We start from the raw sequence: 57,671 nt of genomic DNA on the forward strand, positions 1-57,671 counted from the left end.
TGCCCCAGATGGACCGCAGCGCCCAGCAGCTGGCCGATGTGGCCAAGGGTGGCTATGTGCTGAAGGATTGCGCCGGCACGCCGGAGCTGATCCTGATCGCCACCGGTTCCGAAGTGGAGCTGGCCGTAGCCGCCTATGAGCAGCTGACCGCCAAGGGCCGTGCCGTGCGCGTGGTCTCCCTGCCGGCCACCGACGTGTTCGACGCCCAGTCTGCCGAGTACAAAGAGTCCGTCCTGCCGGCTGACGTCACCAAGCGTGTCGCCATCGAGGCGGGTATCGCCGACTACTGGTACAAGTACGTGGGCTTCGGCGGCAAGATCATCGGTATGACCACCTTCGGTGAGTCCGCGCCGGCCGAGCTGCTGTTCAAGGAATTCGGCTTTACCGTGGAAAACGTGGTTGCGACCGCAGAGTCCCTGTAATCGCTGACCATTGGGCCGCCTTGGCCCAATAGCCAGAATGATAAAACGCCCCCCATCGCAAGATGGAGGGCGTTTTTTGCTGCCTATGCTGACTGAGAGGAATCCTCCTCATCGCTGTGCCTCATCAGGAATACGCAGGCATCGGCAACCGTCAGATGATATCCGCCGCTCCTTGGTCCACAAGGAAAAGCCACTGGCTCGACGCCGAGATGGCTCGCCATCTAACACAGAGGGTTGGCATAGTGATGATGCCAACCCTCTGTTATTTATGTTTTTTCATCCGCTCGCTAGAGCAGAGAACGGATTTCAGCCGTTGAGCTTGGCCAGGTCGTTACCACCAGGCATTGGCCTGCACACCGACGACCCAGGTATCATCGCTTTCATTGCCTTCGAAAGTCTGGCTATTGTCGCTCCAGTTGTCGTTGTTGCTGTCGAAGTAGCTCGCGTAGAGGCGCAGCTCCGGCTGGTTACGACCCAGAGACCAGGCCTGGGCGAGTGTGTATTTGGAACCACTGCGGTCATAATCGGAACCATTTTCCGTCTTCTCATCGGAGAAATACCCCATCTCCGCATAGGTACGAGTCCGCTCGGACCAGTGGTAGGCCAGCTTGGCTGAGGCGCCAAACATGCTGGCATCGATCTGATCGTTGTCCCAGGTCTCGATGCTATCGGCCGCCGCATAGTTGATGGCGTGGCTCAGATCCCAATTGCCACTGAGCGGAATGCTGCCATAGTTACGAATCGCATAACCGCTACCACTCTTGATGTTGCCATTGAGTGTATCGGCGGCCCCCATGAGCACCCCCTGCGCCGCCGATCCATCCACGTAGAATTGCAGCACCGTCTTGTTAAAACCGGTGCCCGCCACTGTCTGGTTCAATTCCAGCATGAAGGCATGACCATCGCTGTAATCATGCTCGCCGGCCCCCGGCTCATCCACCTGCTCCGTCGAGGGATCAGCATTCAGGAACTTGTACCCGAGCGCCAGGGTGCCACCCTCCCACAAGGGCAGAGAGTCATAGGTCAATTCCAGGTTGTTGGCATTGATCTGGTGTTTGGCGTGCTGAGTGTCCGTGCCTATCTCATTCTCAAAGTCACGATGCAGCACCGCCACGGAGAAATTGCCCGCTCCGAGACTCATGCGTTCGATACCGGCCCCGACGTTGGTCTGGTTCCAGTAAAAGTAATCGTTCATGTCAATATAATAACCTTTATTATATTGACGAATACCTGCCCAGGAGGTCTCCCCCATCCCCATGAAATTCCGCAATTGCAGGTTCATGTTTTCCCAACCGAATGGGGAGTCATTGCTGACGCTGTCGGAGTCACCATCCCACATGTTGAACATGGTCTGGATATAGACAGACTGCTCGTCCTCCTTAATCAACTCTTTGCCAAAACCAATCTCGGCATAATTATCGAACTCGTTCCCCAAACGACCAATCTTGTTCTTCTGGAAATCAGAGCCACCAATGCTGTTTGAAGCGGAACCATCCGCACCAGTCCCAACCCCGGCACGGAAATAGCCCCAGAAATCAAAGCTTTCAGCAGCAACAGCATTGGTAGCCGCGATAGATAAAGAAGCGGCAACAATATAGCGAATTGAGTTTTTCAAGATACATCCTCGATAGTTATTATATTCGCTGAGCAGGCATGCTCAATTAGCATAAGAAGGGAATAGTCCTTCATGCCATATGAATATGTGTCGGAATAATCCACCATGGGTGGCGGAGTAATAATACCCCTCTAGAAAGAATGATCAGGTGATAATGATCACATTAATGTAATCGTTTACACAGGCGGTCGTTAACTATATTTTTGCAAGTTGGTTTTTATTTTTTCATTCTCATATTTAGGCTGGATTCAGCTTATTATTAAATTCAGCCACCATTAAGTATTGGAATAAATAAAGCGGAGCTCAATGGCTCCGCAATAATAGCTGACAGCACGCAGGGGCTCTATATCAAGCCAAACAAAGGCATCCCTCCCTTTCACCTCCCTCCCGGATATCTCGTCAGCGTGGCGCGGCCAGGGCTCGCCCGGTGCCGGCAGGGATGCCAAACTGCGGCAGGCCGAGGCAATAATCGTCCGTCCAGCTGCCGCTGGCGGAATAGAGGAGGAAGAGTCGCCCCCTTGGTCGTTTTGCACATTCACCCTGCGGCCAGTCGGGCCCTAACGCTGGCCAGATCTGCCGGCGGTGGCGGGCGTGACTCCCCCACGGCCATCCGGGTGCCCGCTCGCCCATTCCCTGATTTCGGTCAACGACGCCCACGGGTCGCACGGGTAATCTGCCTCGCCCCGATCGGCATGGCGCACGCCGTGCCGTCTGCGGGAATGGTTTGGCGCCGGCGCCTAGCGCCGCCGACCCGGGCGGGCTATTTCCAAAACCATGTTCAAATGACATGCTCACCACACGCCATGGCCCGCAGAGCTGAGATGGCCACCCGACAGGAGTCGTTGATATGCAGGATGAGACGGAGGCAGGCAGCATCTCTGCCTACCAGTTCGGCAACTATCGCTTCGATGTGAACAGGCGGGAACTCAGCCTGTGCGCCGATCCGGCCTCTCCCCAGTCCCTGAGCTCGGCCAGGCTCTCCTGCGCCGAGGCCCTGATCCTGGCGTACCTGCTGGATCACCACGACGAGATCTGTGACAAGGAGACCCTGCTCGCCGCCGGCTGGCAGGGACGCCCCATCAGCCCCAACTCCCTGAACGTCGCCATCGCCAACATCAGGCGCCATCTGCTCCCCTCGCCCCGCTGCGCCGAGATCCGAAGCACGGCGCGCAAGGGCTATGCGCTGCACCTTGGCGGCCCGCTGAGCCGCATCGGCGGTAAGCCGGAGCCGGCTGTGCCGCAGCCCGAGCTAGCCGGGTCCCAGGTACCGCCCCAACCGGCGGAGCCGGCGTGGCACTCCCCCTCTGCCCGACCCCTCTGGCAACGCGGCAAGCGGCTCTGGCTGAGCGGCCTCGATCGGCTGCTGCAAACGAGGACCCTGTGCTATGTCAATCTGGCCCTGCTGCTGTGCCTCCTGCTGGCCGCTGGCCTGTTGCGCTTCGAGTGGCTGGGGGTGCGCTGCGAGCAGGCCGCCGGCCACAGCCTCTGCCAGATGGAGGCCAAGGCCAGCCCTGCGGCCATGTCCCCCGGCACCCTGACCCTGATCTCGGGTCACCGGGTGCTGACACTCTCATACCATGAACTGGACAAGGAGTTCTGATGCCCCGGGTGGAACCATGAGACGCACGCTGCGCAATGCCCTGCTGCTGTCACCCCTGCTGCTGCTCTTGCTCTGCGCGGGCGGGCTCGTCATCAACAGCTTCGGCTGCCACTACGACCTGAAGATGTCGGCCAACGGCGTCAACTATCATGGCATCTGTCGCTGGGGCAAGATGACCGTCATCCAGGAGGAGCTGGCCAGCGGAGAGGTGTGGCGCGTCACCGGCTTCCAGCTCACCTTTCTCAATCAGCTGATCTACCTGATCGACAGCCGTACCCAGCTGCACGCCTCCGGCAAGAAGGATTCCTACCTCAACGAATACAACCAGTTGCAGTCGGAATACGCGCTGGTCAACTATGCCTGGGTGCCCCTCACCGAGAACAAGATCGCCCTGTTCCAGCGGGATCCGGTGCACGATGTGGTGATTGCCCAGCGCGATGGCTGGTTCGATCTCTATCGCTGGTGGTTTCCCCCGACACCTATCCTGGCGCCGCCCACCCGAGATCCCTCGCACTGACCCGCACTAGCCTCGGCTAGTCATCCCGGGGCTATGCCATAAGGGACAAGATTGACGCTCAACGGCCAGGCCTGTCACGGCGGATTCAGTCATGTACACTCTTGGAGTGAGTCGTCGATGACGAGACGACCATTCTTCATTGGCTCGCATCAAGAGAAGGGAATCATGGCTAGCAAAAAAAAATCCAAACCTGAACAGCCGGCACTGGCCGAGGAGCTCAAGGCGCTCGGCACCAAGGAGTACGAGAAGGAGCTGCGGCGCCTGCACGTGGAGCTGGTGAAGCTGCAGCAGTGGGTGGTGCACAAGGGGCTCAAGGTGTGCATCGTATTCGAGGGGCGCGACGGCGCCGGCAAGGGCGGCACCATCAAGGCCATCACCGAACGGGTCAGTCCGCGGGTGTTCAGGGTCGTGGCGCTGCCCGCCCCCACCGAGCGGGAGAAGAGCCAGCTCTATATCCAGCGCTACGTCCCCTATCTGCCCGCCGCCGGCGAGGTCGTCATCTTCGATCGCAGCTGGTACAACCGGGCGGGGGTGGAGCGGATCATGGGCTTCTGCACCCCGGAGGCGAGTGACAAGTTCCTGGCCAGCACGCCGCAGATGGAGTGGTCCATGGTCGATTCGGGCATCATACTGCTGAAATACTGGCTGGAGGTGAGCCCGGAGGAGCAGGAGCGCCGGTTGCGGGATCGCATCGACGATGGTCGCAAGACCTGGAAACTCTCGCCGATGGACATCAAGTCATTCGATCGCTGGGATGACTACACCGAGGCGCGGGATGCCATGTTTGTCGCCACCGACACCAGCTGGGCCCCCTGGTTCGTGGCCCGCTCCGAGGACAAGAAGCGGGTGCGGCTCAACATCATCTCCCACCTGCTGACCCATATCCCCTACGAGGAGCTGCCGGCCGAACCGGTCAAGCTGCCCAAGCGCAAGATCGGCAAGGTCAAGCCCACAGACCACCCGTTCCGCTTCATCCCAGAACCCTTCTGATCAGCCGCAAGGGGCGAGCCAAGGCTCACCCCTTGCCCTGTTGATATTGGCGGATCGCCGCCCTGGCGTTGAACAGCATGCGGCTGGCCCCCAGCTGGCTGGCCAGACCGCAGCGGCGCACGTTCTCCAGCACCCCGGGATTGAGCCCGGCCAGCCAGAGGTTGACCCCCCTGGCACGCGCATGCTGCTCCCCCTCCATCAGCATCATCAGCGCCGAGTACTCCACATCCTGCACCCGGCTCATGTCCAGCACCACCACCTCGGGCTGGTGGGTCTCGATCAGCTGGCGGATCTGGGCGGCCACATACTGCACATTGATGAAGAACAGGCGCCCCTCCGGCCGCAGGATCAGCAGGCCCGGGATCGTCTCGTCATCGGGGTGGCGCTCGGCGAGCGGGCGCAGCACATCCTCCCCCGGCTTGCGGCCAATCACATAGACCTGGGGCTGCGCCGTCTGGCTCGCGAGCCCCAGCAGGGAGGCCAGGATCGCTACCACTATCCCCTGCAGGGTGCCAAACAGCAGCACCCCCAGGCAGGCGGTGGCGGCCCAGCGGAACTCCATCATGCGGATCTGCCCTATCTTGCGAAACTCCCCCGGCTGGATGAGGCCCACCGAGTAGACGATGACCACCACCGCCAGGGTGGCGTTCGGCAACCAGGACAGCAGGGGGGCGAGAAAGATCATGGTGGCCAGCGCCATCGCGGCCGTGACGGCGCTGGCCCACTGGCTCAGACCCCCGACCGAGCGGACCACCGCGGTCTGGGAGGTGCCGCCCCCCGCCGGCATGCTGCCGCAGAAGGCGCCGCCCAGGTTGGCAAGACCGGTGGCCACCAGCTCGCGGTTCGGATTGATCTCGGGTTCCCCCTCCCCCACGAAGGCCCGGCCGGCGGCTATGGTCTCGGTGAAGCTCATCAGCGCTATCCCCGCCGCCCCCGGCAGCAGCTGCAGCACCAGCTCCAGATCCGGCATCGTCAGGCTGGGCAGGCCGGTGGGAATGGCCCCGACGATGGCGACACCAGCCTCGTTCAGACCCCAGCCCCACACCAGCGCTATGCCGATGCCCACCCCCAGCAAGGGAGCCGGGGAGTGCGGGAAACGCCACTCCATGAACACCAGCACCACCAGGGTGACGAGGGCGACCCCCAGCGTCAGCCAGGAGGTCTCGGGCAACGCCTGCCCCAGGTGGTAGAGATCCATGAAGAAGTTCTCCTTCTGGATGTGCACCCCGAACAACTTGGGCAGCTGATCGAGGATGATGACCAGCCCGATGCCGCTCTTGAACCCCACCAGCACCGGCAGGGAGATGAAGTTCGCCACGAAGCCGAGCCGCAGCACCGCCGCCAGCATCAGCATGGCCCCCACCAGCAGGGTCAGGGTGGCCGTCACAATGAGCAGCTGGCCGGGATCGCCATCCGGCACCACCACCCCGAGCTGGGTCGCGGTCAGGATCGCCAGCGTGCTGGTGGAGCTGACGCTGAGCACCCGGGAGGAGCCCAGCAGGGCGTAGAGCAACATGGGAACGAAGGCGGTGTAGAGACCGATCGCCACCGGCAGACCGGCCACGGTGGCATAGGCCATGGCCTTGGGCAGCACGACCGCCGATGCCGTAACGCCGGCCAGCAGATCGGACAGGGAGCGCCTTGGCGCCGACGCGGGTGATGACATCTTATCCTCCATGATCGCTGGCCTGATCGGGCCCTGATGTTGCAACCGGCGCTCAAAGAGGCCGTTGCCAACCGACGGCCATAGCCGCTCGCCTGGGCGTGCCGACTATGTCTCGTCATACCATGAAGTGTACGCGCCCCGCCTTGCGCCGGGCTGAATGCCTCGAGATAGGTGACGGGCGCGCCGCAGTAGCCGCCACAACGAAACACGGGACGCTGCGCCAGCAGACATGGCCATCCGTCTCCGACTCTTTGCAACCTCCCTATACTTCAGCGACCATCCCCGCTGGCCCGCCCGGCATCCAGCCATTCGAGAGAGGAGAAGTCCCTTGTTGCGACTGCTTGCACTGCTGCTGATCTGCCTGGTGACCCCGGTACGGGCGCTGACCCTGGTGCCGCTGGTGGACGGGCTGGCCCACCCCTGGGGGCTGGCCTTCCTGCCCGGGGGGGAGCTGCTGATCAGCGAGCGCCCCGGCCGCCTGCTGCGCATCGATGCCAAAGGCCAGCGCCACGTCATCGCCGGCCTGCCGCCCATCGCCAACGCGGGCCAGGGCGGCCTGCTCGATCTCGCCCTGGACCAGGAGGGCTGGCTCTATCTGAGCTACAGCGAGCCCGGCGAGGGGGGCGCCGGCACCGCCGTGGCCAGGGCCCGGCTGCAGAAAGACAGCCTGGTCGACTGGCAACTGCTGCTTCGTCAGGTGCCCAAGGTCGCCGGCGGCGCCCACTTCGGCTCCCGCCTGCTGTTGACCGATGACGGCTACCTCTACATCACCCTGGGGGATCGCTTCACCGAGCGGGAGCGGGCCCAGAGCCTGGACAACCACCTCGGCAAGACGGTGCGCCTGCACCGGGATGGGCGGGTGCCCGTCGACAATCCTTTCGTCAAGGAGCCGGGCGCCCTGCCCGAGATCTGGAGCCTGGGCCATCGCAACATGCAGGGGGCGGCGCTGCGCCCCGGCAGCCAGCAGTTATGGGCCCACGAGCACGGCCCCCAGGGCGGGGACGAGGTCAACCTCATCCTGCCCGGCCACAACTACGGCTGGCCCAAAGTGACCTTCGGCGAGGAGTATGGCGGTGGCAAGATAGGCTCGGGCACGGCGGCGGCGGGCATGGTGCCACCGCTCTGGGTCTGGGTTCCCTCCATCGCCCCCTCGGGCATGACCTTCTATCGGGGCGAGCTGTTCAAGGCATGGCGGGGGGATCTGTTCGTCGGCGCCCTGCGCGGCCAGGCCCTGTTGCGCCTGCGCCTGGCGGGGGACAAGATCCTCTCGGAGGAGCGGCTGCTGACCGATCTGGGGGAAAGGATCCGCACCGTCAAGGAGGGGCCGGACGGTGCCCTTTATCTATTGACCGATGCCGGCAACGGCCGCCTGCTCAAGCTGATCCCCTGACGATGGAAGCTGGGCCGAGCACTAGGGCATCGGCAAGGCGCGCTGAAGAGGCCGCAGCCAAGGGAGGGCCAGTCTGCTAGACTGGCCCTCTTTTTTTATTCATCTTGCAAAGGAGTGTCGGATGTCTGCTGTTTCCTGGTGGGACAAGTCCACCGGACTGGCCCTGGTCACCATACTGCTGTGGGCCTCGCTCGCGGCGCTCACCTCCCGGATCACCAGCGTCTCGCCGCTGGTGCTGGTGGGGCTGGTGCTGTTCTTCTGCGGCGCGGGTGCCCTGCCGTTCTGGCGCCAGTGGCGGGCCCGCCCCGTCACCTGGCTGGTGACCATCACGGCCCTGCTGCTCTACCACCTGCTGCTGTTCATGAGCTTTCGCCACGCCCCCGTGCTGGAGGCGAACCTCATCAACTACCTGTGGCCGCTGTGCATCATTTTGTTCACGCCGCTGCTGCTGCCGGGTCATCCGCTGCATCCGCGTCACCTGCTGGCCGGGGCGCTCGGCCTCGCCGGCTCCGTGCTGGTGATGGTCGATGGCAAGCTGCAGCTGCAGCAGGCTCACCTGACCGGTTACCTGCTGGCGCTCGGCGCCGCCATCGTCTGGGGCGCCTACTCCGTGCTTTCCCGCCGCCTGCCCCCCGCCCCCGCCGTGGTCACGGCCGCCGCCTGCCTGCCCGCCGGGCTGCTGGCGTTGCTGCTCGCCTGGGGGTTGGAGGGGCCGCTACCGCTCGACCAGATCCCGCAGGCAGACTGGCTGCTCATCGTGGGGCTGGCACTCGGCCCCATGGGGGCGGCCTTCGTCACCTGGTACCTGGCGCTGCGAGACGGGGATCCGCGCCGCATCGGCGCGCTGGCCTATCTGACGCCGCTCTTGAGCACCCTGCTGCTGGTCTGGCTCAACGGCGAGCAGCTCACCCCACGCCATCTGCTGGCGGGGACCCTCATCATGGGCGGCGCCCTGCTCGGCCTGCTGGCCCGCGCCTCCAAGGCCGGCAAGGCCCCCGCTCCCCTGTCATAAAAACGCCATCACTCCTGCTTAAGCTCGCGCCATCGCGTGGTTCAAGCAGGAATCTGATGTGAAAATAGCCCATTACGCCACCCTCTCCTCCCTCGTTCTGCTGCTGGTCGCCGGCGTGCAAGCCGCCGCCCTGTTTCATGGCTGGCAGCGACTCCAGCAGACCGAGCAAGCCCAGCGCCAGCACGAGCGCCTGCAGCAACAACTGACCGGCCCGCTGCAGGGCAAGTTGCGCGACTACCTCGACAGCGGCGACCCGCTGCGCCTGGCCGAAGCCCAGGGGATCCGCCAGCAGGCACTCGGCCAGCTGGCGCGGCAGGAGACGTCACCGAGCGCCCCGCTGCGCGCCCTGCTCGAGCGGATGGGCACACGCATCGACGGCGATTACCTGGCGGCGGGCAAGCTCTCCGGCAACCGCGAGTGGCTGCTGCAAAATGCCGAGAACGAGCTGACCGCCCACGTCAAGGCCCTGCTGCGCTATGGCCAGCAGGGGGCGGCTGGGGCGGATCCTGCCAGCGCCGATCGATACCGCCAGGGGGCTGCCGACATACTGGCGAGCCTGCCGGGGCTGGCCCACCTGCGCCAGAACTACATGGCGCAGGCCAGTCCCACGCTGCTGACCGGATTGCAATTCGAGCTGGCCGCCCTGCAAAAACAGGCGGACAACCTGGCCAGGCTGCCGCCGCTCGGGCTGTTTGAGGAGGCGCCGGCCGACGACTTCAGCCTGGGGGAGCCGGTGCGCCATGAGCTTGGTGAGCAGCCGCGCCGCGAGCTGGTCTCCCTGCTCAAGCGCTACCCGCAGGAGCTGGACAACAGCCGCAAGGCGCTGCAGCAGCAACAGGCTGCCCGCCAGAGGGTGCAGCAGGACATCGAGCAGCTGCTGCAGGCCGGCAGCCAGATGGGGGAGCGGCTCGCCACCGCCCGGCAGGACGTGAACCGGGAGCTCGCCACCATCCTCGGCTCCCTGGCGCTCTGCCTGGTAGGGGTGGCCCTGCTGTTTGCGCTGGTGCAACGGCGCTGGCTGGTCAGGCCCCTGCTGCAGCTGCGCGGCGCCTTCCTGCAACTCGATGCCACCGGCGAGGCGCAGCTGCTGCCGGCGGGGCGCGAGCGCAACGAGCTGGGGGACATAGTCGCGAGCTACAACCGCCTGATCCTGCGTCTGCAGCAGGATCAGCAACAGAAGGCGAGCCAGCTGTCGAGCGTCTCCCTGAGCCTGCAGGAGATGGTGGATCAGGTGCAGGAGATCCATCACAGCACCCGCACCACGGAGCAGGTGGTGGACGAGAGCGACAGCATGATGAACGAGCTGAACCAGCTCGCCAGCGAGGTACACCTGGTGGCCGCCGAGATAGCGCAGCACGCCCAGCACAACGAACACTCCATGAGCCAGAGCGAGCGGCTGGTGGGGGGCATGCTGGCCGCCACCGCCCAGACCGGTCTCGCCATCGACGAGAGCAGCGGCGCCCTGGTGCAGCTCAAGCGCTCGGTGGACGACGTGACCGCCATCGTCGATGTCATCGGCCACATCGCCCAGCAGACCAACCTGCTGGCGCTCAATGCCGCCATCGAGGCGGCCCGCGCCGGCGAGCAGGGACGCGGTTTCGCGGTGGTCGCCGACGAGGTTCGCCACCTGTCGGCCGACACTCAGCGCTCCCTCGGCCAGATCACCGAGATCCTGGCTCGCCTCACCCAGGCGGGGGATCAGCTCGCGACCGTGCTGAGCCGCATCACCAGCGAGGCCAGCGGCCAGCGCCAGCAGGCCGAGCAGCTGCGCCAGACCACCCAGACGGTGCGGGAGATGGCGCGCAGCACCGCCGTCATCGCCCTGCAGGGGGCCGACAACGCCAGGAGCCAGGAGCACCGGCTGGCCAGCTTCGCCACCCTGATCGGCCGCATCAGCCAGCACGCCCGCCAGGGCAGCCAGCTCTCGGTGCAGGTGTCGCAACACATTCACCACCAGGCCCAGCAGATCCCCCGCATCCTGGGTCAGGCTTGATCGGGTCATCAGGGTTTGGGTCTATCCCGGCATAGGCCCGGCCAGCCACATCCATCCAGACCTGATTTAAGGCGCCAACCCGAGCCGCGCCCCGTGCGGCTCGGGCCTGCGCTCCCCCTTGCAGCAGGCTTGCTCGCCCATGTCCAAGCCCAGCCCGCACCTCCCATCCGAGCCCGATCCGATCCCCTCGCAAATGGGCGCATAACGACACCCTTCGATCACCTTCTCTCGCCCCCGACGTTCGGCATATCTTTTTTTGTGACACAAAATTATCTGTTACCACCAGGTTAACAAAGAAAGTTCTGCCTTCAGCGCGAGATCCGGGCACGACAACGGGGAATCCCGCGTGATAACGCTGTCATCGCCGCCATGAGAGGGCTGGGAGTGCCCACACCAAGAATCATGATTATTTGCACTCGGTCATATTTTTGAAACTTCGGGGGAACTTTACATTGATATTTCGCACCGCGAACGTACTCTTGGTGGTGTCCGATCGCCAAGGGTCGGTACTCAAAAAATAAAGACTGTAAAGAACAGACTGCCCTTCACCGAGAGGCGCCAAGGCACCCGGGAATGGCGGCACACATAGACAAGTATTTCTTTTTTGCCCTACGGGGTTTTGATTGCAATGCCATTACCGAGCGGCGGGCCTTTGCCTGACTGCCGGACAAAAAAGCTAAGTCCATAAAATCAGGAGCAATACAAAATGGAAAAAGTGATCTTCAAGCGCGCCGCGTTGAGTGCCGCTGTGGTTACGGCGCTGCTCGCCCCCGGAATGGCATTGGCCGCCCAGGACATGATGAGCCCGGAATACGGCAAATCCTACGAGGCCTTCCTCGATGAAGGCAAGCTGACCGGCGGCCTGTTCTACTTCCAGCGTGAGCGTGACCGCGTACAAGCCGGTCCCGGTCAGGATGGCAAGTACCACTCCAACCTGAGCCATGCCACCACCCAAGCCGCCCTGAACTACAACTCCGGTTATGCCTGGGACATGGTGGGTCTGGATGTGGGCGGTTTCGGTGCCTATGACCTGGCCGTTGACGAGAGCAACCCGGTCAACGAAGAGAACGAATTCTCCTTCTGGGGCGACCAGTGGGGTTCAGGTGGTGACGGTGTTCCCGAGAATGGCTTCAGCCTCTCCACCGCCGCCCTGAAACTCAAGTTCATGGATGGCGCCGTGACGGCCAAAGGCGGTTACACCCAGCTGTATGTGCCTGGTGTGATCGGCGTCAACTGGTCCTATCAACCCGGTACCTACCGTGGTGGCCAGATCGAGGGTAACTTCGGCAAGCTCTACCTGACCTACGCCATCGCCGACGAATACAAGGCGCCCTGGTTCAAGAACACCGCCGGCTTCTCCAAGAGCAACCCCTATGCCAGCGATCCCTTCTCCGATGAGAACCAGATCGACTACATCCACGGTCTGGCGGCCCGCTACACCTTCGACAATGGCACCGCCGTCACCGGCTCCTTCGGTCAGGCCGAAGGCTACATGGACAGCTACCACTTCAAGCTGGCCCACAAATTTGACGTACTGGGTGGCCTGAACACCAGCTACCAGTTCTACGGTTCCGACACCGAGAACGAAGACTATGACGGCCTGGCCTGGCAACAAGCCCTGACCGCCAGCTGGGGCGCCGGTCCTTACTCCTTCCGCCTGGAAGGGCTGTACACCAAGGCCGAAGGGGATCTGGGCAACTACCTGCCCCGTCTGACCCGCGGCTACGGCAACTCCCAGGGTGCGAACGAGATCTGGTGGGATTCCCGCTCAGATTGGAACCATAACGAAGAGAAGGCCGTGTTCTTCGGCACCAGCCGCACGCTGGATGATCTGGTCGGTGCTCCTGGTTGGGCCGCCGGTGTCTCCGGTGCCTACGGTTGGGATGCCAACAACGGCGATGGCACCCTCGAGCCGGGCAAGGAGTGGGCCTTCAACTTCGACGTCATGTACACGGTGCAGGATGGCAAGCTGAAGGGCACGCTGTTCAAGCTGCACTACACCGATTACAACAACGAACAGGACGACAAGGGCAGCTGGTACTACCCGAACATGTTCAGCTCCGAGCATGACGTCAAGTTCCACATCATCATGCCGTTCACCATCCTGTAATCAGGACGATGTTCTGCCAGCAAACCGGGCCACTTGGCCCGGTTTTGTTTTTGGTGGCGCTCAGGCTACCATGCACGCTTCGGCCATCTGCTGGCCGCCAATCAGGATGACCCCAATGCCCCACCCCTTCGTGCTTATCACCGGCTGCTCCAGCGGCATCGGCCTCGCCGCCGCCAAGGCGCTCGGTGCCCACGGCTTCACCGTGATCGCCTCCGCCCGCAAGGTCGAGGATGTGGCACAGCTGCGGCAGCAGGGCCTGCTGGCGGTGCAGCTGGATCTGGCGGACACCGCCAGCATAGAGCGGGGGGCGGCAGAGGCACTGGCACTGGCCGGGGGTCGCCTGTACGGGCTGTTCAACAACGGCGCCTACGGCCAGCCCGGCGCGCTGGAAGACCTGCCCACCGAGGCGCTACGCGCCCAGTTCGACACCAATCTGTTTGGCTGGCACCATCTCATTCGTCAGGTGCTGCCGGCCATGCTGGCCGTTGGTGAGGGACGCATAGTGCAGAACAGCTCTGTGCTCGGCCTGGTGGCCATGAAGTATCGCGGCGCCTACAACGCCAGCAAGTTCGCGCTGGAAGGCTACACCGACACCCTGCGCCTCGAACTCGAGGGCAGCGGCGTGCACATCAGCCTGATAGAGCCAGGCCCCATCGACACCCGTTTTCGTGCCAATGCCCGCGACGCCTTCGTGCGCCACATCGATCCGGCCCAGAGCCGCCATCAGGGCGCCTATCGCCAGACCCTGACCCGGCTGGAGAAAGAGGGGTCCACCAGCGGCTTCACCCTGTCGAGCGAGGCCTGCATACCACCGCTGCTGCATGCGCTGCAGAACAAGCGTCCCAAGCATCGCTACCCGGTCACCCTGCCGACCAAGCTGTTCACTGTGCTGCGCCGCCTGCTGCCGAGCCGCTGGCTTGACCGGATCCTCGGCAAGTCGGTGTGATCCCGTGAGCGGCCATGGGCATCAAGCAACCCGGGCCGCCTAACCCGAGGCGCCGACCTGGTTTACCCTCCTCAATAGTGCTGGCCGTCGCTGTAGTAGTGGCTCTTGACGATCGGCAGCACCTGCACCACCACATAGGTCTGCTCCCCCAGCACCGCCTTCAGATGGCGGGTGATGAGTGCCGCGGCGGCATCCTGCAGCTCCTGCGGGCGCTCGAACCAGACCAGCTCCACGAACGGAGAACCCACCTCGCGCTCGCCGTCGCGTACCCGGATGCTGTCGACGCACTCCAGGGTGACAAACTCCGGCTTGCCGCCGGTCAGGGCGCAGAGATCCGCCAGCAAGGGGCGGCTTATCTGCTGCAGGGTGTCGACAGAAACTGCCCGAAAACGAAGGTGCGGCATGGGAAACCTCTTGGCTGTGACAAATGAGGACTTATCATAGGGCTTATTGCTTTGAAGAGAAGCCATCCCCTCACATAAGGTGTCCCATGAGATTTCATCGTACGCTGTTCTCCTTCCTGCTGTGCCTGCTGCTGCCGCTGCAAGCCTTCGCAGATCCGGCCTTCTATCGCATCAGCAAGGGCAGTGAGCAACACTGGTTGCTGGGCTCCATTCATGCGGGCAAGCCCTCGCTCTACCCGCTGCCCGAGCCCGTCGAGCGGGCCTGGCAGCAGAGCCGCGCCCTGGTGATGGAGGTCAACATGACCAGCATCAGCCAGGAGCAGTGGCAGGAGATGGGCTCCATCACCCGACTGGTGGACGGCAAGACGCTCAAGGATCATGTGCCGCCCGAGCTGTATAGACGCACCCTGATCGCCGCCGGCCAGAACGGGCTGACCGAGACCATGCTGGCACCGCTGCGACCCTGGTTTGCGGCCATCACCCTGACCCAGGCGGCGCTGGAGCGCACCGGCTATAGCGGTGAATTCGGGGTGGATCAGCACTTCGCCAAGCGAGCGAGCGAGAGCGGCAAGCCCATCGTCGGCTTCGAGACGCTGCTCGAGCAGCTCGGCTACCTCGCCAGCGTCGGCGACAATCAGACCCTGATGTTGGAGAGCACCCTGGATGAGTTGCCCGAGCTCAAGAGCGGCTTCGATGCGGTGATGACGGCATGGCAGAGCGGCGATCAGGCCACCCTGATCAACCTGTTGAAAGAGGAGATGGCGCCCCCCAAGCTGCAGGCCTGGCTGGAGCAGACCCTGCTGGCGGAGCGCAACCGCAACTGGCTGGCCAAGTGGTCCACCCTGCCGAACGAGAGCTTCATCGTGGTAGGGGCGCTGCATCTTTACGGCGAGCAGGGTCTGCTCGCGCTGCTGGAGCAGCAGGGCTGGCGCATCACGGCGCTCACCGAGCCGGGCAGGGTCGCGACCGCGCCGGCGGCCCAGTGATCCTGGCGGCGTGACGCCATAAGGGACTAGGTTCAGAGCGGCGGCGGCCGCAACTGCGAGGCCGCTCACAGAACCTGTCAGCGGTTAAATAACCAGCAAGGGACTTGATCGAGATCATCTCCTCCCTCCCAAAGAGGTATCTATCATGCCTGTCATCGAAGGATGACAGGAGTGAACGAGATGGAGTTTTGGCTCAACCTGATGTTTGGCAACAGCGTGGGACTGATGTCCATGCTGGTGATTATCGGCACCTTCCTGCTGATCAGCGCCTACGCGGCCTACTTCATCTACAAGGTGATGCACGCCAAGCCGCCCACCGAGGAGCAATAAACCAGCAGGCGAAACGGATCCGCCGCTTGCGGGCAAGCCATGCCAAACGACGCGCCGGCCCGCCATACGAGGTGATGCACACAAAGCCCCGCCAACCGAGGCGCAATGATCCCAGCGGGTGAGCCCGGCCCGCCATTCTAAGCACGATCGAGGCTCGCTATAATGCGCCCTCATTCTCATGCGGAGGGCCTGCCGTGTCCCATGACGACGAACGCTCACTGTTCCTGCAGGAAGTGGCCGACGTGCGGCCACTGTGTAGCGACCACCTCAGGCCCCCAGCGGGCAACCCCACCCCGACCGAGGCACAGCTCGCGCGCCGCCAGGCCGCCAGCGCCGAGCGGCTCACTCTGGATAGCCTCGGCATGGAGGCTGCCCCCATGCTCGATCCCCACGACCTCATCGGCTTCAAGCGCGACGGGGTGCAGGAGGGTGTCTACAAGAAGCTGCGACTCGGCAAATACGAGCTGCAAGGCTGCCTGGATCTGCACCAGAAGACGCTGAGCGAGGCGCGCCAGGCACTGGTGCTGTTCATCCAGGATTGCGAGCAGCGCGACATCCGCTGCCTGCTGATCCTGCACGGCAAGGGGGAGCGCAGCAGCCCGCGCAGCCATGTCAGCGCCTGGCTGCCGCAACTGCCGGCGGTGATGGCCATCCACAGCGCCGAGTGCCGTCACGGCGGCAGCGGCGCGCTCTACGTCCTGCTCAGAAAGAGCGAGCGCAAGCAGGCACAGAACCGCGAACGTCACCAGCAGCGCCTCGGCTAGCCAGCACCTGTCATCTGGTCAGGCATCCTCGGCCAGGGTGGTAAAACGCGCGATGGCAGTGTTAGCATCGAACGGCCCCGATCATGCCAGGTACGGGGTGCATACTCTCAGGGACGATAACAAGGACAATCCCATGTCATACCAAAGGCTTGAACAACATCAGCAACAGCTGCACCGGCTCTCCCATCTCAGCGCCATCTGCGGCTGGGATCGGGCCGCCATGATGCCGGAAGGCGGCAACGAGGCACGCGCCGAGGCCATGGCCGAACTCGGCGTGCTGATCCACCAGAAACGCACCGCCCCCGAGCTGGGCGACTGGATTGCCAAGGCCGAGAGCGAATCGCTTGACGCCACCCAGCAGGCGAACCTGCGGGAGATCAAGCGCCACTGGCAGGATGCGAGCCTGCTGCCGAGTGACCTGGTCGAGGCTTTGTCGCTCGCCGGCAGCAAGTGCGAGCACGCCTGGCGCAGCCAGCGCAAGCACAACGACTGGGCCGGCTTCGCCCCGAATCTCGAGGAGGTGGTGAAGCTGTCGCGGGAAGTGGCACGCCTTCGCGCCGAGGCGCTCGGGGTGCGCCCCTACGACGCCATGCTGGCGCTGTACGAGCCCGGTATGACGAGCGAGCGGCTGGATCAGATCTTCGGCGATCTCACCGGCTGGTTGCCGTCCCTGATCCAGCAAGTGAGCGAGCAACAGAAGCGTGACACCTTGCTGATCCCGCAGGGCCCCTTCCCCGTCGCCACCCAGCAGGCGCTCGGCCAGCAGGTGATGGGCTTGCTCGGCTTTGACTTCGCGCACGGCCGGCTCGACGTCAGCAGCCACCCGTTCTGCGGCGGCGTGCCGACGGATGTGCGCATCACCACGCGCTACAACGAGCAGGAGTTCGTCTCCAGCCTGATGGGCATAGTGCACGAGACGGGCCACGCGCGTTACGAGCAGGGCCTGCCGCGCAACCTGCTCGGCCAGCCAGTCGCCGAGGCGCGCTCCATGGGCATTCACGAGAGCCAGAGCCTGTTCTGCGAGATGCAGCTCGGCCACCATCCCGCGTTCCTGGCGCTGCTGGCGCCGCACATCCGTCAGCACTTCGGCGAGCAGCCGGCGTTGGCACCGGCGAACCTGGCGCGGCTGTACAACCGCGTCGAGCCGGGTCTTATCCGCGTCGATGCGGACGAGGTGACCTACCCCGCGCACGTGATCCTGCGCTACGAGCTGGAGCGCGACCTCATCGAGGGACGCATCGAGGTCGCTGACATCCCGGAGCTGTGGGATGCTAAGATGCAGCAGTGGCTCGGCCTGTCCACCAAGGACAACTACCAGAACGGCTGCATGCAGGACATCCACTGGACGGACGGCTCGTTCGGCTACTTCCCGAGCTACACGCTCGGCGCCATGTATGCGGCGCAGCAGCGCTTCGCACTCGAGAGAGATCTCGGTGACATGGGCGAGCTGATCGCGGCGGGCCGGCTGCCGGAGATCTTCGGCTGGCTCGGCCGCCACATCTGGTCCCAGGGCAGCCAGCACAATACGGATGAGCTGGTGCGCCGCGCGACCGGCACGGCGCTGGATCCGCAGTGGCTGCGCAAGCATCTGGAGCAGCGTTATCTGAAGTAACGGTCAGCAAGCCGCAGGACGAAACGGGGCAGCCAAGGCTGCCCCGTTTCTATTGGTCGTCGCCCGTCACAGCGGATCGGGCGCGGTGAGCGACTCGCGCAGTTGCAGTATATTGCCCTCGGGATCGAACGCATTGCGCAGCACGAAGCCCGGCGCTGACCACTGTTGCGGCAGCAGACCGCCTCCGAGATCCGCGGCCTTCGCCTCGGCCCAGGCGAGGCTCGACACCGTGAAGAACGGCTTGATGGCGCCCTCCTCCCGCAGCCGCGGCGGCACCGCGATCTGGATGCCGCTGGCGATGGCGTCAGGAATGGCGTGCAGCAACAGCTGGATGTCGCGATTCTCCAGCACCACGAAACCTTCATCCTGGCTGAGGATCTCCATCTGCAGCAGGGTGCGGTAGAAGTGGGTCAGCCGTCCGAGATCCTTGGCGTAGATCAGGGCACCGGCGCGGGCGGGTCCTGGCATGGGGTCATCCTTCTTGATGGGGTCAACAGCAGATTCGCATATTTGGCCGCCTGACTCGACCGTTTTCACCTCACCGTCTGCGCGCTCCCGCCCGCAGATCCCGATGAAATTTTATTTTAATCCCTGTCCGTTTCTGGCTAGTCAGGCCGCCCCCTCCCCCTTACTCTCGAAACATGTATCCAGTGCCGAGCCCCATGCCATGAACCCGTTGCCACCGACCGATCCCCATCAGGACGAGATCATCCCCGGCCTCACCCGCGAGCAGTGCCACGCCGCCCGGCTCGCCCGGGATGCGCGCTTCGACGGCCGCTTCTTCACCGGCGTGCTGTCCACCGGCATCTATTGCCGGCCGATCTGCCCGGCCCGGGCGCCGCACGAACACAACGTCCAGTACTTCCGCTTCGCGGCGGCGGCGGAGCAACACGGGCTGCGTCCCTGCCTGCGCTGCCGGCCCGAGTTAGCGCCGTCGCAGGGTGGGGATCTGCCGCCGCTGCTCGCACGCATGTTGAGCCGCATCGAGCGCGGTGAGCTCGGCGAGCATTCGCTCGGCGAATTCGCGGCGCAGGCCGGCATCACGGAGCGCACGCTGCGGCGTCAGTTCGAGCAGCACCTCGGCGCATCGCCGAAGCAGGTGGAGCAGACTCGCCGCCTGCTGCTCGCGAAGCGGCTGTTGACGGAGACCACGCTACCGATCACCGACATCGCGTTTGCGGCGGGCTTTGCGAGCATCCGGCGCTTCAACGATGCGTGGCAACAGGCCTATGGCCTGGCACCGCGCGCATTGCGCCAACGCGAGGGGACGGCGGCTGACGATATGGCGACGGACACGCCGCCGGCGAGCCTCACATTGCAACTGCCGTATCGCCCGCCGTTCGATGTGCAGGCCATGCTCGCGTTCTATCGGCTGCGCGCGATTCCGGGGCTGGAGCGCGTCGAGGGCGATGCGTATGAGCGTCGTCACCGGATCGGCGAGCGGGAGGGGTGGATCCGCATCGAGCCGGGTAAGGGCCACAGCCTGCGGCTGACGCTGCGAGACCTGCCGCCGAGCGCGCTGCCGGATCTGCTGTATCGCGTGCGGCGCATGTGGGATCTCGACGCTGACATGGTGCGCATAGGCGCAAGACTCGCAGAAGATCCGCTGCTCGCACGGCTGCAAGGGCGCTGGCTCGGCGTGCGGCTGCCGGGCGGCTGGGACGAATACGAGGTGATGCTGCGCGCCATCGTCGGTCAGCAGGTGTCGGTCAAGGGCGCCATCACCATTATGGGGCGGCTGGTGGCGCGCACCGAGGCACAATTTGGCGTGACGGCGCTGCCGACTCCGGCGCAGCTGTGCGCGCTCACGCTGGATGGCATCGGCATGCCGGGCAGCCGCATCCGCACGTTGCAGGCGCTGGCCGCCGCGCTCGCGAGCGGGGAGATCACCCTCGCCACCGCGAGCGACGAGGCACTGCTCGCGCTGCCGGGCATAGGCCCCTGGACGGTGTCCTACTGGCGGCTGCGCACCGGGCAGGATCCGGACGCCTTCCCCGCCGCCGATCTCGTGCTGCAGAAGGCGCTCGGGAGCGGCACCAAATTACCGGTCAGGGAGGTCGTGGCGCGCAGCGCGTGCTGGCAGCCCTGGCGCGCCTACGCCGCGAGCTGGTTGTGGCACGCCATGAGCGAGCAGCCCGCGCTGCTCGGCACCCCGGACAATGAACAACCTGAGGAGGTGACATCATGATCCGTTACGATTTGCTGGATACCGCCTGCGGCCAGCTGCTGGTCGCCATCGACGAGCACGGCCTGCGCCACGTGGACTTCGTGGACGGCCTGCGCACGCTGCCGGATCAAGCCGGCTGGCGGCGAGACAGCGAGGCGCTGGCGCCCTATCTTGCACAGTTCAGGGCCTATTTCGCCGGCGAGCTGCAACGCTTCACGCTGCCGCTCGCGGCCCAGGGCACGGCGTTTCAGCGCAGCGTCTGGCAGGCGCTGTGCGACATCCCCTATGGCGAGACGCGCAGCTATGGCGAGATCGCACACGCCATCGGCAAGCCGAGCGCGAGCCGCGCCGTCGGCGCCGCGAACGGCCGCAACCCGCTGTCAATCATAGTGCCCTGCCATCGCGTGATCGGTCAGAATGGCAGCCTGACCGGCTATGCGGGGGGCCTGCCCATCAAGCAGGCGCTGCTGCGCCTCGAGGGGATCCCGATCTGATCCCCGGGCTTTCTCCGCCACTCCCAGGGGCCATCCGGCCCCTGGCCGTTTGCCCATCCAGCATGTACAGCCCAACGACAGGCCGCCCGCCCCCACAAGACAAGGCATTGAAGGCCAAGGAGTTATGCCGAGGCCGCGGGCAAAGGGACAAAAACCCAGCTGCCGGAAGCGCCGCGCAGGGAGCGAATACTTGGCCGCGGCGGGCATCAAAGCGCTGCGCCGACGCGAGTTTGGGCGAATACTTCGAATACCGGAATGACGCTGCGCGTTGCCAACTTGTTGACTGTCGAGATCACGGCGTGTTCCTGGTGATCCGGTCGCGGCCATCGGCTGCGATCCGTTTGAAACGAGGAGGAAACATGTCCACTCCAGTCACCGTCACTCAATTCCAGGTGAGGTCCCACGGCACCCCTGACGAGGTGCGCTCACCCGACAAGACCCGGGTCGAGGTCGTTAAACTCGATGGCTACACCATAGGGCGGTTCAACTTTGCCCCCGGTTGGCGCTGGTCCGAATGCATCAAACCCGTCGTCAAGACGGACCAATGCCAGCTCTCGCACGTGGGTTACGCCGTCTCGGGATCGATCTCGGTCCGCCTGACGGACGGCACCCTCAAGACCATCAGCGCCGGCGAGTCCTACACCATTCCGCCGGGGCACGACGCCTGGGTCGAGGGGGAAGAACCCTTCGTTGGCATCGAGGTGCTCAGCGCCGATCAGTACGCCAAGCCATAGTGTGTCGTCAGCAACTCACCCAGGTTGCGACCGAACCCACCGGTGGGCACTCGCCCACCGGCACAGACAGACCCGCCGCGCCATCTTGTCCATCCCGTCACAGCCCCCTTCACCCCCCCTTTCACCGTGCCCCCAGACTCTATGATTGAGAGGCGGGGTCGAGGGATGGCCTCGCCACGCATCGAACAGACTTTTCTACTCGCAAAGGAGAGAGCAGATGAAATTCATGCATGCAGTCGTCCTCTCGCTATCGGCACTGCTGCTGGTCGGCGCCCCCGTCGGGGCCGCCGGCGAGTCGACCGTGGTGATGAGCAAGGCCGATCTCAAGTGGAAGGACATGGGCAACGGCATCGCCGCCGCCCCGGTGTCGGGTGACATGACGAAGGGGGAGAGCCGGTTCTTCCTGAAATATCCGGTGGGGCTGGTGACGCCGAATCACCATCATGATGCGGATCACTATGTGACGCTGGTGTCGGGCGCCATCACCCTGACGGTGGCGGGCAAGGCATATCACCTCGGCCCCGGCGCCTATTTTGCCCTGACCGACAAGGTGCCGCATGTGGCCAAGGTGGAGGGCAAGGAGCCGGCACTGTTCTTTATCCAGGCGGATGGCCCCTGGAACGTGGTGATGGAAAAATAAGCGTGTGACCTGAGCGGGCGCCCTCTGCTGGCCCGCTCAGGAGACGACAGGGCGTGCCCCTCAGACAGGGGCCGCCCCGACTGCCGACCAGATTGCCCCTTAGAGTGGTATCCGCTCGGCCAGCCAGCCGTGAAAGCCGAGCGCCTGAAAGTAACGCCGCCCCGCCGTAAACCCCGCCTCCCGCAGCAACCCCTGGGTCTGCGCCTCATCCAGCGGGATAAAATCGTCCGCGAGACGCAACACCATCTGCTCGCTGGCCGCTGCCGGCAAGCCGGCGAGGTGCGCCTGCTGCCCCATGACGGCCCGCTCGGACGGGTCTTGCGGCGCCATCAGATCCGCCAGCAGCAGCGGCGCCCCGGGTGTGAGCTGACGGGCGATGGTGGCCAGCAACCCGGCCTTGGCGCCGTGCGCCAGGAAGTGCAGCACCAGCAGACAGAGCGCGCCATCACATGCCAGCCCGGCGGCCGGCAGCTCCCCCTGCCACCACTGCACCCTGGCGCCCATGCCCGCCTGCTCGGCGCGCCGTCTGGCCTGGGCCAGCATGTCCGCCGAGATGTCCTGGGCGACAAACTGCCAGTGAGGGCAGAGCCGGCCCAGGAGCAGCAGCTCGTGGCCTGTGCCCACCCCCACCAGCAGCACCTTGCCACCGGGGTCCAGCCTCGTCATCAGCTGGGCCGCGCTGAGCCGATGCAACAGCTCATAACCGGGCACCAGCAGGGGGATGCGACCGTCATAATCCAGCACCCCCGCCCCTTCGAATCGCTCCGCCATCTCGCACTCTCCTCTGGTTGAGGATCCTTGATAGAGGCTACCGCCGGGAGAAGGTAAAGCACCATGATGGGCCGGCGCCTCAGACCATGGCCGCAGCGCACTTGAGGATTGAGAAATGGCGGCCCAGTAGCCGCGGTGTTATCGGGCTTTGTTGCTCAGGGCCGGTTTCTCAGCGCCGGATTGAACACCCGCTTGAGGGAGGCAGGGTTGTTCACCAGTTTCGCCATGGGGCGACGGGGGCGTCTTACCAGCTCGCCGCCGCAGTTGGGGCAGAGATGATGCAGATGGTGCTCGCAGCAATCGGCGCAGAAGGTGCACTCGAAGGAGCAGATATAGGCCTCCTCGCTGCCGGCGGGCAGATCCTGGTCACAGCATTCACAGTTGGGTCTGAGTTCGAGCATCGTGGTTGGCCTCAGTGGCAGGCGGCAGAAGGTGAAGGGCTCAGTCGACTATAAACAGTCTGGCGCCCTGCTCGGTGAAGGATCTATGGGGCTCGGCGTCGTCGGCCACCTGATAGCTCATGCCCGCCGTCAGGGTGAAGACGCGGCCATCCTGCAACTCGGTGTGCAGTTCCCCCTCGATGCACAGCAGCACATGGCCCTTGCTGCACCAGTGATCCGCCAGATAGCCGGCGGAATACTCCACCATCCGCACCCGCAGCTCGCCAAAGCGCTGGGTATGCCAGCGGGCGACACCGGTTTCCCCTTTATGCTCGGTCGGCTCTATGTCGGCCCAGCGGGTCGTGCAAAACGGCAGGTTCTTGATTTCCATCACAACTCCCTTTGTCGGAAAAATCGGCATAGCCACGGCGCGACTTGATTGCCCGTCGAGGGCTATCCGTCATCCCACCGCTAGGTCAGAGTGCCAGGATCAAGCGGGCCGCCCCTCTGGCGCCCCTTATACTGCCATCGAATCCGGCCCCGTGACATGCCCCGTCTGGCCCCCGATAGGGCACTAGCGCTTGAGACTGCCCATCACCTGCATCTCGCAGCGATTGCAGTCAAAGCGCAGGCGGAACAGGTCCTTGCCCATCTTAAGCTCCAGAGGTTCGGGTTTGAGGCCGGGCACCTGCTTGTGGCAGAGGTTCTGGCTGAAGCGGATGCAGTGCTTGGTGATCATCAGCACCACCTCGCCCTCCTCCTTGTTCGCCTCAAAAGCGGGGGCGATGCGCGCCACCCCGTGCTCGCGGAAGAACTGCTCGGCGGCGCCATTGAGCACGTTGCCAAGGTAGGAGAGACGGTGCTGGGGATGGGCCACATCCCGCAGTGCGATGCGCCGCTCTGGCCGCCGGTAGGCGGCGAGCCGTGCCGCCTCCAGCGCCGCTATGCCGTCCCGCCGCAGACCGTTGAGCATGGACGCCGCAATAAACAGCGGCATCGTTAACACCAACTCGATCTGGCGCGCCACGAACAGGGTGTTGCCGAGCTTGCCAAGCTGATCCCGCGCCTGTTGCAGCGCCCGCGCCGGGTTGTCGGCCGGCTGCTTGTCACAGGCGAGGGTCACGCTGGCGCTTATGCCCTGCTCGTCACAAAGCGCCAGCCGCAAGCCTTGCTCGCACTCGGATAACCGCAGATCGACCCGGATGCGGCGCTCGGCGCTCGGCTTCTCCAACAGCTTGCTGAACGCGCTGTCGTGGTTGCGGTAGATGGTGGTGCCCAGCTTGAGCCCGGGCACCGGCTCGGAGAGCAGTAACTGCTTACCTTCTACCTTGTTCAACCGCATCCCCACCAGCTCGTCGTTCGGCTTGAAGAAGCCGAGGCCGTCGCCGTTATTCAGTGTCACCTGATGCCCATCTATCTCTATGCCCTCCCGGGTTAGCCTGGTGACCCTGCCGAGGGGTTCCCCCAGGTATTTCGGGCTCCTGGGGGAACCGATATCGGCCTTGCGCTCGTGCAGGAAGTAGTCCGTCGAACCGCGATTGAAGCTCTTCTTCGGATCCGGCACGAAGCTGTAGCTGCAACTGCCGGCGGAGGCGGCCACCAGATCGGGGCGTTTATCCAGAATGGCGTCGAGCCGCTGGCGATACCAGGCGGTGACGTTCTTCACGTAATCCAGCCCCTTGAGCCGCCCCTCGATCTTGAAGGAGCGGATACCCGCCTCGATCAGCGCCTCCAGGTTCGCGCTCTGATCCATGTCTTTGAGGGAGAGCAGGTGACTGTCCGCCACCAGCACCTCCCCATCCGGCTTCTGCAGCGAGCAGGGCAGCCGGCAGAGCTGGGCGCACTCGCCGCGGTTCGCGCTGCGGCCGGTGCGGGCATAGCTGATGTTGCACTGGCCGCTGTAGGAGACGCAGAGCGCGCCGTGGATGAAGAACTCCAGCTGCACATTGGTCTGGGCGCTGATGGCGCGGATCTGTTCCAAGGAGAGCTCGCGGGCCAGCACCACCTGGGAGAAGCCCACATCCTGCAGGAACTTCACCTTCTCCGGGGTGCGGTTGTCGGTCTGGGTGCTGGCATGCAGCGCTATGGGGGGGAGGTCGAGTGCCAGCAGCCCCATGTCCTGCACGATCAGCGCGTCAGCCCCGGCCTCATAAATCTGGTGGGCGAGGCGTTGGGCCTGCTCCAGCTCGTGGTCGTGCAGCAGGGTGTTGAAGGCGATAAACAGCTGGGCACCGAAGCGGTGGGCATGGCGCGCCAGCGCCTCTATATCCTCGAGGGAGTTGCCCGCGGCGCTGCGGGCACCGAACGCGGGGCCACCCATGTAGACGGCATCGGCTCCATGGTTGATGGCTTCGATGCCGTAGGCGAGGTTCTTGGCCGGAGCCAGCAGCTCAAGACGGTTAGTCTGGGTATGATCCTGCATAGGTCTGGTCTGAAGGCGGACGAGAAATGCCCGTCACTCTAGCGAGACCGGGCGCCCCCCGCCTTGATCCCGCTTAAGATCACCGCAGAATGCAGGATTGGACAAGCCGACATCCCGAAACGGGAGATGCGGCTCTCGCCGGGCCGAGAAAAGCCTATGTGGTCACCCCTCATCCCCAACCCTTCTCCCACAAGGGGAGAAGGGAGCAGAGAGATTGTGCTGGCTACACTGGCACCAAACACTGGTCTAGATCACCACCTTCAGCGCCAACCCCAGCAGCACCAGGCCGCTGACTTTGTCGATGACGGAGGACTTTGCCTTGAGCCAGGTCAGCACGGGGCCGCGGGAGAGCACCAGCGCCACTAGCACGTACCAGATAGCATCGATGCCACCGGCGGTCAGCATCATGATGCCGCCCTCGCGCCAGCCGGTGTCGGCGTGGACGAACTGGCTGAACAGGGCGATGAAGAAGATGGCGAGCTGGGGGTTCAGGAAGGCCACCATGAAGCCCTCGAACGCGCCCTGCCGACCGCGCAGCGCATGCACCGCCTCCTCGGTCGCGCCGCTCGCGGGTTTCGCCAGCAGCGCCTTGATACCGAGCCAGGCGAGGAAGGCCGCGCCGCCGTAACGAATGAGATCGAACAGCAGCGGGGTCTGGGTGATCAGCAAGGAGAGACCCAGGGCGGTGACCAGCGCATAGATGCCGACTCCCAGGCCATGGCCGAGCGCGGTCGCCACCCCGTGGCCCTGCCCGCCCTGCACCGTATTACGGATGATCAGCGCCAGACTCGGCCCAGGGCTGATGGCCCCCATCACACAGATTGCCGCCAGCGCCAGCCAGCTCGTGAATTCCATAACTGCCTCTATCTCGAATGAAAATGAATACCGGCAGTCAGGTTAAGCGGGCGCGCTGCCATGCCAGAAGTGAAAGTTATGAATAGAGCCCATAGCCAATGGCTATGGGTCAGCACGACTCACTACCTCAGGATCTGCCGAGCGGTTTGTGGCTCTCGTCCAGTAGCTTGCGGCTCTCGGCTAGTTGTTTGCGGCTCTCGCCGAGGGTCCGCTGCAGATGTTCTCGCAGGAAGGGATAGGCCAGCTCCCTGAACCACTGGTGGGCCGGATCCTGATGATGGCGCTGGTGCCACAGCAGATGATACTGCTGGGAGCGGGTGGCGAAGGGCAGATCGCAGAAGCTCAGGCCGTGCTCCTGCGACAGTTGCCAGGCGATGTGGGCCGGGGTGGTCATCAGGCAATCGGTGCGCAGCAGCACCTCGACCGCCGCCTGGAAGAAGGGCACCCGGGCGAACCAGCGCCGGGAGAGGCCCTGGGGCGTCAGCACCTGCTCCACCGGGCTGTCCTTGTCACCGCCGCCGCTCACCTGCAGATGGGGCCAGGCGAGGTAGTCCTCCAGGGTCGGCGCCGTACCAGACAGCGGATGGTGACGCCCCATCAGCATCACCAGCCGGTCTTCCCCCTGATGCAGGCCGCGGATCTGATCCGGCACCAGCTCCGTGATGGTGGAGACCAGATCCAGCTCGGACTGCCACAGCTGCGGCAGCTGGCGCTTGTCCCACAGGCTGTATTCGAGCGCCGCCAGCGGCGCCGCCCTCGCCAGCGCCGCGCAGATGTCCGGCAGGATGTGCTGGGCCACATAGTCGGAGGAGGCGAGCCGGAACACCCGCTCGCAGCGGGCGGGCTCGAAGCCGGGCGCCTCGTAGAGCCGCGCCAGGGCCCCGAGCGGATCGGCCAGCGCCGCCGCCAGACTCTCGGCCCGCGGGGTCAGCAGCCAGCGTTGCCCCTCCCGCACCAGCAGCTCGTCGCCAAACTCGCCGCGCAGCTGATTGAGCTGCTTGCTGATGGAGGGTTGACTAAGGTGCAGCAGCTCGGCGGCCCGGCTGATGTTGCGGGTCTCCAGCAAGACCTTGAGGGTTGGCAACAGGTTGAGATTCGCTTTGTGCACTCAGATCATCCCTGGGAGAAACCAGCCCCTATCTTAGGGCAAGGCGGGGCGCTATTTTAAGCAAAATCACCGGCTTATTCGTCCCCCACCCCGCCTTCCGCCATTTGCCAAAACAGGGCCGCGAGATGACACTGGAAAACCGGTACGGCATAATTGCGCGAGTTTCCGCCCGCGGGCGATCCACAACAAGAAGCGATAACAAGATGAAATACGCCAATATCACCGGCTGGGGCAAATGCCTGCCCCCCGCAGTGCTGACCAACGATGCGCTCAGCACCATCATGGAAACGTCGGATGAATGGATCTATCCGCGTACCGGCATCAAGGCACGCCGGGTCTCCCACGTCAGCAACACCGAACTCGCCACCCTGGCCGGTCGCCGCGCCCTGGCCTGCGCCGGTCTCGAGGCCGGTGCGCTGGATGGCATCATCCTGGCCACCGCCACCCCGGGCACCCTGATCCCGAATTGTGCCTCTGCCGTGCAGCAAGCCCTCGGCGCCCACAAGGCGGCGGTGTTCGACCTCAATGCCGCCTGTACCGGCTTCGTCTATGCGCTCTCCGTGGCCACCTCCCTGGTCCAGACCGGCATGATGCAGAAGGTGCTGGTGATAGGCGCCGAGCGTCTCACCCAGTTGCTGGACTGGGCCAAGCGCGACACCGCCGTGCTGTTTGGTGACGGCGCCGGCGCCGTGGTGATCGAGGCGAGCGACAACCAGTCCGGCCTCATCGCCAACAAGCTCGGCTGCGACAGCGAGGCGCGCGAGATCCTGCACGTGCCGAACTTTGGCACCGATCGGGTACGCTTCGCCGACATCGACGGCCTCTTCACCTTCAACTTCGAGGGGCAGGAGATCTTCAAACGGGCCGTGCGCGGCATGGGTGAGGCCACCGGCGCCGTGCTGGCCCAGGCCGGCATCACCCCCGAGCAGGTCGATCTCATAGTGCCGCACCAGGCCAACATGCGCATCATCGAGACCCTGGCCAAGCGCATGAATGCGCCTATGGACAAGGTGATGGTCAACATAGAGCACTACGGCAACACCTCGGCCGCCACCGTGCCCATCGCCCTGTGCGAGGCGCTGGAGCAGGGTCGGGTCAAGCCGAACTCCTATCTGCTCAGCGCCGCCTTCGGGGCCGGCCTGACCTGGGGCGCCGCCCTCATCAAGTGGGGCGACAGGGTCACCCCGCTTGGCCACTGCGATGTCGAGCTGCCGCCCTGTGAGCAGAGCGCGCTGGAGCTGATCGCCCACGCCGTCGCGGGCTGCCAGCAGGCCAGCACCGAGGTCTGAGCCAGGCCGCCACTGCGTGAACAGACAAGGCGCAGTTGCATGAACAAGAAAGAGGAGCCAGCGCTGGCTCCTCTTTCTTATCTCCATCTTTATCTCCGCCCCTCTTCCCTGCCGCCAATCACCCCGTCCACATCCGCGCCCAAACGGCGGCGCACCGCCCCTGAAAGTCATTGAAAAGCGTGAATTTTGAGCTGAATAAATCAAAAAATAACCAAACGATATTTTTTTGTCGTCAGAATGGGCCTGAGGGGTTCACAACCTTACCGGATCTGGTAGTATGCGGCCTCGCACTTGGGGAGGGGTTCCCGAGCGGCCAAAGGGATCAGACTGTAAATCTGACGGCTCTGCCTTCGAAGGTTCGAATCCTTCTCCCTCCACCATTCAAGTGCGAAAAATCAGGAAAATACCCCGTGGAGGGGTTCCCGAGCGGCCAAAGGGATCAGACTGTAAATCTGACGGCTCTGCCTTCGAAGGTTCGAATCCTTCTCCCTCCACCATCTTCCTGAACTGTATGAGTTAGGCCTGTAAAAAAAGTAGTACCCCTGTGGAGGGGTTCCCGAGCGGCCAAAGGGATCAGACTGTAAATCTGACGGCTCTGCCTTCGAAGGTTCGAATCCTTCTCCCTCCACCATTCTTCAGAAAACCCGGCCCAGCGCCGGGTTTTCGCTTTTATGGCTAGATGCCATTTGGCACTGTCAGATCTGACAATTGCCCTCCCCCGCTTTTTTCGAAACAGTGGACTCCTCACCGTCAGGAGCCACCTCGCATGTTTGCAATCTGGGATGAAACCGGTCAGGAGCAGGGCTTGAGCCTGCCCCAACTGCAGCAACGGCTGCACAACTATCAGGGCGACGTCATGGTGCGCTATCTCAATCGCCTCGGCCTGTCGACGACCCTGTTCCTGACCGTCCGCGAGGGCCGCGCCTACCAGCGCTTCAAGGCCGGCACACCGCCGCTGGACTGGGCCTGGCTGGACCAGGCCATCGGGCACGTGCCCCTGCTCGATGGCCGCCTTCCGCAGTCGCACCACGCCCTTCGTTAAGCCGCTCGCCGCCGGGCACTAACCCGTGCCCAGGTAGGCCTGCGCCGCCTGCCAGCCCATCTGATAGCCCTGCTCCAGCTTGTCCGGATCCGTGGTCATGCGACCGACCCTGAAGCCCGCGGGCGGATGAATGAGCCGGATGCGGCAATCCGCCGGCGGATTGCGGATGAAGTCGATGGCGTCGTTGTAGCTGTGATGGCGGGCCAGGCTGGCGCGGGCCAGCGCCGGGGTCTGCCGCAGCAGGTAACGGTGCAGGGCGGGCAGACGCGGCGCCCGCTTGCGATAGCCGAGCGGGCGGGAGAGCACCACTGTGATGTCCCGCGCCCCCTGCTCATAGGCGTGGCGCACCGGGATGGAGTCCGCCACCCCGCCGTCGGTCATCGCCTCGCCCCCGAGCCGCACGAAGTCGCGATAGGCGAGCGGCACCGAGCAGGAGGCCTTGATCTGCTGCTCCAGCTCCTCCGCCGTCGCCTTGAGATAGGCGGCCTGCCCGTCCGAGACCCGGGTGGTTACCACCGTCAGCGGCACAGGGTTAGCGGCAAACCGCGCCAGATCGAGCCGGCACTCGCGGATGGTGATCTCCCACAGCCAGTCGAGATCCAGCCAATGACCGCCGCGCATGAACTTCGCCAGGCTGATGAACTCGGGGCGACAGGAGTAATCTGTGATGACGCTGTGGTTGCGCCCCTGCTGGCCGGCCAGGAAGGCCGCCAGGTTGACCGCTCCCGCCGAGACCCCGATGCAGTGATCGAACGCCGTCACTCCCCTGGCCATGAAGGCATCCAGCACCCCGGCGGCAAAGATGCCGCGCATGGCGCCCCCCTCGACCACCAGGGCCGTTTGCCGCCGACTCATCTCGTTTCCCCTCTGTTCTGCTCTGTGAATGGACTCACACTTTGGCTCATCCGGCGCCCTACCCAAGGGCGGGATCCCTATAATGGCCACGCCTCACTTGACCCTACAGAGGCATAACATATTGATGCTACGGAATATTACAATGAAAAATATCAACAAGTCCCTGCTCGCCGCTGCCATTTCTCTCGGAATGCTGGCAGGCTGTAACAGCAACAATGACTCCAAGGCCCCCGATCCCATGGTTCGCTTCGCTACCTTCAACCTCTCGTTCGATCGCACCGCCCCCGGCATGTTGAGCGGCGAACTGGCCCTGGACCGCGCCGCCCAGGATGCCCTGCTGGCCCGCTATCAGGACGGTGACACCAGCCTCGGCAAGGCCGAGATCACCCAGGCGAAAGACGTGCAGCAGATCCGCAATATCGCCGAGATCATCCAGCGCACCCGCCCGGACGTCTTCCTGCTGAACGAATTCGACAACGACGGCAAGGGCGAGAGCACCGCCGATCTGAAGGCCTTCAACGACAACTACCTGGCCCACCCGCAGCACGGCGAGGTGCAGGCCATCAGCTACCCGGTGATGCAGAATTTCGCCACCAACACCGGCCTGATGAGCGGTCATGATCTCAATCTGGACGGCAAGCGCAACAGCGGGCCGGATGACGCCTGGGGCTTTGGCAACTACCACGGCCAGTACGCCTTCGCCCTGATGTCGAAGTACCCCATCGATACCAAAGGGATCCGCACCTTCCAGCGGTTCAAGTGGAAGGACATGCCGGGCGAAGCCAACCCCATCATCGACGACTGCAACAACCCCAAGGCCCCGATCCCGGCCGGTCGCCAGTGCGGCGATGCCTGGTATGACGCCGCGGCCTGGGAGCAGTTCCCGCTCTCCTCCAAGAATCACGCCGACGTGCCGGTGCGCATCAAGCAGGGCAACAAGGAGGTGGTGGTCCACTTCCTCATCTCTCACCCGACCCCGCCCATCTTCGGCAACGCGGCGCGCCACAACGTCAAGCACAACAGAGCCGAGGTCGCCTTCTGGCAGGACTATGTGGAGGCCGCCAGCTACATGGTGGACGACGCAGGCAAGGCCGGCGGCCTGCCACAGGGTGCCAGGTTCGTCATCGCCGGGGATCTCAACGCCGATCCCCAGCTCGGTGACGGGGATCTCAGTGCCATCCAGGACCTGCACAACCATGCGCTGGTCAACCAGGCGGTCACCAACGGCGCCCTGATCCCGGTCAGCCAGGGTGGCCCCGAGTGCCTCGCCAGCCAGCCGGATCAGTGCAAGCGCAACAACGGCCGCACCACCCCGGAGCGCATCACCAGCAGCAGCGGCCTGCAGCTCGATCACCTGATCCCCTCCGCCAACCTCAACGCGGTCGCCTCCGGCGTGTTCTGGCCCGCCAGCTTCGAGCCGGGCTACCACCTGGTGTATGACGCCAAGCTCGGCATCGCCAAGGGAGTGAGCTCGGACCATCGCCTGGTGTGGGTGGACGTCGAACTGAACCCCTAATACGCGGGATCATCGCAAAATAAAGCGGGGCCATGATGGCCCCGCTTTTTTTGCATCTGGCGCTACACCAGCTTCTCTACCCGGGCCGGCAAGCCCTGGCGCGCCGAGGAGCCGATGGCCCAGTCCACCAGGGGATAACGACCGTGGCGACTGGGATCCAGCACCGCCAGATCGTTGAGGTTCACCCCGGCGCCGCGCAGGGCGCTGGCCGCCACCCGCTGGCCGTCTATCCAGTGCTCCCGCGCCCCCAGCTCCTTGTGACCGAAGCCGTGCTCGATGGCGATGGCATCCGCCTGCACCCCGGCCACGCACTCGGCCAGCCCGATCACGCTGCCATTGGGGGTGCTGACCCGCACCCTGTCCCCGCTCACTATGCCGAGGCGGGCCGCCGTCTGGGCGTTGAGCCGCACCCCGTTGCTGGGGTGCACCTGGCGCAGGCGATCCGAGCCGATGCTCATGGAGCTCATGGTGTGGGACTTGTAGCTGGTGAGCAGCAGGGGCCACTGGGCCGGCTTGAACGCCTCGCTCAGCGGCGTGCCATCGGCGAGCTGGGCCAGGAAGAAGCGCGGGGTGCCGCTCAGGAACTGGCCGCTCTGACTGTGACGGCGGCTGCCCACCGCCGGGTTCCACAGCATCAGGGGCTTGGGCCAGCGCTTGCTCGGCTGACCCGCCTCGTCGCGCCCCTTGGCGACCGGCTCGAAGCGCCCGCCCCTGGCGTAGAGATAGGCGGCGCGGCTCGCCTCCTCCGCGCTCAGGGTGGCGTTGAGGGTGGGCAGGATCCGCTCCACCCCGGACCAAGCGAGGTCTTCAGCGCCGATGGGAGGCACCGGCTGGCCGAGGTAGGCAACGTTGGCCGCCCCGTAGAGGGAGAAGTCCGCCGCCTTGTTGAGCCCATGCAGCTTGCCATCCGCCCCCTCGATCGCCCCCTCGCCGAAGCCCGGCAGGCCGAGGCGTTTCGCCACCGCGATGAGGAAGGACTCCATGCAGACGGGATCCCCCTCGGCGGTCTTGACCACTCTGGGCTCGATCACAGGCCAGCGCCCGGTCGAGACCTTGGTCATGACCCCGTGCCAGGCGGTTGCCCAGCCCCAGGACTCGTAGGTCAGGGTGTCAGGCACTATGTAGTCAGACAGCGCCGAGGATTCGTTGATGAAGCTGTCGATGCTGATGAACAGCGGCAACACCCTGGGGTCTTTGAGCTGTTCACCTATGGCCTGGTGCAACCCGGCCTGACCGTAGAGCGGGTTGCCCATGTGGTTGATCCAGGCCTTGGCGCGGTAGGGGTAACCGCTCACCGCCGCGGTCAGGTGCTCGCCGAGCAGCGGGCCCGAGATCGGGAACCAGGGCTCGTGGGCCGGATAGGGGTTCTGCCCCGCCTCTTTCTTGCGACGATATTCGGAGGTCTTCTCGTAGGGGAACTTGGAGCGGGAGAGGAAGACGCCGGCGGGTTTCACCATGCCGGGGAAGCTCTCCAGATCGTAGCGCGGCCCGCTCCCGAAGGGATTGAACTTGCCGCCGCTCGCCACCGCGCCGCCCTTGACGTTGAGGTTTCCTATCATGGCGTTGAGCATCATGATGGCCCAGGCCGTGTAGAAGCCGTTGGCACTCATGGTGCCGCCGTGGGTGATCACCGCCGCCCGGGTGCCGTGGCTGGTGAACTCCCGCGCCAGTTCGACGATATCGGCCACCGGCACGGCGCACTCGGCGCTGTATTGCTCGAGGGTATGCTCCCGGCTCGCCTCGGCCAGCAGCTGGAAGCTGCTCTTGACCGCCAACTCCCCGCCCGGGGTCGAAATGCTGCGCGCCACCCAGAGTCGGGCCCGCTCGCAACGGCCGGCCGGTGTCGGCTCGTCACTCCCCTCCTCGACCACCAACACCTCATCCCCCTCGCCATAGGCTTCACCGCTGTGGGGCAGCCCCAGATCGCTGGCGTGCAGCATCTGGCCGAAGCGGGGGTGCGACTCGTCGCTTATCACCAGATGGCTGGCGTTGCTGAAACCGCGATAGCCGGCTCGCTCGGCAGCTTCTGCGTTGGGTGCCGCCAGGAAGGGCTCGGCGTAACGATCGTTGTCGATGATCCAGCGCAGCATGGCCAGGGCCAGGGCCGAGTCGGTGGCGGGCCTGATGGGCAGCCAGCGGTTGGCGGGGGCGGACGGCAGGTTCACCGTGTTCGGCAGGCTGGGCGCCACCACCACGTAGGAGAACGGCTTGCCCTCCCTAGCCCGGTTCGCCGCCAGCTGGCGGGACTGGCGCTTGAAGGGGTTGCCGGACTGCTGGGGTGAGGTGCCCATGAACAGCAGGAAGTCGCTCTCGTCCCAGTCGGGCTTGAGGTGGGCGTTCTTCTCCAGATCGTCCAGCAGGGCGCCGGCCCCCACCCGGAACGACAGGCCGCAGTAGGCGCCGTGGTTCGCGAAGTTGCGGGTGCCGAAGCCGTTGAAGGTGAAACGCTTGATGAAGGCGTCGCGGCCCTCGTCCGAGGCGTTGCTCACCAGCAGCTGGTTGGCCTTGGGGCCATATTCCGGGTTGGCGGGATCGAGCGGCTCGGCGAGGTTGCGGATGGCCCTGAGCCCCTCGACGCTGCCCTCCCCGAACAGATCGCCCCCTTCCACCACCTCCTCGATCATCTGCTCGAACGGGATGCTCTGCCAGCGACCGCTGCCACGGGGGCCGACCCGCTTGAGGCAGCGGGTGACCCTGTGCGGGCTGTCGAGCTGCTCCAGCATGGCGTTGCCCCGGGCGCAGGCGGTGGAGCGGCCATCCAGGCCCCCCTCCTGATAGCCGCTGGTGCCGATCAGCGCCTGCTTGACCGGCGTCTTGAAGTCGATGTGATGCAGGGCGGACAGCGGGTGATAAGGGTTGCCGAGGATCCGCACTATCTTGTCGCTCTCGTTGTCGATGCGGGCCCGCACCCCGCACAGGGTCCAGCAACCGAGGCACATGGTGTTGGCCAGCCGCTGGGCCGGGTTGGGGTGGATCTCCCCCCGCTCATCGACCCTGTACTCCACCGCCAGGGAGTTGCCGTGGATGGGATCCCGGGTCGGCTTGCCCGAGCTGCCGGTGGCCACCCCGCTCACCACCTGCTTGAGGGTGTCGCTGTAACCGGCCACGAACAGCCCCGTGCCCCCGGCGATGGCGGCCCCCTTGAGAAACTTGCGTTTGCTGTGATCCATCAGATTGCCTCGCGAGCGGAATGAGTGGTGGATGCCTGGGTGGCGGATGGCAGAGCAGGGACGCGTACCAGCTCGGAGAGCGCCACCAGCAGGGCCAGCAGCAGGCCGAAGGTGCCGAGGATACCGAGCACCCCGGCCGGCCCCCAGGCGATCTGGTAGACATAGACGCCGGCGCCATATTTCGGTGCCAACTGCCCCTGAATGAGCACCAGCCAGCGCAGGCCCCACACCAGGTGCAGCGCCAGCAGCGCCACCCCCCAGGATTGCAGACGGGGGGAGAGCCGGTGCCCCGCCAGCAGCAACAGGCCGAGCAGGGCCAGGGTCAGCAGCAGCCAGTGGGCCGCCAGCCGCCAGCTCGGATCGAGCCGATAGAGGGCGCCAGCCTCAGCCGCCGAGGCGCCGCCGAGCAGGGCCCAGCCCAGCAGGGAGAGCGCGAGCAGGCCAAGGGTCGGGCGGATCTGGCGCAGCAGCCCCGCCTCGGTGTGCCCCTGCCAGCCCGCCAGCAGCCGGTTGAGCAGCAGCAGGGCGCTCTGGGCCGCCAGCACGGCGCTCAGCGCCAGCAGCCAGGGCAACCAGGGGGTATGCCAGAGCGGGCGCGCCTGCACCGCCATGGTCTCGAGCCCGGTGTAGAGCGCTATGCTGAGCCCGCTCAAGGCCGCCATCAAGGCAAGCGGCTTGCGCCAGCGCTCGCCGGACCAGCCTCCCAGGCAGAGCAGCCGCGCCAGGGCGGCGACCCTGTCATGCTCCTCCCCACGCCTGGCCAGGTTGGGCCTTATCAGCAGCCAGCCCAGCCCCATGCTGAGCAGGCTGAACAGCGGCAGCAGGTAGGCGCCATACCACATGATGGAGCCGAAGCGGGTCTGGGCGTAGAAGTGCCAGGCCCGGGCCGGCTGGTGCAAGTCTGCGGTCAGGGCGATGGGCGCCACCAGGCCGGCCCCCATCATCAGCACCGCGGCCAGGGTCTGCAGCCGCCGATCCGGCACCTTGCGCCACAGATCGGCCGCCCCCAGCCAGAGGGCGCCATAGGCCAGGCCAATCAGGAAGAAATATTGCACCGCCCAGGGCAGCCAGGTGATGGGTTGATCCGGGGCCAGCAGTTCATTAATGGTCATGGGCTATCTCCTTGCCGTCATCGCCAAGCAGGGTGCGCTGCGCCGGGTGGCCGTCGATCTTGCTGACAAACGCCTCATCCATGCCGAGATAGAAGACCCGCGGCTGGGTATGGGCCTCGGGCTTGAGCACCCTGAGCGCGGACTCGTATTCCCGCAGCAGCCGGCTGATCTGGCTCTTGGGATCGTTGAGATCGCCGATGATGCGCGCCTCGCCGACGCAGCTCTCCACGCAGGCGGGCAGCAACCCTGCCTCCAGCCGGTGGGCGCAGAAGGTGCACTTGTCGGCGGTGTTGGTCTCATGGTTGATGAAGCGGGCGTCATAGGGGCAGGCCTGCACGCAGTAGCCGCAGGCGACGCACCAATCGTTGTTGACCACCACTATGCCGTCCTCGCGCTGGAAGGTGGCGCCGGTGGGGCAGACATCGAGGCAGGCGGGCTCGGCGCAGTGGTTGCAAAGCCTGGGCAGCATGAAGAGGGAGGCGGGGGAATCGAGGGCCGCCACGTCGCTCACCTCGTACTGGCTGACCGTGGTGCGAAACTGGCCGAGGGGGGGCTGGTTCTCTATGGTGCAGGCCACGGTGCAGGCCTGGCAGCCGACGCAGCGGCGCAGATCGATCAGCATGCCATAGCGCTTGCTACCATCCCCCCGGCCGATGGCCGCCCGCTCATTGCGGGGGACGGGTACGGACTGGGCCTGAACTTGGGCTTGAGTCACGGGGATCAGGGCCGCCCCCGCGGTGAGGGCGGCGATCCCGGATAACAATCGGCGCTTGCTGAGCTCCATGGCTTCTTTCCTTCTGCTGAGCGGGCTTCCCCTGAAGGGGGTTGGGCCGATTGTCCCCGGGCCGGAGAGCCGTCTCTATTGTGGTTTTCCACATACCGGGAGCCGGGTTGATCCAGCGCAATAAAATCGACCCGATAACCGCCGAACTGTGACGGGAGCCCCATTCGCCGCCCCATCACCGCGCCGAGGCGGGCCCAGGGCGATGCCCAGGTGATAGACTGGCCTCCCCATTCCCGCCCAAGGAGAACGCTCTGTCCCGTCACGCCCCTTCGCCATCGCCCGTCCTGTGGCCCCTGCTGGCCCTGCTGCTCTGGCTCGGCGTCTCCCCCGCCCTGGCCGAGCCGGCGCAGCCCCTGACCGGATCTGAGCCGGCCCTGAGCGAGCCGGAACTAGCCCTGGCCGAGCCGGTACGAATCGGCGTGCTGGCGACCCGCGGTCTCGCCGTGGCTCGCCATCAGTGGCAGCCGCTGATGGGCTGGCTGGATGAGAGCGTGCCGGGGCGGCGCTTCGAGCTGGTCCCGCTGGAGCTCGATGCCCTGGCCGAGGCCGTCGCGAAGGAGCGGCTGGCGTTCGTCATCACCAACCCGGGCCAGTCGGTCAGCCTGTCGCGCCAGTATCCACTCGCCTGGCTCGCCACCCTCAAGAGCCCGGCCAGCGGTGACAACCTCGCCATCGGCGCCGCCCTGGTGGTGCGCGCCCATGCCCCCTACCGACACTGGCAGGATCTCAAGGGGCGGCCGGTCGCCGCCGTGTCGGAGAACGCCTTCGGCGGCTACCTCGCCTACCGCTTCGAGGCGGGGGAACAGGGAGTGCGGCTGGATAGCTTCTTCTCCGCCGTGCGCTTCACCGGCTTCCCCCTCGACAGGCTCATCGAGCAGTTGGCGGCGGATGAGGTCGCCGCCGCCATAGTACCGGTCTGCCAGCTGGAGCGCATGGCGCGGGAGGGCAAGGTCGCCTACTCGGATTTTCGGGTGCTGGACAACCAGGCGCCGGCCGGCTTCGGCTGCCAGAGCTCGACCCGGCTCTACCCGAACTGGTCCTTTGCCAAGACGGAGCAGGCCTCCCCCGAGCTGGCGCTGGCGGTCACCCGCGCGCTGTTTGCCCTGCCCCCCGACAGCCTGGCGGCCATCGCCGCCGACTCGGCCGGCTGGACTGTGCCCACCAGCCAACTCAGCATCGATCGCCTGCTCAAGGCACTGGATCGCCATCCCCTGCAGGGCCCCTGGTGGCAGGAGGCCCGGCACTGGCTGCGCCAGCATCAGCAATGGGGCTGGGGCGCCCTGCTGCTGGTGCTGCTGCTCGGCGGCCACCACCTGCTGCTGCAACGGCTGTTCAGCCGCAGCCAGCGCCGACTGCTCGCCAGCCACCGCCGGCTCGATGAGCAGGCCCGCCAGCTGGCCGACAAGGGGCGCCAGCTCGAGCAGGCCAGGCGTCTCGCCCAGCTCGGCGAGCTCGGCGCCAACATGGCCCACGAGATCAACCAGCCCCTCACCGCCATCGCCAACTACAGCCAGGGGGCCCTGCTGCGCCTGGCAAAACAGGGCCAAGACTCGACCCCGGATCCTGTGCTGAGCCAGGCGCTCGAGCAGATAGGCCAGCAGGTCGAGCGCATCAACCAGACAGTCCAGCGGCTGAGATCCCGCCTGCAGAAGCGTCCGCGCCAGCCCGAACCCACGGATCTGGTCGCCCTGGTGAACGGCCTGCGGCCCCTGCTCGAGCAGATGCTGGCGCCGCTCGGGGTCGCCCTCGAGGTGCGCTGGCAGGGTCAACCACGGCAGTTGGCACTGGATGGCACCGGGGTGGAGCAGCTGCTGCTGAACCTCATCAAGAATGGGGCCGAGAGCGCGGCTCAGCGGAACGAGGGGGCGGCGCAGGGGGATGAGCCGGGCCGGGTCGAGCTGTCAGTCGCCTTCGAGCCCGCCCAACTGCTGCTGGAGGTGCGCGACAACGGTCCCGGCCTGAGGTTACCCCAGGCGCAGCTGCAGCAGGCGTTTCACAGCGACAAGGCCGACGGCATGGGGCTGGGGCTCGCCATCTGCCGGGACGTGGTCGAATTCCATCGCGGCCAACTCTCTTTAAGCAACCTGAGCCCCCGCGGCTGCCTCGCCCGGGTGGTCCTGCCCATCCACAGCAAGGAGGCCACCACCTCCCCCACCATCAACAGCGAGAACTGAGATGCCGAGCCAAGCCCAATCCCCTCTCTACCTGGTCGACGACGATAGGGCCGTGCTCGACTCCCTGCGCTTCATGCTGGAGAGCTGCGATCTGAGGGTCAGCTGCTTCACCGACGGCGAGGCGTTCCTGAGTGACATAGACCCGGCCCGGCCCGCCTGCCTGATCCTGGATTGCCGCATGCCGGGCCTGTCGGGGCCCGAGCTGCAGCAGCGGCTGAAGGCGGCCCAGAGTCCCATCGCCATACTGTTTCTCACCGGCCACGGGGAGGTGCCCCTGGCGGTGGAGTCCCTCAAGCAGGGGGCCGTCGACTTCCTGCAAAAACCGGTGCAGCTCGCCCCCCTGCTCCAGGCCATAGCGCGCGCCAATCTCGCCACCCTGGCGGCGGCAAAGCGGCTGGCTCGCCAGCGCGTCTATCAGACCCTGCCACCGCGCGAGCACCAGCTGTTGCAGCTCATCGCCCTGGGCCACAAGAACCAGCAGATAGCGCGGGATCTCTGCATCTCGGTGCGCACCGTCGAGGTGTGCCGCGCCAGCCTGATGAAACGGCTCGAGGTCAATTCCCTGGCCGAGCTGATGCTGCTCTATGCGGATGTCAACGCACCGTCCTGAGGCCTGGATACCGGCCAAGGCGGGCGCAACGCCTGACTCGGCGACACAAAACGCGATGAGATCACACACTTTCTGCCCCGATGGGGTTAGAGTGCCCCTCTGCCTTAATCGGGGCCCGTGCGGCCCTGCGCCTTTCATATCGAGGAGTCACTATGGAACTGCTTCTTCTGAGCAATGGTAAAGCCACCGAATGTCCGGGCCTGCTCGGCTGGGCCCGGGATCGGGTGCAGAGCCTGCTCGCCCGCAAACAGGTCAAGCGCATCCTGCTCATCCCCTACGCGGTGATCCGCAGCGACTGGGATGCCAGGGCCAATGAGCTCGGCGAGAGCCTGGGAGTCGAGGCCGTCAGCATTCACCAGTTCGACGATCCTGTGGATGCCATCAACCGGGCCGACGCCATCTTCATCAGCGGCGGCAACACCTGGCGCCTGAACCAGCTGCTGCACGAGTACGGCCTGGTCGTGCCCATCCAGCGCGCCGTGCGCGAGCGGGGCGTGCCCTATGTGGGCTGGAGCGCCGGTTGCAACGTGGCGACCCCGAGCATCCGCACCACCAACGACATGCCGGTGTGCAACGCCGCCGTGCTGCCGGCCCTCGGCCTGTTCCCCCAGCAGATCAACCCCCACTATCTGGACGCCAGCATCAGCGGCCACATGGGGGAGACCCGCGACGAGCGCCTCGCCGAGTTCTGCGCCATCAACCCGAGCGAATCCGTGGTGGCCCTGCGCGAGGCCAGCCTGCTGCAGATCAGCGGCGAGAGCATCGAATACTGGAGCGCCCGCGGCCAGGGCTTCAAGATCTTCAAGCACGGCGAGACGACTCAGGAGTATCAGGACGCCAGCCCGCTGGCCGCACTGACCCCCTTCATCCCCAGAGTCTGACGCGGCTTCGTGCCCTGAGCGCATAAAAAAGAGGGATGGCCTGGGCCATCCCTCTCGCTTTCTCCCGTCCGGCGCGGGCACGTGTTCAAGGCACTGTGCCGGCACTCAATCCAGCAGCACCATCTCCTCCTTGTTGCCGCCGCGCTTGGGGGCCTTGAGCAGCAACACCAGCGGGATGGCGCACAGGCTGACCCACATCATCAGGCGGAAGTCCTGCAGATAGGCGAGCAGGCTGGCCTGACGGGTCACCTCGCCGTTGAGCATGGCGAGCCCCTTGGGCGCCATCAGCGCCACCATGCCCATCCCCTGATTCAGGGCCGCGTTGAAGGGGGTGATGTAGGAGGCGAACACCTCGTGGTTCATCTGGGTGCGCTGGGCCAGGTAGGTGATGACCACAGAGATGCCGATGCTGCTGCCGATGTTGCGCACCAGGCTGAACAGCGCCGTGCCCTCGTTGCGATAGCGCGGGGCCAGGGTCGCGAAGGTGATGGTGGAGAGCGGCACGAAGATGAAGCCGAGGCCGAGCCCCTGAATGATCCCGGTGCGCACTATGTCCCAGCTGCTGATGTCGGTGTTGAACAGAGTCATCTCCCACATGGAGAAGCTGGTGAGCAGCAGCCCCAGCAGGATCAGGATGCGCACGTCCACCCGGCCCGACAGCCGTCCCACCAGCATCATGGCGAACATGGTGCCGACCCCGCGCGGTGCCAGCAGGTAGCCGACGTCGATCACCGGGTAGCCCATCAGGCCCTGCATGAAGGGGGGCAGCAGCGTCATGGTCGCCAGCAAGATGATGCCGACGATGAAGATGAACACCAGGCCGACGCTGAAGTTGCGATCCTTGAACAGGGCCGGCTCTATGTAGGGATGAGGGTGGGTGAATATGTGCACCACGAACAGGTAGAAGCAGAGCACCATCATGATGGTCTCGATCACTATCTCCCGGCTGGCGAACCAGTTCTGGGACTCCCCCCGATCCAGCGCCATCTGCAGCGCCCCTATCCCCAGGCTGAGCAGGGCGAAGCCGAGCAGATCGAAGCGCCGGCTGGCGTCGAGTCTGGTCTCCTCGATGAAGGCGGCGAGCCCGAACCAGGCCAGCAGGCCGAACGGCAGGTTGATGTAAAACACCCAGCGCCAGTTGTAGTACTCGGTGAGCCAGCCCCCCAGCGAGGGCCCGAGGATGGGGCCGACCATGACCCCGATACCCCAGAGCGCCATGGCGGAGCCGTGCTTCTCCGGTGGATAGGTATCGAGCAGCACCGCCTGGGAGAGCGGCACCAGGCTGGCGCCGAAGATCCCCTGCAGCAGCCGGAACAGCACTATCTGCTCCAGGCTCTGGGCCGCGCCGCACAGCATGGAGGCGACGGTGAAGCCCACCACCGACCACATGAACAGCCGCTTGCGGCCGATCCGCGACGAGATGAAGCCGGTCAGCGGCATGAAGATGGCGGCCGCCACTATGTAGGAGGTGAGCACCCAGGAGATCTGATCCTGGGTCGCGCCCATGGCGCCCTGCATGTGGGGCAGGGCCACGTTGGCGATGGTGGTATCCAGCGCCTGCATGATGGTGGCCAGCATCACCGACAGGGTGATGAAGACGCGACGGGTGCCTTGATCGGCCTCCTCTGTGCCTGCTGTCGTCATATCAACCTCGGAATGACCAGCCAAGCAGGCTGCGCTTGTGGCCGGTGTCGATCTCGGCGATGGCGCTCAGACCCGCGCGCAGCAGCGGCTGATCGGCCCCCTCCTGTAGCCGGATCCGCACCGCGACGCGCTGGGCTATCTTGACCCAGTTGCCGGTGGCGTTCTGGGCCGGGATCACCGAAAACTCGGAGCCGGTGGCCGGGCTCAGGCTCTCCACCACCCCGCTCCAGTGGGCATCCGGGTAGGTGTCCACGCTGATATCCACCCGCTGGCCCGGCTGGACATGGGTCAGCTCGGTCTCGGTGAAGTTCGCCTCCACCCAGGGGCTGTCGGTCTCCACCAGCATCATGGCGGTCATGCCCACCAGCATGTACTGACCTGGCTTGGGCAGCTGGCTGGCGATGCCGTTGGCGGGGGCGTAGATGGTGGTGCGGGCCAGATCCAGCTTGGCCTTGGCCAGGACGGCGGCGGCCTCGCGATAGGCAGGCTGCTGCTCCACCGGCAGGTTCACGTCGCCGCTGAGGGAGGCCTCGATCTTCTTGAGCCCCTCCTCCAGCGCCACCTGCTGCTGGGCGGTCTGGATGGTAAGCTGGCGCGCGTCATCGTAGTTGGCGGTCGAGGTGAAGTGCTTGGCCACCAGATCCGCCTGCCGACGCTCCTCCTTGAGGGCATAGGCATTGCGGGTGCGGGCCACGGCGATCTCGGCCTGCTGACCGCGATAGCTGGTCTGCAGCGCCACCAGATCGGTGCGGGCCTTGGCGAGTTCGGCCTCGGCCTTGGTCACGGCGACCTGGAACGACTCGGGATCCAGCTCGAATATCGGCTGGCCGGCCTTGACCTGCTGGTTCTCGTCGACGAACACCTTGGCCACCCGACCCAGCACCTCGGTACTGATGGGCACCTTGTCCGCCTTCACATAGGCGTTGTCGGTCTCGATATAGCGTCCGCCCTGCAGGTAGACGGCGCCGACCCCGAGCAGGGCCAGTGCCGGCACCACCACCAGCAGCAGCAAGCGGGTCCGGCGCCGGTCGGCCGCGGGACGGGAGGAGGGTGAGTCAGTGGTCATAAAAGCGCTCCGCTAATGATTAGGTCGAAAAGGGGAAATCAGGAATGGCAAAGGTTGGCACGCAGGATCTTGAGGGAGTGGCAGAGGGCTGTGGTCGCCTCCTCCCCCAGCTCACCGATGGCGCGCTGATGCACCACCTCGGAGGCCCGCTTGATCAGCGCCAGATAAGGGGTCGCGGCCTCGGTCAGATAGAGCTGATAGGCCCGGCGGTCGGTGGGATCGCTGCGCCGTTCGACCAGGCCATTCTCGGCCAGCTGATCGAGCTGGCGGGCCAGGGTGATGGGCTGGATATCCAGCCCGTCGGCCAGCTCGACCTGACGGATCCCCTCACTGCGGGCGATATGCACCAGGGCACGGGCCTGGGCCAGGGTCAGGCCGCTCCCTTCCAGCTGCTGCTGAAACTGGCGACGCATTAGACGCTGCACATCGCCGAGCAGGAATCCGATGGAATCGGGTTGTTTGTTCATAGCATGCAACCTATATAGTAAGCTTTGCTTATTATAAGCAAGCCGCTGTCATATGTGCAAGCTGGCCCCGGCCGCCGTTTGTGGTCATGCTAGGGATTGGACACCTCATCGACAGGAGTATCGGTATGGACATCAGGATGGAACGAGACAGTCTGGGGGAGATCGCCGTCCCGGCGCAGCGGCTGTGGGGCGCCCAGACCCAGCGCTCCCTGCACCACTTCAACATCTCGGGTGAGCGCCAGCCGCTGGAGCTCATCCACGCCCTCGCCCGCATCAAGTCCGCCTGCGCCAGGGTCAACCACGCCCAGGGGCTGCTCGCCGCGCGCAAGGCCCAGGCCATCATGGCCGCCGCCGACGAGGTGCTGTGCGGCCAGCACGACGCCGAGTTTCCGCTGATGGTCTGGCAGACCGGCTCCGGCACCCAGACCAACATGAACCTCAACGAGGTGCTGGCGAACCGCGCCAGCGAGCTGCTCGGCGGCGCGCGCGGGGAGGCGCGGCTGGTGCACCCCAACGACGAGGTGAACAAGAGCCAGTCGAGCAATGACGTCTTCCCCAGCGCCATGAACCTGGCGGCCGTCACCGCCATCACGGGCCAGCTGCTGCCGACCCTGATCACGCTCAAGAGCGCGCTCGCCAGCAAGGCCGCCGCCTTCGATGACATCGTCAAGATTGGCCGCACCCACCTGCAGGACGCCACCCCCCTCACCCTGGGTCAGGAGTTCTCCGGCTGGGTCGCCCAGCTCGAGCAGGGGGAGCGCCATCTGCGTGCCGCCCTGCCCCATCTGTATGAGCTGGCGCTGGGGGGCACCGCGGTCGGCACCGGCCTCAACTGCCCGCCCGGCTTTGCCGAGGCGGTGGCGAGCCAGCTCGCAGAGCAGACCGGCCTGCCGCTGGTGAGCGCCCCCAACAAGTTCGAGGCCCTGGCGGCGAGCGATGCGCTGGTGCATGGCCACGGCGCCCTCAAGACCCTCGCGGCTTCTCTCATGAAGATCGCCAACGACGTGCGCTGGCTGGCCAGCGGCCCCCGCAGCGGGCTCGGCGAGCTGATCATCCCGGAGAACGAGCCCGGCTCCTCCATCATGCCGGGCAAGGTCAACCCGACCCAGAGCGAGGCGCTCACCATGCTCTGCGCCCAGGTGATGGGCAACGACGTGGCCATCAACATCGGCGGCGCCAGCGGCAACTTCGAGCTCAACGTGTTCAGGCCGATGATCGCCTACAACTTCCTGCAGAGCGTGCGGCTCTTGGCCGACGGCATGCAGAGCTTCCACGATCACTGCGCCATCGGCATAGCGCCAAACCGGGCGCGCATCGACGAGCTGCTGGCCAACTCCCTGATGCTGGTGACGGCGCTGAACCCCCACATCGGCTATGACAAGGCGGCCGAGATCGCCAAGCGCGCCCACCACGAGGGGATAGGCCTGCGCGAGGCGGCCATCGCCTCCGGTCACGTCAGCGCCGGCCAGTTCGACGCCTGGGTGATACCGGCCGAGATGGTGGGGCGCAAGCCATAGACCTCGCCTCGGACCAGTTCAGCGCCCCTGGAGTCCAACGCCTGGGTGGTGCCGGCCGAGATGGTGGGACGCAAGCCGGGCTGAGGCCGGGGTCGGCGGCATAAAAAAGAGGCTCCATGAGCCTCTTTTTCGTGTTCCGCACCGGCAGCTAGCACTCAAGTCTTACTCTGGCAGTTGAACATCCAGTGGGTGCCGAACTTGTCGACCAGAGAGCCGAAGTAGTCCCCCCAGAACATCTCCTGCAACGCCATCTCCACCTTGCCCCCCGCCCCCAGGGCGGCAAACAGGCGATCGGTCTCGCCGCGGCTGTCCGGCTCCAGGTTGAGGTAGCTGTTGTTGCCCTGCACCAGATTGAACCCCATGCTGACGGGGGCATCGGTGCCCATCAGCACATGGCCGCCGAGGATGGACAGCTCCACATGCATCACCAGCTCCTCGTCCTCCTTCGACAGGGCGGGCTGGCCAGGGCAGCCGGGGGAATCCTTGAAGCGGTGAATGGGGCCGTTGAAGTCGCCGCCGAACACCTCCCGGTAGAACAGGAAGGCCGCCTCCGTCTCCCGAGGGAAATTGAGATAGGTACTGACACGTGCCATGGTGATCTCCTTGTCACTGATGTGGCTGGCCCGCTGGCCAGCTATCAGCATAGAAGAGTCAACTGCCACAGTCGCATTCGCCCGGCACGCATGCTGAGCCTGATGGGGTCCCGATCCGCACGGCATTCATCCGCCAGCCGTGCGCCCGCCCCCCGATAAGGCAACCCTCGGCCGATGGCTCCCGCCGCACGCATCCTGTGCAAACCTTGAAAAGAGCAACCAATCTTCAGCACGGGTTGCACCTCCTTCAACATTCGGGAGACAAGCCATTAACCTGTTCATCTTGCAGTAAAAAGCGCCCACGGCCGCACCACACTGGGCCCAGCCGCCAACCCGATAGGCTCCTTTAAATTCAGCAATGTAGCGAAAGCATTAAAATTTCTAACTTGCAGGTTGCACCTGGTTGCGCCATCCTCGTCAAAATTTAACCATTCGGCAATATTGTCACCGTACCGACACAGGAAGTCCCATGGCCACCACCACCCTTGGCGTTAAACTCGACGAAGCGACCCGCGACCGGCTGAAACAGGCGGCGCAGACCCTGGACCGCACCCCGCACTGGCTGATCAAGCAATCGATCTTCAGCTATCTGGAGCAGCTGGAGCGCGGCCTGACCCCGCCCGAGCAGTCCGGCCTGGCCGCCGCCGCGGGTGAGGAGCCCGTAGAGGCGCTGACCGAACAGGGCATCCAGGTCTTCCTCGAGTTTGCCGAGAGCATCTTGCCGCAGTCCGTGCTGCGCGCCGCCATCACCTCCGCCTATCGTCGCCCCGAGACCGAGGCCGTGCCCATGCTGCTGGAGCAGGCCCGCCTGCCCAAGGAGAAGGCCGAGGCCACCCAGAAGCTGGCCCTCGGCATCGCCGAGAAGCTGCGCAACCAGAAGGGTGCCAGCGGCCGTCAGGGTCTGGTGCAGGGCCTGCTGCAGGAGTTTTCCCTCTCCTCCCAGGAAGGGGTGGCGCTGATGTGCCTGGCCGAGGCGCTGCTGCGCATCCCGGACAAGGCGACCCGCGATGCCCTGATCCGCGACAAGATCAGCGGCGGCAACTGGAGCCAGCATCTGGGCAACAGCACCTCATTGTTCGTCAACGCCGCCTCCTGGGGCCTGCTCATCACCGGCAAGCTGGTGGCCACTCATAACGAGGCCGGCCTCAACAGCTCCCTCAAGGGGTTGATCGGCAAGGGCGGCGAGCCGCTGATCCGCAAGGGCGTCGACATGGCGATGCGGCTGATGGGCGAGCAGTTCGTCACCGGCGAGACCATAGCCGAGGCGCTGGCCAACGCCGGCAGCACCGAGAGCAAGGGCTTCCGCTACTCCTACGACATGCTGGGGGAGGCGGCCCTGACCGAGGAGGACGCCAAGCGCTATCTCGCCTCCTACGAGCAGGCCATCCACGCCATCGGCAAGGCCTCCCACGGCCGCGGCATCTACGAGGGCCCGGGCATCTCCATCAAGCTCTCCGCCCTGCACCCGCGCTACAGCCGTGCCCAGTACGATAGGGTGATGGAGGAGCTCTACCCCACCCTGCTCGGTCTGACCCAGCTCGCCAAACAGTACGATATCGGCATCAACATCGACGCCGAGGAGGCGGATCGGCTGGAGATCTCCCTCGATCTGCTGGAGAGGCTCTGCTTCGATCCGTCGCTGGCCGACTGGAACGGCATCGGCTTCGTCATCCAGGCCTACCAGAAGCGCTGCCCCTATGTGATCGACTACGTCATCGATCTCGCCAAACGCAGCCGTCACCGCCTGATGATCCGGCTGGTGAAGGGCGCCTACTGGGACAGCGAGATCAAACGCGCCCAGCAGGACGGCCTGGAAGGCTATCCGGTCTATACCCGCAAGCCCTATACCGATCTCTCCTACCTCGCCTGCGCCCGCAAGCTGCTGGCTGTGCCGGAGTCCATCTATCCCCAGTTCGCCACCCACAACGCCCACTCCCTGTCGGCCATCTACCAGCTGGCGGGGCAGAACTACTACCCGGGTCAGTACGAGTTCCAGTGCCTGCACGGCATGGGTGAGCCGCTGTACGAGCAGGTGGTCGGCAAGGTCGCCGACGGCAAGCTCGGTCGCCCCTGCCGCATCTATGCACCGGTCGGCAGCCACGAGACCCTGCTCGCCTACCTGGTGCGCCGCCTGCTGGAGAACGGGGCCAACACCTCCTTCGTCAACCGCATCGCGGACAACAGCATCTCGCTGCAGGATCTGGTGCAGGATCCGGTGCAGCAGATCGAGCAGATGGCCGCCCGTGAAGGCAGCCTGGGCCTGCCCCACCCGCGCATCCCGTTGCCGCGCGAGCTGTACGGCGAGGCCAGACCCAATTCCGCCGGCCTGGATCTGGCCAACGAACACCGACTGGGTTCGCTCTCCGCCGCCCTGCTCGGCAGCACCAACAACCGTTATCTGGCTCAGCCCATGCTGGGTTGCGAGATTGCGGCTCCGACCGAGTTCCAGGCTGTGCTCAACCCGGCGGATCACCGCGATGTCGTCGGTCAGGTGAGCGAGGCCAGCCCCGAGCTGGTGGACGGTGCACTGGCCTGCGCCCTGGCCAGCGGCCAGATCTGGCAGTCGACCCCGCCGGCCGAGCGCGCCGCCGTACTGGACAGAGCCGCCGATCTGATGGAGTCCGAGCTGCAGCCCCTGATGGGCCTGCTGGTGCGCGAATCTGGCAAGACTTTCAGCAACGCCATCGCCGAGGTGCGCGAGGCGGTCGACTTCCTGCGTTACTACGCCGCCCAGGCACGCGACCACTTCGCCAACGACAGCCACAGGCCGCTCGGCCCCGTGGTCTGCATCAGCCCCTGGAACTTCCCGCTGGCGATCTTCAGCGGTCAGGTCTGTGCGGCGCTCGCCGCCGGCAATACGGTGCTGGCCAAACCGGCGGAGCAGACCCCCCTCATCGCCGCCCAGGCGGTGCGCATCCTGCGCGAAGCAGGGGTCCCCGAGGGCGCGGTGCAACTGCTGCCGGGCCGCGGTGAGACGGTGGGCGCGGCGCTTATCGCCGACGAGCGGATCCGTGGCGTCATGTTCACCGGCTCCACCGAGGTGGCGGGCATCATCTCCCGCAACCTGGCCGGTCGCCTCGACGCCCAGGGCCGCACCATACCGCTGATCGCCGAGACCGGTGGCCAGAACGCCATGATCGTCGACTCCTCCGCCCTGACCGAGCAGGTGGTGATGGACGTCATCTCCTCGGCGTTCGACAGCGCTGGCCAGCGCTGCTCCGCCCTGCGGGTGCTATGCGTACAGGACGACGTGGCGGAGAGGGTGATCCGCATGCTCAAGGGGGCCATGGCCGAGTACAAGGTCGGCAACCCCGAGCACCTCTCCACCGACATAGGCCCCGTCATCGACGCCGAGGCCAAGGCCAACATCGAGCAGCACATCAAGGCCATGGGGGACAAGGGTCGTCGGGTGCACCAGATAGCCCGTGTCCCTCTGTGTGCAGACAAGGGTGCCGACTACAGCCGCGGCACCTTCGTGCTGCCGACCCTGATCGAGCTCGACAGCCTGGACGAACTCGGCCGCGAGGTGTTCGGCCCCGTGCTGCACCTGGTGCGCTACCCGCGCGCCAAGCTCGGCGAGCTGCTCGCGCAGATCAACGACAGCGGCTACGGCCTGACGCTGGGGGTGCATACCCGGATCGACGAGACCATAGCCCAGGTGGTCAACACCGCCAAGGTCGGCAACCTCTACGTCAACCGCAACATAGTGGGCGCCGTGGTCGGGGTGCAGCCGTTCGGCGGCGAGGGTCTCTCCGGCACCGGTCCCAAGGCGGGTGGCCCGCTCTACATGTACCGCCTGCTGGCGACCCGCCCGCAGGATGCGGTGGCCAGCCAGCTGCGCCAGGAGCCGGGTGCAACCCAGCGCACCGAGGCGACCAAGCCGGCCCTGCAGGCCCTGCGCAACTGGGCACTCAAGCAGGAGAAGGCGCTGGTGACCCTGTGTGACCAGTATGCCGAGCTGGCCCAGAGCGGCCTGACCCAGGTGCTGGTCGGCCCCACCGGCGAGCGCAACACTTACAGCCTGCTGCCACGGGAGCGGGTGCTCTGTCTGGCCGAGGATAAGGGCGATCTGCTGGCCCAGCTGGCGGCCTGTCTGGCGGTCGGGACGCAAGTGCTGTGGCAGGACAACGCCCAGAACCGTACCCTGCAAGCCGGCCTGCCGGCCGAGGCACGGGGCCGCATCCAGCTGGTGGCGGACTGGGCCAACGGCGAGGTTGGCTTCGATGCCCTGCTGCACCACGGCGACTCGGATCAGCTGCGGGAAGTGGCCAAGCTCGCCGCCGCCCGTCCTGGTGCCATCGTCGGCGTGCACGGCCTGCACCGTGGCGAGACCGACATCCCGCTGGAGCGCCTGCTGATCGAGCACGCGCTCTCGGTCAACACCGCCGCCGCCGGTGGCAACGCCAGCCTGATGACCATAGGCTAAGCACCGCACAGTGACAGAAACCCAAGCCCCGCAGACGCGGGGCTTGTTATCTCGGCCGCGCGATCAAAAGAGATGAAAAAAGGCCGCCCTTATCGGGGCGGCCTTTTTGTTGGTGCATTCAGCGGGAGAACTTACTTGGTTATGGCAGCGGCCGATTAGGCTTCGCTAATCGACCCTACACGTACTCCATCAACACCCGGGAGCTGAGCTTGGTGATGGGCTCGTAGGGGAAAGGTCGCGCCTGTCTCCGCCATTCATTGCCTTCTAAACCGAGATCCCAGACCTACACATACTCCATAAAGACTCTGGAGGTGAGCTTGGTGATCAGCTCGTAGGGAATGGTGCCTATCTCCTCGGCGACCCGCTCCACCGGCAAGCCTTCGCCCCAGAGCACGGCCTCGTCACCGGCCTTGTCGGTGGCGCCTGGGCCGAGATCCACTGTGGTCATGTCCATGGAGACCCGACCCACCAGCGGCACTATGCGGCCATTGATCAGCACCGAGGTGCCGTTGGGCGCCATCCGGGGATAGCCGTCGCCATAACCGATGGCGATGACCCCGAGCCGGGTGTCACGGGTCGATACCCAGTTAGCGCCATAGCCCACCGGCTCGCCGGCCTTGTGATCCCGCACCGCGATGAGCTGGGTCTTGAGGGTCATCACGGGCTTGAGGTCGTAATCCGCCGCCACCGTATCCGGGAAGGGGGAGACGCCGTAGAGGATGACGCCGGGGCGCACCCAGTCGCAGTGGGAGTCAGGCCAGGCCAGGATGCCCGCCGAGTTCGCCATGGCGCGCTCGCCCTTGAGCGGCGCGGTCAGGCGGCTGAACAGGTCGATCTGCTCGCGGGTGGTGGGCTGCTCCAGCTCATCGGAGCGGCTGAAGTGGGTCATGATGTTGAACGGCTGCACCACGTTCTTGCAGCGGGCCAGTCGCTCGATAAAGGCAGGCATCTCGTCGGCGCGCACCCCGAGCCGGTGCATGCCGGTGTCGAGCTTGAGCCAGGCCACCACGGGGGCCGGCAGCTCGGCCTGCTCCAGCGCCTCGAGCTGCTCCCAGGTGTGCACCGCGGTCTGCAGGTTGTTGGCCGCCAGCACCGGCAGATCCGCGCTCGAGAAGAAGCCTTCCAGCAGCACTATGGGCTTGACCACGGCGCAGGAGCGCAGCATCAGCGCCTCCTCGATGCGGGCCACCGCATAGGCGTCCGCATCCACCAGGGTGCGGGCGACCGGCAGCAGGCCATGGCCATAGGCGTTGGCCTTGACCACGGCGATGATCTTGCAGGAAGGGGCGTGGCGCTTGACCACGGCGAGGTTGTGGCGCAGGGCCGTCGTATCGATTTGGGCAATAGCCGCTTTCATCTGTTTTCCCTTACGAGGGCATGATGGCGCACGCGCGCCAGGCACCGAGTGGTGTCATCCCTTAATAGTCATCGTCTAAGGCCGGACCGGCAGAATTGTCGAACCGGGAAAACTGTGTCTGGAATCTGGGGGGGGACTTACGCACTGATATGAGCGCGCAGACCGGCCCCTACTTAGTAATCATCATCAAACGCCGGGCCGGCGTAGTTGTCGAACCGGGAGAACTGACCCTGGAAGGTGAGGCGCACCCGGCCTATGGGGCCGTTACGCTGCTTGCCGATGATGATCTCGGCAATCCCCTTGTCGGGACTGTCGTCGTGATAAACCTCATCACGGTAGATAAACATGATCAGATCCGCGTCCTGCTCGATGGAGCCTGATTCCCGCAGATCCGAGTTGACCGGACGCTTGTCGGCCCGCTGCTCCAGGCTTCGGTTCAGCTGGGAGAGCGCTACCACGGGGCACTGCAGCTCTTTCGCCAGCGCCTTGAGGGAGCGGGAGATCTCGCCGATCTCCAGGGTTCTGTTGTCGGACAGCGCCGGCACCCGCATCAGCTGCAGGTAGTCGATCATGATCATGCTGAGACCGCCGTGCTCGCGGGCGATGCGCCGCGCACGGGAGCGCACGTCGGTCGGGGTCAGGCCGGAGGCATCATCGATGTACATCTTGCCCTTCTCCAGCAGCAGCCCCATGGTGGAGGAGAGCCGCGCCCAATCTTCATCGTCGAGCTGGCCGGTCCGCACCTTGGTCTGATCGATGCGCCCCACAGAGGCGAGCATACGCATGATGATCTGCTCGGAGGGCATCTCCAGGGAGAAGATCAGCACCGGCTTGTCGGCGGTGAGCGCCGCGTGCTCGCACAGGTTCATGGCAAACGTCGTCTTGCCCATGGAGGGACGGGCCGCCACGATAATCAGATCCGAGCGCTGCAGGCCGGCGGTCATCTTGTCGAGATCGCCGTAACCGCTGGAGACCCCGGTCACCCCGTTGTGAGGGGTCTTGAACAGCTCCTCAATCTTGTCGACCGTCTGCTCCAGAATCAGCTTCAGGGGCTGCGGGCCCTCGTTGGCGCTGGAGCGCTGCTCGGCGATCTTGAACACCTTGCTCTCGGCGAGATCCAGCAGATCGCCTGAGGTGCGGCCCTGGGGCTCGTAACCCGCCTCGACGATCTCGTTGGCGACCGCGATCATCTCCCGCACCACGGCCCGCTCACGCACTATTTCGGCGTAGGCATTGATGTTGGCGGCGCTCGGGGTGTTCTTGGCGATCTCCACCAGATAGGCGAAGCCACCGGACTCTTCCAGCTGCTCGGAGCGCTCCAGCTCCTCCTGCAGGGTGATGAGATCGATGGGGTTGCCCGCGTTGGTGAGGCGGGTCATGGCCTGGAAGATCAGGCGGTGGGGACGGCTGTAGAAATCCTTGTCGATCACCCGCTCGGCCACCCGATCCCAGGCCTCGTTATCCAGCATCAGGCCGCCCAGTACGGACTGCTCGGCCTCAAAAGAGTGGGGGGGAACTTTCAGCTGTTGTGTCTTGGCGTCTTTTTTCGCCGTCACTTGCTCTGCCATACACATAAAAACCGCAGCGGGAAGGGGACGGGAATTTTACAAAAGAAACCCCGCCATCGCGAGCGCTAATGCGCGCTATTCACTTCGGATCGGGGCAACCCTCCTCCCCTGGGTTGCGGTCAAGGCACTTGGATGGGATTGCGGGCGGGCTCACACCACGATGAAGGGCCAGACCAGCGTCTGATCCTGCACCTTGGCTCTCAACTTGTTGCGCAGCTTGCGCTCCTTGCGACTCGGCCGTCTGTTTCTCATGCGGATTCTCCTCTGCGCTCCCCGGGATGGGGTAATCTGTTCATGAATAATTCATGCCAACCATGTTAATCATAGTCGCAAGCTGCAACACAAAAAGGGACCGGCAGCCTGCCATGCGCCTCGCTGAGCTTGCACAAGCAGAGCATGCCCCCACCTACATGAGAGTGAAAAGAGTCAAAATGAAAAAGATGCTGACCCTGTTTGCCGTGATCCTGGCCATTGGCCTCGGGGCACCCATAGCCGAAGCCAAGAAATTTGGTGGCGGCGGATCCTTTGGCAAGAGCTACAAGACGGCGCCGGCCCAACCGGCTCCAACCGCCGCACCGGTGAACGGTAAGAACCCGACCCTGGCCGCGGCGCCCAAGAAGAGCGGCATGATGGGCGGCCTGCTCGGCGGCCTGCTGGCCGGCGGCCTGTTCGCCTACCTGCTGGGTAGCGGCGCATTCGAAGGTCTGCAGGGCATGGACATGCTGCTGATCGCCCTGCTGGCCCTGGGTGCCGTCTTCCTGCTGCGCACCCTGCGCAAGAACAAGGCGGCGACGGCCCAGCCACAGGCCGCCTATGCGGGTTATCAGCCCCCGGTCGCACCCCAGCAGTTCGAGCAGAGCCACGGCGCCCCGCAGGCGACCGGCTTCGCCGACAGTGACGTGCCCTTCCGTCTGCCTCCCGGCTTTGACATGAATGGCTTCCTGTCCGGCGCGCGCGATCACTATCGCACCCTGCAAGAGGCCTGGAACAAGAACGATCTGGAGAAGGTACGCGAGTACGTGAGCCCGGAGCTGTTCGAACAGCTCAAGGCCGAGCGTGCCAAGTTGACCGGTGAGCAGCATACCGAAGTCATGTATGTGGACACCCAGCTGGTGCGCGCCGACTACGGCAGCGACTGGGCCCAGGTCAGCGTACGCTTCAGCGGTCGCTACATGGACCGTCAGGAGCAGGTCGAGGAGGACATCAAAGAGGTGTGGCACCTCGAGCGCAACCTGGCCAAGGACAATGCCCCCTGGCACATCGCCGGTATCGAGCAGCTGTAAGCGCTCCCATCCGGCCAGCATGATAAAGGCGACCTCAGGGTCGCCTTTTTATTGGCACTAAATACAGAAGGCGTTATTTCGGCGCCACCATGACATCTCGCCAATATCTCTCACCGCCGAGCCGGGTGACATCATAAATATGAAAGAGGCAGCCTTGGCTGCCTCTTTCGCTTTATTGGTACAGGACCCTGTCGTTATTTACAGCCATCGAGCGAGGCGGAATTAACATAGCTCACCTCGCCGGCTGGCTGATAATCGGCCACCAGTATGGTCTTCTTCACCTCGATATACTCCTTCAACACCCCGGCATCCACCAGACCGGCGTTGATGGTGTTGATCTTCGGATAGCCATCGCCACCGGCCGCGCTGAAGCTCGGGATGGCGAAGCTGTAGACCGCGGCCGGATCGAACGCCTTGCCGCCCACGCTGGTGATGGTCACGCTCTTGGCCTGGCAATCCACCGCCATGTTGATGCCACCAAACTGGGCATAGCCACCGGTGTTGACCGTCTTGGTCGCCACCTGGCCCAGATAGGTCGCCAGCTCGCCGCCGCTCATGGTCGCCTTGTTGACCGTGTTGCCAAACGGATGCACGGTCAGCACGTCGCGATAGCTGATGTCGCCGGCGGCGATGGAGGCTCGCACCCCACCCGAGTTGACGATGGCAAAGTCGGTGCTCAGCTTCTGCGCCGTGGCGGTGGTGATCAGGCGACCCAGGTTGGTCTGCTTGTTGCGCACATTGGCACGCTCACCGTCCAGCAGGCCGTCGGTGGAACCAATTACCACGCCCAACTCCTGCTGACCCTTCTCCTGATAGGTGAGCAATGTGTTGTACAGCTCGGGATCCTTGGTGATCTCCTCCTGAATGAAGGCACCGCCAGCGTCTTTGAGATTGACCGGGATCAGCTCATAGCTGGTCAGGGTCAGCTTGCCATTCTGGTAGTCAAACTGGGCGCGGCCCACATACTTGCCCCACTCGTGAGCCTGCATGATCCAGGTGCCGTTCTGCTGATCCGGCAGACAGTCGTCACCCGGCTTGAAGTCGGCATACTTGTTCACCGTCCCCGGCTCCATGCAGACCGGATTCTGGGAGTGGCCGCCGATGATGGCGTCCAGGGTGCCGGCCGGCAGCGCACGGGCCATCTCGACATCGCCAGGGGCGTTGCTGCCGTGCTGACCATCCTCGTAGTGACCCATGTGGGTGATGGCGAAGACCAGGTTCGCCTCTTTGTCGGCACGGATCTGCTTGCCCAGCTTGGCCGCCTCCGTGGTCGGATCGCGGAACTCCAGGGTCTGGACGTTGTTGGGATCCACCAGCTGGGCGGTGTCTTCGGTGGTCAGCCCCAGCACGGCGACCTTGAGGCCATTCTCCAGCTTGAACACCTTGTAGGGGTCGAAGTAGCGCTTGCCGCTGGTCTTGTCGTAGATGTTGGCGGAGATCATGGGGAACTTGGCCCACTGACGCTGCTTCTCCAGGATGGTCAGGGGGTTGTCAAACTCGTGGTTGCCCACGGCCATGGCATCGTAGCGAATGCTGTTCATGGCCATGAAGTCCGGCTCCGCATCCTGCAGATCCGACTCGGGCACCCCGGTGTTCACGTCACCACCGGAGAGCACCAGCACCTCGCTGCCGGCCGCCTTGGCCTCGCCACGCAGACGCTCGACCAGCGTCTTCTGGGCCGCCATGCCATATTCACCCTTGTCATTGTGCCAGAAGCGACCATGGGTATCGTTGGTATGCAGGACGGTGAGTTTGCAGACATTCTCGCTGCAGGGGGCGACACTTTCATTGCTGGAGGTATTACAGCCACTCAGCGCGGCGAGCACAGCCAGTGCGACACTTCCTTTGACAAATTTATAATTCATTTCCATATCACCTTGTTATTTTGTTATTGGACGACCCAAGCCATTAGGTCGGGCGGTAATATAACAAACAACATGTGACGCTTTTTCATCGGTGACTCACAAATTCCGCTAAATGTGATCATCTGCGCAACTTGCTTTCTCATTCTGATATTTCGATCGTTTTTCCCGTCATGCCGAGTGGGTCGCGCACCGGGATGGCAGCCTGAGCGGCGCAGTTATGGCATACTTTCCGCCAATCGATGCCAAGGAGAGCCGTGAATGGCAAAGTACGACAAGATTTCCCCCGAGACCCAGCAAGAGGCGATGAAGATCGCCCGCGCCAACCAGAAGCCGGGCCAGACCAAGGAGCAGACCCAGCTGATCGCCCAGGGGATCCAGAAGGGGGTCGACGAATACAAGAAGCAGATGAAGGCACGGGCCCGCGAGGCCAGTCGCCAGAAGAAGCTGCAGGCCAAGGCGAAACAGCCGCAGCAGGGCGAGCATGAGGAAGAGACCCATGAGATCGAGCTAATCGAGGTCTCGCG

Annotated in this window: 48 protein-coding genes and 3 tRNA genes (1 of these 51 running past the window's edge); 30 read left to right on the top strand and 21 right to left on the bottom strand. The window is 64.8% G+C overall.

Features of this window, described 5'->3' with window-relative positions; all coding sequences use genetic code 11:
- Window positions 1-422: transketolase C-terminal domain-containing protein (locus KW825_RS15390; protein WP_305730753.1), on the top strand; the 422-nt coding region annotated here is incomplete at its 5' end.
- Between the two features lie 331 nt (window positions 423-753).
- Here the strand turns inward: KW825_RS15390 and KW825_RS15395 are convergent.
- Complete coding sequence (locus KW825_RS15395) at window positions 754-2,037, bottom strand: carbohydrate porin (protein WP_218329692.1); 1,284 nt, start codon at window positions 2,035-2,037, stop codon at window positions 754-756.
- An 847-nt stretch (window positions 2,038-2,884) separates the two neighbouring features.
- Between KW825_RS15395 and KW825_RS15400 the strand changes: the two genes are divergently transcribed.
- The 3 genes from KW825_RS15400 (at window position 2,885) to ppk2 (ending at window position 5,144) form a co-directional block, all read left to right on the top strand.
- Complete coding sequence (locus KW825_RS15400) at window positions 2,885-3,637, top strand: winged helix-turn-helix domain-containing protein (RefSeq protein ID WP_218329693.1); 753 nt, start codon at window positions 2,885-2,887, stop codon at window positions 3,635-3,637.
- 16 nt (window positions 3,638-3,653) lie between these two features.
- Complete coding sequence (locus KW825_RS15405; RefSeq protein WP_218291811.1) at window positions 3,654-4,154, top strand: hypothetical protein; 501 nt, start codon at window positions 3,654-3,656, stop codon at window positions 4,152-4,154.
- Window positions 4,155-4,319: 165 nt separating this feature from the next.
- Window positions 4,320-5,144 carry a polyphosphate kinase 2 gene (gene ppk2 / locus KW825_RS15410; protein ID WP_218329694.1) on the top strand — a complete coding sequence of 275 codons (825 nt, stop codon included), beginning with the start codon at window positions 4,320-4,322 and terminating at the stop codon, window positions 5,142-5,144.
- Window positions 5,145-5,169: 25 nt separating this feature from the next.
- Here the strand turns inward: ppk2 and KW825_RS15415 are convergent, their stop codons facing one another.
- Window positions 5,170-6,810 carry a SulP family inorganic anion transporter gene (locus KW825_RS15415; protein WP_242378833.1) on the bottom strand — a complete coding sequence of 547 codons (1,641 nt, stop codon included), beginning with the start codon at window positions 6,808-6,810 and terminating at the stop codon, window positions 5,170-5,172.
- Between the two features lie 328 nt (window positions 6,811-7,138).
- On the opposite strand from KW825_RS15415, the gene KW825_RS15420 reads away from it, so the two are divergent.
- From KW825_RS15420 to KW825_RS15440, 5 genes are all read left to right on the top strand, one after another.
- Complete coding sequence (locus KW825_RS15420; RefSeq protein ID WP_218329695.1) at window positions 7,139-8,200, top strand: PQQ-dependent sugar dehydrogenase; 1,062 nt, start codon at window positions 7,139-7,141, stop codon at window positions 8,198-8,200.
- A 121-nt stretch (window positions 8,201-8,321) separates the two neighbouring features.
- Window positions 8,322-9,212 carry a DMT family transporter gene (locus KW825_RS15425; protein ID WP_218329696.1) on the top strand — a complete coding sequence of 297 codons (891 nt, stop codon included), beginning with the start codon at window positions 8,322-8,324 and terminating at the stop codon, window positions 9,210-9,212.
- Between the two features lie 58 nt (window positions 9,213-9,270).
- Window positions 9,271-11,205 carry a methyl-accepting chemotaxis protein gene (locus KW825_RS15430; RefSeq protein WP_218329697.1) on the top strand — a complete coding sequence of 645 codons (1,935 nt, stop codon included), beginning with the start codon at window positions 9,271-9,273 and terminating at the stop codon, window positions 11,203-11,205.
- A gap of 706 nt (window positions 11,206-11,911) precedes the next feature.
- Entirely contained in the window at window positions 11,912-13,315 is a 1,404-nt protein-coding gene (locus KW825_RS15435; RefSeq protein ID WP_218291803.1) for an OprD family outer membrane porin, read from the top strand.
- 115 nt (window positions 13,316-13,430) lie between these two features.
- Window positions 13,431-14,261, top strand: a complete 831-nt coding sequence (locus tag KW825_RS15440) for an SDR family oxidoreductase (protein ID WP_218329698.1) — start codon at window positions 13,431-13,433, stop codon at window positions 14,259-14,261.
- Window positions 14,262-14,332: 71 nt separating this feature from the next.
- Here the strand turns inward: KW825_RS15440 and KW825_RS15445 are convergent, their stop codons facing one another.
- Window positions 14,333-14,665 carry a DUF1904 family protein gene (locus tag KW825_RS15445; protein ID WP_042654161.1) on the bottom strand — a complete coding sequence of 111 codons (333 nt, stop codon included), beginning with the start codon at window positions 14,663-14,665 and terminating at the stop codon, window positions 14,333-14,335.
- An 86-nt stretch (window positions 14,666-14,751) separates the two neighbouring features.
- On the opposite strand from KW825_RS15445, the gene KW825_RS15450 reads away from it, so the two are divergent.
- The 4 genes from KW825_RS15450 to KW825_RS15465 all read left to right on the top strand — a co-directional run bounded on the left by KW825_RS15450 (window position 14,752) and on the right by KW825_RS15465 (window position 18,357).
- Window positions 14,752-15,651 (top strand): TraB/GumN family protein, encoded by a 900-nt coding sequence (locus KW825_RS15450; RefSeq protein ID WP_218329699.1) that lies wholly within the window; start codon window positions 14,752-14,754, stop codon window positions 15,649-15,651.
- A 180-nt stretch (window positions 15,652-15,831) separates the two neighbouring features.
- Window positions 15,832-15,981: a DUF3149 domain-containing protein gene (locus KW825_RS15455; protein WP_084228384.1), complete on the top strand. Its 150-nt coding sequence runs from the start codon at window positions 15,832-15,834 to the stop codon at window positions 15,979-15,981.
- 194 nt (window positions 15,982-16,175) lie between these two features.
- On the top strand, window positions 16,176-16,745 hold the full coding sequence (gene smrA / locus KW825_RS15460; protein WP_218329700.1) for a DNA endonuclease SmrA: 570 nt from the start codon (window positions 16,176-16,178) through the stop codon (window positions 16,743-16,745).
- Between the two features lie 133 nt (window positions 16,746-16,878).
- The gene (locus tag KW825_RS15465) at window positions 16,879-18,357 is read left to right on the top strand and encodes a carboxypeptidase M32 (protein ID WP_218329701.1); all 1,479 of its coding nucleotides are present in this window, start codon (window positions 16,879-16,881) and stop codon (window positions 18,355-18,357) included.
- Between the two features lie 66 nt (window positions 18,358-18,423).
- Here the strand turns inward: KW825_RS15465 and KW825_RS15470 are convergent, their stop codons facing one another.
- Complete coding sequence (locus tag KW825_RS15470; protein ID WP_042654164.1) at window positions 18,424-18,825, bottom strand: glyoxalase/bleomycin resistance/dioxygenase family protein; 402 nt, start codon at window positions 18,823-18,825, stop codon at window positions 18,424-18,426.
- Between the two features lie 199 nt (window positions 18,826-19,024).
- Here KW825_RS15470 and KW825_RS15475 point away from each other — a divergent pair, with 199 nt between their 5' ends.
- From KW825_RS15475 to KW825_RS15490, 4 genes are all read left to right on the top strand, one after another.
- Complete coding sequence (locus KW825_RS15475; RefSeq protein ID WP_218329702.1) at window positions 19,025-20,545, top strand: AlkA N-terminal domain-containing protein; 1,521 nt, start codon at window positions 19,025-19,027, stop codon at window positions 20,543-20,545.
- Window positions 20,542-21,018, top strand: a complete 477-nt coding sequence (locus KW825_RS15480; protein WP_218329703.1) for a methylated-DNA--[protein]-cysteine S-methyltransferase — start codon at window positions 20,542-20,544, stop codon at window positions 21,016-21,018. Before KW825_RS15475 ends, KW825_RS15480 begins: the two co-directional genes overlap by 4 nt.
- Before the next feature lie 359 nt (window positions 21,019-21,377).
- Entirely contained in the window at window positions 21,378-21,752 is a 375-nt protein-coding gene (locus KW825_RS15485) for a cupin domain-containing protein (protein WP_042654167.1), read from the top strand.
- A gap of 217 nt (window positions 21,753-21,969) precedes the next feature.
- Complete coding sequence (locus KW825_RS15490; protein ID WP_218329704.1) at window positions 21,970-22,392, top strand: cupin domain-containing protein; 423 nt, start codon at window positions 21,970-21,972, stop codon at window positions 22,390-22,392.
- A gap of 99 nt (window positions 22,393-22,491) precedes the next feature.
- Here KW825_RS15490 and KW825_RS15495 read toward each other — a convergent pair whose 3' ends face one another.
- The 6 genes from KW825_RS15495 to KW825_RS15520 form a co-directional block, all read right to left on the bottom strand.
- Entirely contained in the window at window positions 22,492-23,163 is a 672-nt protein-coding gene (locus KW825_RS15495) for a class I SAM-dependent methyltransferase (RefSeq protein WP_218329705.1), read from the bottom strand.
- A gap of 155 nt (window positions 23,164-23,318) precedes the next feature.
- Window positions 23,319-23,564, bottom strand: a complete 246-nt coding sequence (locus tag KW825_RS15500) for a DUF1272 domain-containing protein (protein WP_218329706.1) — start codon at window positions 23,562-23,564, stop codon at window positions 23,319-23,321.
- 40 nt (window positions 23,565-23,604) lie between these two features.
- Window positions 23,605-23,934, bottom strand: coding sequence for a DHCW motif cupin fold protein (locus KW825_RS15505; protein WP_218329707.1), 330 nt, complete (start codon window positions 23,932-23,934; stop codon window positions 23,605-23,607).
- Between the two features lie 183 nt (window positions 23,935-24,117).
- Entirely contained in the window at window positions 24,118-25,965 is a 1,848-nt protein-coding gene (locus KW825_RS15510; RefSeq protein WP_218329708.1) for a U32 family peptidase, read from the bottom strand.
- A gap of 246 nt (window positions 25,966-26,211) precedes the next feature.
- Window positions 26,212-26,820, bottom strand: a complete 609-nt coding sequence (locus KW825_RS15515; RefSeq protein ID WP_218329709.1) for a LysE family translocator — start codon at window positions 26,818-26,820, stop codon at window positions 26,212-26,214.
- Between the two features lie 127 nt (window positions 26,821-26,947).
- Window positions 26,948-27,928 carry a LysR family transcriptional regulator gene (locus tag KW825_RS15520; protein ID WP_218329710.1) on the bottom strand — a complete coding sequence of 327 codons (981 nt, stop codon included), beginning with the start codon at window positions 27,926-27,928 and terminating at the stop codon, window positions 26,948-26,950.
- 203 nt (window positions 27,929-28,131) lie between these two features.
- On the opposite strand from KW825_RS15520, the gene KW825_RS15525 reads away from it, so the two are divergent.
- The 5 genes from KW825_RS15525 (at window position 28,132) to KW825_RS15545 (ending at window position 30,259) form a co-directional block, all read left to right on the top strand.
- Window positions 28,132-29,217, top strand: coding sequence for a ketoacyl-ACP synthase III (locus KW825_RS15525; protein ID WP_218329711.1), 1,086 nt, complete (start codon window positions 28,132-28,134; stop codon window positions 29,215-29,217).
- A gap of 295 nt (window positions 29,218-29,512) precedes the next feature.
- A tRNA-Tyr gene (locus KW825_RS15530) sits at window positions 29,513-29,597 on the top strand.
- Window positions 29,598-29,629: 32 nt separating this feature from the next.
- Window positions 29,630-29,714 (top strand) — tRNA-Tyr (locus tag KW825_RS15535).
- A 49-nt stretch (window positions 29,715-29,763) separates the two neighbouring features.
- A tRNA-Tyr gene (locus KW825_RS15540) sits at window positions 29,764-29,848 on the top strand.
- A gap of 135 nt (window positions 29,849-29,983) precedes the next feature.
- Entirely contained in the window at window positions 29,984-30,259 is a 276-nt protein-coding gene (locus tag KW825_RS15545; protein WP_218329712.1) for a hypothetical protein, read from the top strand.
- 18 nt (window positions 30,260-30,277) lie between these two features.
- Here KW825_RS15545 and KW825_RS15550 read toward each other — a convergent pair whose 3' ends face one another.
- The gene (locus KW825_RS15550) at window positions 30,278-31,114 is read right to left on the bottom strand and encodes a patatin family protein (RefSeq protein WP_218329713.1); all 837 of its coding nucleotides are present in this window, start codon (window positions 31,112-31,114) and stop codon (window positions 30,278-30,280) included.
- A 142-nt stretch (window positions 31,115-31,256) separates the two neighbouring features.
- Here KW825_RS15550 and KW825_RS15555 point away from each other — a divergent pair, with 142 nt between their 5' ends.
- Entirely contained in the window at window positions 31,257-32,630 is a 1,374-nt protein-coding gene (locus tag KW825_RS15555) for an endonuclease/exonuclease/phosphatase family protein (protein WP_218329714.1), read from the top strand.
- A gap of 62 nt (window positions 32,631-32,692) precedes the next feature.
- Here the strand turns inward: KW825_RS15555 and KW825_RS15560 are convergent, their stop codons facing one another.
- The 3 genes from KW825_RS15560 to dsrO are packed head-to-tail and all read right to left on the bottom strand — an operon-like array spanning window position 32,693 to window position 37,696.
- Window positions 32,693-35,800, bottom strand: coding sequence for a tetrathionate reductase subunit A (locus KW825_RS15560; RefSeq protein ID WP_218329715.1), 3,108 nt, complete (start codon window positions 35,798-35,800; stop codon window positions 32,693-32,695).
- Window positions 35,800-36,912, bottom strand: coding sequence for an NrfD/PsrC family molybdoenzyme membrane anchor subunit (nrfD, locus tag KW825_RS15565; protein WP_218329716.1), 1,113 nt, complete (start codon window positions 36,910-36,912; stop codon window positions 35,800-35,802). Before nrfD ends, KW825_RS15560 begins: the two co-directional genes overlap by 1 nt.
- The gene (gene dsrO, locus KW825_RS15570) at window positions 36,902-37,696 is read right to left on the bottom strand and encodes a sulfate reduction electron transfer complex DsrMKJOP subunit DsrO (protein ID WP_218329717.1); all 795 of its coding nucleotides are present in this window, start codon (window positions 37,694-37,696) and stop codon (window positions 36,902-36,904) included. Before dsrO ends, nrfD begins: the two co-directional genes overlap by 11 nt.
- 419 nt (window positions 37,697-38,115) lie before the next feature.
- Between dsrO and KW825_RS15575 the strand changes: the two genes are divergently transcribed.
- The 3 genes from KW825_RS15575 to pepE all read left to right on the top strand — a co-directional run bounded on the left by KW825_RS15575 (window position 38,116) and on the right by pepE (window position 41,361).
- Window positions 38,116-39,870, top strand: coding sequence for a PhnD/SsuA/transferrin family substrate-binding protein (locus KW825_RS15575; protein ID WP_371315817.1), 1,755 nt, complete (start codon window positions 38,116-38,118; stop codon window positions 39,868-39,870).
- 1 nt (window position 39,871) lies between these two features.
- On the top strand, window positions 39,872-40,480 hold the full coding sequence (locus KW825_RS15580; protein ID WP_218329718.1) for a response regulator transcription factor: 609 nt from the start codon (window positions 39,872-39,874) through the stop codon (window positions 40,478-40,480).
- A 152-nt stretch (window positions 40,481-40,632) separates the two neighbouring features.
- Window positions 40,633-41,361, top strand: coding sequence for a dipeptidase PepE (pepE, locus tag KW825_RS15585; protein WP_218329719.1), 729 nt, complete (start codon window positions 40,633-40,635; stop codon window positions 41,359-41,361).
- 105 nt (window positions 41,362-41,466) lie between these two features.
- Here the strand turns inward: pepE and KW825_RS15590 are convergent, their stop codons facing one another.
- From KW825_RS15590 to KW825_RS15600, 3 genes are read right to left on the bottom strand one after another with little or no spacing between them, the layout of a single operon-like run.
- Window positions 41,467-43,005, bottom strand: coding sequence for a DHA2 family efflux MFS transporter permease subunit (locus KW825_RS15590; RefSeq protein ID WP_218291782.1), 1,539 nt, complete (start codon window positions 43,003-43,005; stop codon window positions 41,467-41,469).
- Between the two features lies 1 nt (window position 43,006).
- Window positions 43,007-44,071, bottom strand: coding sequence for an HlyD family secretion protein (locus KW825_RS15595; RefSeq protein WP_218329720.1), 1,065 nt, complete (start codon window positions 44,069-44,071; stop codon window positions 43,007-43,009).
- A gap of 38 nt (window positions 44,072-44,109) precedes the next feature.
- Complete coding sequence (locus KW825_RS15600; protein WP_042654187.1) at window positions 44,110-44,538, bottom strand: MarR family winged helix-turn-helix transcriptional regulator; 429 nt, start codon at window positions 44,536-44,538, stop codon at window positions 44,110-44,112.
- 125 nt (window positions 44,539-44,663) lie between these two features.
- On the opposite strand from KW825_RS15600, the gene fumC reads away from it, so the two are divergent.
- Window positions 44,664-46,055 carry a class II fumarate hydratase gene (fumC, locus tag KW825_RS15605; RefSeq protein WP_218329721.1) on the top strand — a complete coding sequence of 464 codons (1,392 nt, stop codon included), beginning with the start codon at window positions 44,664-44,666 and terminating at the stop codon, window positions 46,053-46,055.
- 155 nt (window positions 46,056-46,210) lie between these two features.
- Here the strand turns inward: fumC and KW825_RS15610 are convergent, their stop codons facing one another.
- A complete protein-coding gene (locus KW825_RS15610; protein WP_218291779.1) occupies window positions 46,211-46,648 on the bottom strand; it encodes a VOC family protein in 438 nt (145 codons plus the stop codon).
- Window positions 46,649-47,117: 469 nt separating this feature from the next.
- Here KW825_RS15610 and putA point away from each other — a divergent pair, with 469 nt between their 5' ends.
- Entirely contained in the window at window positions 47,118-51,074 is a 3,957-nt protein-coding gene (gene putA, locus KW825_RS15615) for a trifunctional transcriptional regulator/proline dehydrogenase/L-glutamate gamma-semialdehyde dehydrogenase (protein WP_218329722.1), read from the top strand.
- Between the two features lie 283 nt (window positions 51,075-51,357).
- On the opposite strand, the gene alr is transcribed toward putA, so the two are convergent.
- Together alr and dnaB are read right to left on the bottom strand one after the other, a co-directional pair.
- Window positions 51,358-52,431 carry an alanine racemase gene (gene alr, locus KW825_RS15620; RefSeq protein ID WP_218329723.1) on the bottom strand — a complete coding sequence of 358 codons (1,074 nt, stop codon included), beginning with the start codon at window positions 52,429-52,431 and terminating at the stop codon, window positions 51,358-51,360.
- 173 nt (window positions 52,432-52,604) lie between these two features.
- Complete coding sequence (dnaB, locus tag KW825_RS15625; RefSeq protein WP_042654191.1) at window positions 52,605-53,999, bottom strand: replicative DNA helicase; 1,395 nt, start codon at window positions 53,997-53,999, stop codon at window positions 52,605-52,607.
- A 431-nt stretch (window positions 54,000-54,430) separates the two neighbouring features.
- Between dnaB and KW825_RS15630 the strand changes: the two genes are divergently transcribed.
- Window positions 54,431-55,282, top strand: coding sequence for a Tim44 domain-containing protein (locus KW825_RS15630; RefSeq protein ID WP_218291777.1), 852 nt, complete (start codon window positions 54,431-54,433; stop codon window positions 55,280-55,282).
- A gap of 194 nt (window positions 55,283-55,476) precedes the next feature.
- Here KW825_RS15630 and ushA read toward each other — a convergent pair whose 3' ends face one another.
- Window positions 55,477-57,147, bottom strand: coding sequence for a bifunctional UDP-sugar hydrolase/5'-nucleotidase UshA (gene ushA / locus KW825_RS15635; protein ID WP_218329724.1), 1,671 nt, complete (start codon window positions 57,145-57,147; stop codon window positions 55,477-55,479).
- A gap of 258 nt (window positions 57,148-57,405) precedes the next feature.
- Here ushA and KW825_RS15640 point away from each other — a divergent pair, with 258 nt between their 5' ends.
- Window positions 57,406-57,671, top strand: partial view of a DUF2956 domain-containing protein gene (locus tag KW825_RS15640; RefSeq protein WP_042654194.1) — the 5' portion only. Its footprint extends 76 nt past the window's final position; the window shows 266 of its 342 coding nt (coding positions 1-266); the start codon lies at window positions 57,406-57,408; its stop codon lies beyond the right edge, outside the window.

Origin of the sequence: Aeromonas sp. sif2433, from assembly GCF_019218705.1 — a bacterium.
Classification (GTDB): domain Bacteria; phylum Pseudomonadota; class Gammaproteobacteria; order Enterobacterales; family Aeromonadaceae; genus Aeromonas; species Aeromonas encheleia.

Bases quoted from the DNA above. Each gene is read 5' to 3' on its own strand.
- pepE (WP_218329719.1), top strand. From the start codon at position 40,633: ATGGAACTGCTTCTTCTGAGCAATGGTAAAGCCACCGAATGTCCGGGC.
- KW825_RS15590 (WP_218291782.1), bottom strand. From the start codon at position 43,005: ATGACGACAGCAGGCACAGAGGAGGCCGATCAAGGCACCCGTCGCGTC.
- KW825_RS15400 (WP_218329693.1), top strand. From the start codon at position 2,885: ATGCAGGATGAGACGGAGGCAGGCAGCATCTCTGCCTACCAGTTCGGC.
- ushA (WP_218329724.1), bottom strand. From the start codon at position 57,147: ATGAATTATAAATTTGTCAAAGGAAGTGTCGCACTGGCTGTGCTCGCC.
- KW825_RS15455 (WP_084228384.1), top strand. From the start codon at position 15,832: ATGGAGTTTTGGCTCAACCTGATGTTTGGCAACAGCGTGGGACTGATG.
- KW825_RS15630 (WP_218291777.1), top strand. From the start codon at position 54,431: ATGAAAAAGATGCTGACCCTGTTTGCCGTGATCCTGGCCATTGGCCTC.
- KW825_RS15560 (WP_218329715.1), bottom strand. From the start codon at position 35,800: ATGGATCACAGCAAACGCAAGTTTCTCAAGGGGGCCGCCATCGCCGGG.
- KW825_RS15600 (WP_042654187.1), bottom strand. From the start codon at position 44,538: ATGAACAAACAACCCGATTCCATCGGATTCCTGCTCGGCGATGTGCAG.
- KW825_RS15580 (WP_218329718.1), top strand. From the start codon at position 39,872: ATGCCGAGCCAAGCCCAATCCCCTCTCTACCTGGTCGACGACGATAGG.
- KW825_RS15405 (WP_218291811.1), top strand. From the start codon at position 3,654: ATGAGACGCACGCTGCGCAATGCCCTGCTGCTGTCACCCCTGCTGCTG.
- KW825_RS15610 (WP_218291779.1), bottom strand. From the start codon at position 46,648: ATGGCACGTGTCAGTACCTATCTCAATTTCCCTCGGGAGACGGAGGCG.
- KW825_RS15490 (WP_218329704.1), top strand. From the start codon at position 21,970: ATGAAATTCATGCATGCAGTCGTCCTCTCGCTATCGGCACTGCTGCTG.
- alr (WP_218329723.1), bottom strand. From the start codon at position 52,431: ATGAAAGCGGCTATTGCCCAAATCGATACGACGGCCCTGCGCCACAAC.
- dnaB (WP_042654191.1), bottom strand. From the start codon at position 53,999: ATGGCAGAGCAAGTGACGGCGAAAAAAGACGCCAAGACACAACAGCTG.
- dsrO (WP_218329717.1), bottom strand. From the start codon at position 37,696: ATGGAGCTCAGCAAGCGCCGATTGTTATCCGGGATCGCCGCCCTCACC.
- KW825_RS15425 (WP_218329696.1), top strand. From the start codon at position 8,322: ATGTCTGCTGTTTCCTGGTGGGACAAGTCCACCGGACTGGCCCTGGTC.
- KW825_RS15500 (WP_218329706.1), bottom strand. From the start codon at position 23,564: ATGCTCGAACTCAGACCCAACTGTGAATGCTGTGACCAGGATCTGCCC.
- KW825_RS15510 (WP_218329708.1), bottom strand. From the start codon at position 25,965: ATGCAGGATCATACCCAGACTAACCGTCTTGAGCTGCTGGCTCCGGCC.
- KW825_RS15450 (WP_218329699.1), top strand. From the start codon at position 14,752: ATGAGATTTCATCGTACGCTGTTCTCCTTCCTGCTGTGCCTGCTGCTG.
- KW825_RS15525 (WP_218329711.1), top strand. From the start codon at position 28,132: ATGAAATACGCCAATATCACCGGCTGGGGCAAATGCCTGCCCCCCGCA.
- KW825_RS15470 (WP_042654164.1), bottom strand. From the start codon at position 18,825: ATGCCAGGACCCGCCCGCGCCGGTGCCCTGATCTACGCCAAGGATCTC.
- KW825_RS15475 (WP_218329702.1), top strand. From the start codon at position 19,025: ATGAACCCGTTGCCACCGACCGATCCCCATCAGGACGAGATCATCCCC.
- KW825_RS15440 (WP_218329698.1), top strand. From the start codon at position 13,431: ATGCCCCACCCCTTCGTGCTTATCACCGGCTGCTCCAGCGGCATCGGC.
- KW825_RS15505 (WP_218329707.1), bottom strand. From the start codon at position 23,934: ATGGAAATCAAGAACCTGCCGTTTTGCACGACCCGCTGGGCCGACATA.
- KW825_RS15595 (WP_218329720.1), bottom strand. From the start codon at position 44,071: ATGACCACTGACTCACCCTCCTCCCGTCCCGCGGCCGACCGGCGCCGG.
- ppk2 (WP_218329694.1), top strand. From the start codon at position 4,320: ATGGCTAGCAAAAAAAAATCCAAACCTGAACAGCCGGCACTGGCCGAG.
- KW825_RS15445 (WP_042654161.1), bottom strand. From the start codon at position 14,665: ATGCCGCACCTTCGTTTTCGGGCAGTTTCTGTCGACACCCTGCAGCAG.
- putA (WP_218329722.1), top strand. From the start codon at position 47,118: ATGGCCACCACCACCCTTGGCGTTAAACTCGACGAAGCGACCCGCGAC.
- KW825_RS15485 (WP_042654167.1), top strand. From the start codon at position 21,378: ATGTCCACTCCAGTCACCGTCACTCAATTCCAGGTGAGGTCCCACGGC.
- KW825_RS15545 (WP_218329712.1), top strand. From the start codon at position 29,984: ATGTTTGCAATCTGGGATGAAACCGGTCAGGAGCAGGGCTTGAGCCTG.
- KW825_RS15465 (WP_218329701.1), top strand. From the start codon at position 16,879: ATGTCATACCAAAGGCTTGAACAACATCAGCAACAGCTGCACCGGCTC.
- KW825_RS15555 (WP_218329714.1), top strand. From the start codon at position 31,257: ATGAAAAATATCAACAAGTCCCTGCTCGCCGCTGCCATTTCTCTCGGA.
- nrfD (WP_218329716.1), bottom strand. From the start codon at position 36,912: ATGACCATTAATGAACTGCTGGCCCCGGATCAACCCATCACCTGGCTG.
- KW825_RS15480 (WP_218329703.1), top strand. From the start codon at position 20,542: ATGATCCGTTACGATTTGCTGGATACCGCCTGCGGCCAGCTGCTGGTC.
- KW825_RS15495 (WP_218329705.1), bottom strand. From the start codon at position 23,163: ATGGCGGAGCGATTCGAAGGGGCGGGGGTGCTGGATTATGACGGTCGC.
- KW825_RS15415 (WP_242378833.1), bottom strand. From the start codon at position 6,810: ATGTCATCACCCGCGTCGGCGCCAAGGCGCTCCCTGTCCGATCTGCTG.
- KW825_RS15435 (WP_218291803.1), top strand. From the start codon at position 11,912: ATGGAAAAAGTGATCTTCAAGCGCGCCGCGTTGAGTGCCGCTGTGGTT.
- KW825_RS15550 (WP_218329713.1), bottom strand. From the start codon at position 31,114: ATGAGTCGGCGGCAAACGGCCCTGGTGGTCGAGGGGGGCGCCATGCGC.
- KW825_RS15515 (WP_218329709.1), bottom strand. From the start codon at position 26,820: ATGGAATTCACGAGCTGGCTGGCGCTGGCGGCAATCTGTGTGATGGGG.
- fumC (WP_218329721.1), top strand. From the start codon at position 44,664: ATGGACATCAGGATGGAACGAGACAGTCTGGGGGAGATCGCCGTCCCG.